The 57,308-nt window shown below is 42.2% G+C and carries 56 protein-coding genes (2 of these 56 cut by a window edge); 37 read left to right on the top strand and 19 right to left on the bottom strand.

Annotated features, from left to right (window positions below):
* A protein-coding gene (locus HCZ42_RS10295; protein ID WP_053409980.1) for a phosphate-starvation-inducible protein PsiE crosses the window boundary here: on the top strand, positions 1–365 show its 3' portion. 61 nt of this gene lie to the left of the window's left edge; the window shows 365 of its 426 coding nt (coding positions 62–426); its start codon lies beyond the left edge, outside the window; its stop codon occupies positions 363–365.
* A gap of 43 nt (positions 366–408) precedes the next feature.
* On the opposite strand, the gene HCZ42_RS10290 is transcribed toward HCZ42_RS10295, so the two are convergent.
* The 4 genes from HCZ42_RS10290 to HCZ42_RS10275 form a co-directional block, all read right to left on the bottom strand.
* On the bottom strand, positions 409–1,344 hold the full coding sequence (locus tag HCZ42_RS10290; protein WP_167420621.1) for a methyl-accepting chemotaxis protein: 936 nt from the start codon (positions 1,342–1,344) through the stop codon (positions 409–411).
* Complete coding sequence (nrtS, locus tag HCZ42_RS10285) at positions 1,341–1,601, bottom strand: nitrate/nitrite transporter NrtS (RefSeq protein WP_167420620.1); 261 nt, start codon at positions 1,599–1,601, stop codon at positions 1,341–1,343. The genes HCZ42_RS10290 and nrtS overlap by 4 nt, the downstream gene beginning before the upstream one ends.
* A gap of 83 nt (positions 1,602–1,684) precedes the next feature.
* The gene (locus HCZ42_RS10280) at positions 1,685–2,107 is read right to left on the bottom strand and encodes a DUF417 family protein (RefSeq protein WP_167420619.1); all 423 of its coding nucleotides are present in this window, start codon (positions 2,105–2,107) and stop codon (positions 1,685–1,687) included.
* Positions 2,108–2,126: 19 nt separating this feature from the next.
* Positions 2,127–2,660, bottom strand: coding sequence for a carboxymuconolactone decarboxylase family protein (locus HCZ42_RS10275; RefSeq protein WP_167420618.1), 534 nt, complete (start codon positions 2,658–2,660; stop codon positions 2,127–2,129).
* Positions 2,661–2,765: 105 nt separating this feature from the next.
* On the opposite strand from HCZ42_RS10275, the gene HCZ42_RS10270 reads away from it, so the two are divergent.
* Positions 2,766–3,587: an AraC family transcriptional regulator gene (locus tag HCZ42_RS10270; RefSeq protein WP_167420617.1), complete on the top strand. Its 822-nt coding sequence runs from the start codon at positions 2,766–2,768 to the stop codon at positions 3,585–3,587.
* Positions 3,588–3,618: 31 nt separating this feature from the next.
* Here HCZ42_RS10270 and HCZ42_RS10265 read toward each other — a convergent pair whose 3' ends face one another.
* Positions 3,619–4,485 (bottom strand): YicC/YloC family endoribonuclease, encoded by an 867-nt coding sequence (locus HCZ42_RS10265; RefSeq protein WP_167420616.1) that lies wholly within the window; start codon positions 4,483–4,485, stop codon positions 3,619–3,621.
* 166 nt (positions 4,486–4,651) lie between these two features.
* Here HCZ42_RS10265 and rph point away from each other — a divergent pair, with 166 nt between their 5' ends.
* Both rph and pyrE read left to right on the top strand, forming a co-directional pair.
* Positions 4,652–5,368: a ribonuclease PH gene (gene rph, locus HCZ42_RS10260; RefSeq protein ID WP_167420615.1), complete on the top strand. Its 717-nt coding sequence runs from the start codon at positions 4,652–4,654 to the stop codon at positions 5,366–5,368.
* Between the two features lie 101 nt (positions 5,369–5,469).
* Positions 5,470–6,111 (top strand): orotate phosphoribosyltransferase, encoded by a 642-nt coding sequence (gene pyrE, locus HCZ42_RS10255; protein ID WP_167420614.1) that lies wholly within the window; start codon positions 5,470–5,472, stop codon positions 6,109–6,111.
* A 69-nt stretch (positions 6,112–6,180) separates the two neighbouring features.
* Here the strand turns inward: pyrE and HCZ42_RS10250 are convergent, their stop codons facing one another.
* The 3 genes from HCZ42_RS10250 to coaBC all read right to left on the bottom strand — a co-directional run bounded on the left by HCZ42_RS10250 (position 6,181) and on the right by coaBC (position 9,039).
* Positions 6,181–7,131, bottom strand: coding sequence for a Kdo(2)-lipid IV(A) acyltransferase (locus HCZ42_RS10250; protein ID WP_167420613.1), 951 nt, complete (start codon positions 7,129–7,131; stop codon positions 6,181–6,183).
* A 5-nt stretch (positions 7,132–7,136) separates the two neighbouring features.
* Positions 7,137–7,727, bottom strand: a complete 591-nt coding sequence (gene slmA / locus HCZ42_RS10245) for a nucleoid occlusion factor SlmA (RefSeq protein ID WP_053409990.1) — start codon at positions 7,725–7,727, stop codon at positions 7,137–7,139.
* A gap of 106 nt (positions 7,728–7,833) precedes the next feature.
* Entirely contained in the window at positions 7,834–9,039 is a 1,206-nt protein-coding gene (gene coaBC / locus HCZ42_RS10240) for a bifunctional phosphopantothenoylcysteine decarboxylase/phosphopantothenate--cysteine ligase CoaBC (protein WP_167420612.1), read from the bottom strand.
* Between the two features lie 212 nt (positions 9,040–9,251).
* Between coaBC and HCZ42_RS10235 the strand changes: the two genes are divergently transcribed.
* From HCZ42_RS10235 to HCZ42_RS10205, 7 genes are all read left to right on the top strand, one after another.
* Positions 9,252–10,919, top strand: a complete 1,668-nt coding sequence (locus HCZ42_RS10235; RefSeq protein ID WP_167420611.1) for a methyl-accepting chemotaxis protein — start codon at positions 9,252–9,254, stop codon at positions 10,917–10,919.
* A 117-nt stretch (positions 10,920–11,036) separates the two neighbouring features.
* Positions 11,037–11,711, top strand: a complete 675-nt coding sequence (radC, locus tag HCZ42_RS10230; protein ID WP_167420610.1) for a RadC family protein — start codon at positions 11,037–11,039, stop codon at positions 11,709–11,711.
* A gap of 277 nt (positions 11,712–11,988) precedes the next feature.
* Positions 11,989–12,225 (top strand): 50S ribosomal protein L28, encoded by a 237-nt coding sequence (gene rpmB, locus HCZ42_RS10225; protein WP_004728407.1) that lies wholly within the window; start codon positions 11,989–11,991, stop codon positions 12,223–12,225.
* Between the two features lie 14 nt (positions 12,226–12,239).
* Positions 12,240–12,410: a 50S ribosomal protein L33 gene (gene rpmG / locus HCZ42_RS10220; RefSeq protein ID WP_004410866.1), complete on the top strand. Its 171-nt coding sequence runs from the start codon at positions 12,240–12,242 to the stop codon at positions 12,408–12,410.
* 169 nt (positions 12,411–12,579) lie between these two features.
* The gene (locus tag HCZ42_RS10215; RefSeq protein WP_167420609.1) at positions 12,580–13,068 is read left to right on the top strand and encodes a hypothetical protein; all 489 of its coding nucleotides are present in this window, start codon (positions 12,580–12,582) and stop codon (positions 13,066–13,068) included.
* A gap of 97 nt (positions 13,069–13,165) precedes the next feature.
* Positions 13,166–13,975 (top strand): bifunctional DNA-formamidopyrimidine glycosylase/DNA-(apurinic or apyrimidinic site) lyase, encoded by an 810-nt coding sequence (mutM, locus tag HCZ42_RS10210; RefSeq protein ID WP_167420608.1) that lies wholly within the window; start codon positions 13,166–13,168, stop codon positions 13,973–13,975.
* A gap of 250 nt (positions 13,976–14,225) precedes the next feature.
* Positions 14,226–16,208 (top strand): LTA synthase family protein, encoded by a 1,983-nt coding sequence (locus tag HCZ42_RS10205; RefSeq protein ID WP_167420661.1) that lies wholly within the window; start codon positions 14,226–14,228, stop codon positions 16,206–16,208.
* 46 nt (positions 16,209–16,254) lie between these two features.
* Here the strand turns inward: HCZ42_RS10205 and coaD are convergent, their stop codons facing one another.
* From coaD to HCZ42_RS10185, 4 genes are read right to left on the bottom strand one after another with little or no spacing between them, the layout of a single operon-like run.
* Positions 16,255–16,731, bottom strand: a complete 477-nt coding sequence (gene coaD / locus HCZ42_RS10200; protein WP_167420607.1) for a pantetheine-phosphate adenylyltransferase — start codon at positions 16,729–16,731, stop codon at positions 16,255–16,257.
* A complete protein-coding gene (locus HCZ42_RS10195; protein WP_167420606.1) occupies positions 16,718–17,761 on the bottom strand; it encodes a glycosyltransferase family 4 protein in 1,044 nt (347 codons plus the stop codon). The genes coaD and HCZ42_RS10195 overlap by 14 nt, the downstream gene beginning before the upstream one ends.
* Entirely contained in the window at positions 17,761–18,543 is a 783-nt protein-coding gene (locus HCZ42_RS10190) for a glycosyltransferase family 2 protein (protein ID WP_167420605.1), read from the bottom strand. The genes HCZ42_RS10195 and HCZ42_RS10190 overlap by 1 nt, the downstream gene beginning before the upstream one ends.
* A complete protein-coding gene (locus HCZ42_RS10185; protein ID WP_167420604.1) occupies positions 18,540–19,589 on the bottom strand; it encodes a glycosyltransferase family 9 protein in 1,050 nt (349 codons plus the stop codon). The genes HCZ42_RS10190 and HCZ42_RS10185 overlap by 4 nt, the downstream gene beginning before the upstream one ends.
* 94 nt (positions 19,590–19,683) lie before the next feature.
* On the opposite strand from HCZ42_RS10185, the gene HCZ42_RS10180 reads away from it, so the two are divergent.
* The 3 genes from HCZ42_RS10180 (at position 19,684) to HCZ42_RS10170 (ending at position 22,707) form a co-directional block, all read left to right on the top strand.
* Complete coding sequence (locus tag HCZ42_RS10180; RefSeq protein WP_167420603.1) at positions 19,684–20,073, top strand: diacylglycerol kinase; 390 nt, start codon at positions 19,684–19,686, stop codon at positions 20,071–20,073.
* A gap of 32 nt (positions 20,074–20,105) precedes the next feature.
* Entirely contained in the window at positions 20,106–20,810 is a 705-nt protein-coding gene (locus HCZ42_RS10175) for a 3-deoxy-D-manno-octulosonic acid kinase (protein WP_167420602.1), read from the top strand.
* 61 nt (positions 20,811–20,871) lie between these two features.
* Positions 20,872–22,707, top strand: a complete 1,836-nt coding sequence (locus tag HCZ42_RS10170) for a DUF3413 domain-containing protein (protein ID WP_167420601.1) — start codon at positions 20,872–20,874, stop codon at positions 22,705–22,707.
* A 42-nt stretch (positions 22,708–22,749) separates the two neighbouring features.
* On the opposite strand, the gene HCZ42_RS10165 is transcribed toward HCZ42_RS10170, so the two are convergent.
* Positions 22,750–24,657, bottom strand: a complete 1,908-nt coding sequence (locus tag HCZ42_RS10165; protein ID WP_167420600.1) for an acyltransferase family protein — start codon at positions 24,655–24,657, stop codon at positions 22,750–22,752.
* Between the two features lie 120 nt (positions 24,658–24,777).
* On the opposite strand from HCZ42_RS10165, the gene HCZ42_RS10160 reads away from it, so the two are divergent.
* Entirely contained in the window at positions 24,778–25,905 is a 1,128-nt protein-coding gene (locus tag HCZ42_RS10160) for a glycosyltransferase family 4 protein (RefSeq protein WP_167420599.1), read from the top strand.
* Positions 25,892–26,476: a YrbL family protein gene (locus HCZ42_RS10155; RefSeq protein WP_167420598.1), complete on the top strand. Its 585-nt coding sequence runs from the start codon at positions 25,892–25,894 to the stop codon at positions 26,474–26,476. The genes HCZ42_RS10160 and HCZ42_RS10155 overlap by 14 nt, the downstream gene beginning before the upstream one ends.
* Here HCZ42_RS10155 and HCZ42_RS10150 read toward each other — a convergent pair whose 3' ends face one another.
* Genes HCZ42_RS10150 through rfaD form a run of 6 tightly spaced genes read right to left on the bottom strand, consistent with a single transcriptional unit; the run spans position 26,477 to position 32,881 of the window.
* The gene (locus tag HCZ42_RS10150) at positions 26,477–27,739 is read right to left on the bottom strand and encodes an O-antigen ligase family protein (RefSeq protein WP_167420597.1); all 1,263 of its coding nucleotides are present in this window, start codon (positions 27,737–27,739) and stop codon (positions 26,477–26,479) included.
* A gap of 2 nt (positions 27,740–27,741) precedes the next feature.
* A complete protein-coding gene (locus HCZ42_RS10145; RefSeq protein WP_167420596.1) occupies positions 27,742–28,644 on the bottom strand; it encodes a glycosyltransferase family A protein in 903 nt (300 codons plus the stop codon).
* The gene (gene waaA, locus HCZ42_RS10140; protein WP_167420595.1) at positions 28,637–29,896 is read right to left on the bottom strand and encodes a lipid IV(A) 3-deoxy-D-manno-octulosonic acid transferase; all 1,260 of its coding nucleotides are present in this window, start codon (positions 29,894–29,896) and stop codon (positions 28,637–28,639) included. The genes HCZ42_RS10145 and waaA overlap by 8 nt, the downstream gene beginning before the upstream one ends.
* A 5-nt stretch (positions 29,897–29,901) precedes the next feature.
* Positions 29,902–30,930, bottom strand: coding sequence for a lipopolysaccharide heptosyltransferase II (waaF, locus tag HCZ42_RS10135; RefSeq protein ID WP_167420594.1), 1,029 nt, complete (start codon positions 30,928–30,930; stop codon positions 29,902–29,904).
* A 20-nt stretch (positions 30,931–30,950) separates the two neighbouring features.
* Positions 30,951–31,916: a lauroyl-Kdo(2)-lipid IV(A) myristoyltransferase gene (gene lpxM, locus HCZ42_RS10130; protein WP_167420593.1), complete on the bottom strand. Its 966-nt coding sequence runs from the start codon at positions 31,914–31,916 to the stop codon at positions 30,951–30,953.
* Positions 31,917–31,939: 23 nt separating this feature from the next.
* Positions 31,940–32,881, bottom strand: coding sequence for an ADP-glyceromanno-heptose 6-epimerase (gene rfaD, locus HCZ42_RS10125; protein WP_167420592.1), 942 nt, complete (start codon positions 32,879–32,881; stop codon positions 31,940–31,942).
* A 214-nt stretch (positions 32,882–33,095) separates the two neighbouring features.
* On the opposite strand from rfaD, the gene wecB reads away from it, so the two are divergent.
* The 21 genes from wecB to HCZ42_RS10020 all read left to right on the top strand — a co-directional run.
* Entirely contained in the window at positions 33,096–34,220 is a 1,125-nt protein-coding gene (gene wecB / locus HCZ42_RS10120) for a non-hydrolyzing UDP-N-acetylglucosamine 2-epimerase (RefSeq protein WP_167420591.1), read from the top strand.
* 23 nt (positions 34,221–34,243) lie between these two features.
* Positions 34,244–35,524, top strand: a complete 1,281-nt coding sequence (wecC, locus tag HCZ42_RS10115) for a UDP-N-acetyl-D-mannosamine dehydrogenase (protein WP_167420590.1) — start codon at positions 34,244–34,246, stop codon at positions 35,522–35,524.
* A 132-nt stretch (positions 35,525–35,656) separates the two neighbouring features.
* On the top strand, positions 35,657–37,462 hold the full coding sequence (locus HCZ42_RS10110; protein ID WP_167420589.1) for a DUF6044 family protein: 1,806 nt from the start codon (positions 35,657–35,659) through the stop codon (positions 37,460–37,462).
* A gap of 196 nt (positions 37,463–37,658) precedes the next feature.
* Positions 37,659–38,672: a UDP-N-acetylglucosamine 4,6-dehydratase (inverting) gene (gene pseB, locus HCZ42_RS10105; RefSeq protein WP_167420588.1), complete on the top strand. Its 1,014-nt coding sequence runs from the start codon at positions 37,659–37,661 to the stop codon at positions 38,670–38,672.
* 7 nt (positions 38,673–38,679) lie between these two features.
* A complete protein-coding gene (locus HCZ42_RS10100) occupies positions 38,680–39,468 on the top strand; it encodes a cytidylyltransferase domain-containing protein (protein ID WP_167420587.1) in 789 nt (262 codons plus the stop codon).
* Complete coding sequence (locus HCZ42_RS10095) at positions 39,461–40,321, top strand: aldo/keto reductase (protein WP_167420586.1); 861 nt, start codon at positions 39,461–39,463, stop codon at positions 40,319–40,321. Before HCZ42_RS10100 ends, HCZ42_RS10095 begins: the two co-directional genes overlap by 8 nt.
* A 4-nt stretch (positions 40,322–40,325) precedes the next feature.
* Positions 40,326–41,516: a DegT/DnrJ/EryC1/StrS family aminotransferase gene (locus HCZ42_RS10090; protein ID WP_167420585.1), complete on the top strand. Its 1,191-nt coding sequence runs from the start codon at positions 40,326–40,328 to the stop codon at positions 41,514–41,516.
* The gene (locus HCZ42_RS10085) at positions 41,516–42,364 is read left to right on the top strand and encodes a sugar nucleotide-binding protein (RefSeq protein WP_167420584.1); all 849 of its coding nucleotides are present in this window, start codon (positions 41,516–41,518) and stop codon (positions 42,362–42,364) included. Before HCZ42_RS10090 ends, HCZ42_RS10085 begins: the two co-directional genes overlap by 1 nt.
* Positions 42,348–43,439, top strand: a complete 1,092-nt coding sequence (locus HCZ42_RS10080) for an N-acetylneuraminate synthase family protein (protein WP_167420583.1) — start codon at positions 42,348–42,350, stop codon at positions 43,437–43,439. Before HCZ42_RS10085 ends, HCZ42_RS10080 begins: the two co-directional genes overlap by 17 nt.
* Positions 43,418–44,098 (top strand): glycosyltransferase family 2 protein, encoded by a 681-nt coding sequence (locus HCZ42_RS10075; RefSeq protein ID WP_167420582.1) that lies wholly within the window; start codon positions 43,418–43,420, stop codon positions 44,096–44,098. Before HCZ42_RS10080 ends, HCZ42_RS10075 begins: the two co-directional genes overlap by 22 nt.
* A gap of 32 nt (positions 44,099–44,130) precedes the next feature.
* Positions 44,131–45,411: a flippase gene (locus tag HCZ42_RS10070; RefSeq protein WP_167420581.1), complete on the top strand. Its 1,281-nt coding sequence runs from the start codon at positions 44,131–44,133 to the stop codon at positions 45,409–45,411.
* Positions 45,392–46,630, top strand: a complete 1,239-nt coding sequence (locus tag HCZ42_RS10065) for a hypothetical protein (protein ID WP_167420580.1) — start codon at positions 45,392–45,394, stop codon at positions 46,628–46,630. The genes HCZ42_RS10070 and HCZ42_RS10065 overlap by 20 nt, the downstream gene beginning before the upstream one ends.
* A gap of 145 nt (positions 46,631–46,775) precedes the next feature.
* Complete coding sequence (locus tag HCZ42_RS10060) at positions 46,776–47,792, top strand: hypothetical protein (protein ID WP_167420579.1); 1,017 nt, start codon at positions 46,776–46,778, stop codon at positions 47,790–47,792.
* The gene (locus HCZ42_RS10055; RefSeq protein ID WP_167420578.1) at positions 47,770–48,813 is read left to right on the top strand and encodes an acyltransferase family protein; all 1,044 of its coding nucleotides are present in this window, start codon (positions 47,770–47,772) and stop codon (positions 48,811–48,813) included. Before HCZ42_RS10060 ends, HCZ42_RS10055 begins: the two co-directional genes overlap by 23 nt.
* Positions 48,814–49,041: 228 nt before the next feature.
* The gene (locus HCZ42_RS10050; protein ID WP_167420577.1) at positions 49,042–50,175 is read left to right on the top strand and encodes an N-acetyl sugar amidotransferase; all 1,134 of its coding nucleotides are present in this window, start codon (positions 49,042–49,044) and stop codon (positions 50,173–50,175) included.
* Positions 50,172–50,795, top strand: coding sequence for an imidazole glycerol phosphate synthase subunit HisH (gene hisH / locus HCZ42_RS10045; RefSeq protein WP_167420576.1), 624 nt, complete (start codon positions 50,172–50,174; stop codon positions 50,793–50,795). Before HCZ42_RS10050 ends, hisH begins: the two co-directional genes overlap by 4 nt.
* Entirely contained in the window at positions 50,789–51,574 is a 786-nt protein-coding gene (locus HCZ42_RS10040; protein WP_167420575.1) for an AglZ/HisF2 family acetamidino modification protein, read from the top strand. The genes hisH and HCZ42_RS10040 overlap by 7 nt, the downstream gene beginning before the upstream one ends.
* A 1-nt stretch (position 51,575) precedes the next feature.
* The gene (locus HCZ42_RS10035; RefSeq protein ID WP_167420574.1) at positions 51,576–53,714 is read left to right on the top strand and encodes a bi-domain-containing oxidoreductase; all 2,139 of its coding nucleotides are present in this window, start codon (positions 51,576–51,578) and stop codon (positions 53,712–53,714) included.
* Positions 53,711–55,354, top strand: a complete 1,644-nt coding sequence (locus HCZ42_RS10030) for a heparinase II/III family protein (protein ID WP_167420573.1) — start codon at positions 53,711–53,713, stop codon at positions 55,352–55,354. Before HCZ42_RS10035 ends, HCZ42_RS10030 begins: the two co-directional genes overlap by 4 nt.
* Positions 55,351–56,523 carry a glycosyltransferase family 4 protein gene (locus HCZ42_RS10025; protein WP_167420572.1) on the top strand — a complete coding sequence of 391 codons (1,173 nt, stop codon included), beginning with the start codon at positions 55,351–55,353 and terminating at the stop codon, positions 56,521–56,523. The genes HCZ42_RS10030 and HCZ42_RS10025 overlap by 4 nt, the downstream gene beginning before the upstream one ends.
* Positions 56,516–57,308, top strand: partial view of a UDP-glucose 4-epimerase family protein gene (locus HCZ42_RS10020; RefSeq protein WP_167420571.1) — the 5' portion only. It continues 158 nt past the right edge of the window; only the first 793 of its 951 coding nucleotides appear in the window; its start codon is at positions 56,516–56,518; its stop codon lies off the right edge, out of view. Before HCZ42_RS10025 ends, HCZ42_RS10020 begins: the two co-directional genes overlap by 8 nt.

Genomic DNA, 57,308 nt, shown 5'->3' with positions numbered 1-57,308 from the left:
AAGCCATGCTGCTGGTCGCGATTACGCTCGCCACCGTGTTTGCGATGGTGGAAGAGTTTATTCATATGTTTGTACAAAAGCGGGTATTGCTGACCGATATTCTGCTGATGTTCATCTATTTAGAAGTGTTGGCGATGGTGCAGCAGTTTGTCGTCAACGGTAAGATCCCGGTGCGATACCCGATTTATATCGCGATGATGGCGATAGCCCGTTATATCACGCTCGGGATGAAAGAGTTGGATGCGGTGCCTGTGGTTTGGTTGTCGCTTGCGGCGTTTATTCTTGCGGCGGCGACGTTATTGATTCGAGCCGGGCATCATTACTGGCCGTATGTCGACAGAAAGACGCAAGAAAAAGACGAATAAACCAAGCCCTGCGATTGCAGGGCTTTTTTGTGGTTGCTTGGCGTTATTCTGCCTCAACAATAGACTCATTATTCGGCGTCGTTTTGAGGGTACGAAGTGCTTGGGCGATGCGTTTGGCTAACTCATGGTTGGCGCCCGACAACGAGAGCGCAGTCCGAGTGTCTTCAACCAACCGCTGCATGTGGCTTTGAATGGTGTGCGATTCTTCTAGCTGCTTGCGGACTTTTTGGATCACATTCCCGACAGCGCTTTGACTTTGATTTGCTATCGCAATCAGTGTTTCCGTGCTGTTAACCGTCTCGTCGGCGATCTCTGAGCTGTAATTGATCACATCTGAGACTTCTTTTTGCTTCTCTATAATCAATGATGAGGTCGCCATGATGGTCTTCATCTCATTATTAATGCTCTCAGCCGAGTGGGTTGCAGTATTGGCTAACAACCTGACTTCATCGGCGACGACTGCAAATCCGCGGCCATGCTCTCCCGCGCGCGCGGCTTCAATCGCCGCATTGAGTGCCAATAAATTGGTTTGCGCTGCTATGCCTTTAATTGATTCGACTAACTGACCAATATTTTGGTTGTTTTGCTCTAGCGAAGTGAGTAATTGGGTAAACTCGAACAACTGCTTTTTGGAATCGTTAATTTGCTCTAACAAGCCGTAGAGTTTATCAATCGATTGAGAAGCGGTACTGACGGTCTCTGTCGTCGCGGCAAAGGAATCATGGGACAAACTTTCAATGTCGTTCGACTGTTGAATAAACTCTTCAATTCGCTGTGAGCTTTGGGTGATCGCATCCATCCGGTTAGACGACGCTTTTTGGACGTTACCCGCATTTGCCTCGATTTGCTCTGCGTGGTTTAGTGGGTTATCCGTCAACAGTTGTTGATACCGGGCTTCAGTCGCTTCTAACTCCGCAAGCCGCGCTGGCGTGATAGAAACAAGAGAGTCTTTGGTTGGTGATTTGAATAGTCTGATCATAACGAAGGTTGCTGGGTTTTCTGGGTATTGAGCGTTGCAAGCACACTCGCCTGGGTGGAGACACAGAAAGGAACAAGATAGGTCAACAGAATTTTACCAATGCGTGCGGGCTCAACCTCTCCCATCAATAGGGCGTCACCATGATTAATCGCCATCAATATGGTGCCGACAACCAACGCGACTTTGACAGAGCGTTTTAGAATGGAAGGGGTTTTAGCCGTAGTTATTATGTCTTTCAGCGTGATTGGATCTTGCATACTCGAGTGATTCCTTTTTATCTGATGAGAACAACAGAGAAAAAATAGCGCCCATACGAGCGCTATCTACATTAGGTATGTGGTCAAAGATATTGACGGCAGCGTTCAACACTCAACCACGCGATACCTAAGAAGACTAAATCTTTGAAGATGAAAAACTCCGTAATAGGAACACCGTCCACTACCTTCCAGACACCGGACAACGTCAGAAGGAAGCTCAGGGTGGTTAAAAAGATCACAGTAGCGGCCAAACCACTCCAGTAACCAATAAGCGGTTTCCAAACACCAATCACCATGCCGATTGCGACAATGATTTCGACAATACCAATCAGGTTAGAAACGCCTTGTACCGATAGAATGGCAAATAGCCAGTTCATCAACGGATGGCTCTCTACGAGTGGACGAATCGCTTCTGCTTCTGTAGGAGTAAACTTAAACACCCCAATCCAAAGCAGGGTTAACACCGCGCCACTTAATGCAATCAAGTAACCTTTTTCATGCTTCATTGTTTTCTCTCTCTAACGCCTATACCGTTAAGCTAACAACTGGGAAATCGATTTCTGTTTCCGCTACATGGTTGGCGTAGTTGGTGAATGTGTTGGCGACCACCTGTGCAAGGACTTCAAGCACCAGTTCATCGTCGACACCATGTTGATGGGCGGAATCTAATTGCTCGTTTCTAAGCTCGCCACGTTGTTCAACAAGCTGCTTGGCTAGCGTAATGATGGCTTGATCCAGTGCGTTGTAGGCTTTTCCTTGGCGTACAGCTAAGACTTGTTCTTGTTCAATACCAACGCTACCTGCGATCATAGTGTGTGCAGAAAGGCAGTATTGGCATTGGTTTGCCTGACCAACCGTTAGAGCAATCAATTCGCGTTGTTTTGCGGTTAAACGACCATTGCCTAGCGCCTCATTAAACGCGAGGAAAGCGTTTAATACGGTAGGTGAGTGCGCGATCGTCGCATAAAGGTTGGGTACCATGCCTAACTTCTGATGAATAGCCGTTAACGTTGCAGCTGCTTCACCTTGAGGTTGAGATACAGGAAGAATACGACTCATAATTTAATCCTTAACAGAGTTGAGTGAATGGACGCTGTTATCTTCCTATATCTAATGATACGATTTATCACTATCAGTCCAGATAAATAAACTAAGAGTCTCAATATGGATGCGTTGTCCGCATTACTTTCCCATGCTGCGCCTAAAGCTGATTTGTTTTTTTCCGGTAATCTGTGCGGCAGTTCGTGCAGTGAAGTGCATCCCGGAGAAGGGCAACTGCATTTGGTTCGCAGTGGAGAACTGGCGCTTTATGAAGAAGGCGTGCTTCGCTACACGATCAGCGAGCCGACACTGGTTGTGTTCCCCAAAGGGAAAAAGCACCGACTGCAATCGTTGACTTTGGAAGGGTGTGATCTAGTTTGCGCGGGCTTGAGTTTTAAAGACTCGCCACTGTACCGTGCACTGCCAAACGCGATAGTGGTGCCTTTGAGTGACTTGCCGTCGTTGCGCCCAGTCATCACACTATTGTTTGAAGAAGCGTTTGCAGAGCGTTATGCGCAAACCACTGTGATTGCCACGCTACTTGATTTGCTCCTCTTACTGCTGATCCGTCACTTGGTCGATACCAAAGCTTGCCAAGCCAGTGTGTTGGCAGCGCTGTCTGAGCCTAAGTTAGCCAAAGCAGTCGAAGCGATTCACTCCCAGCCAGACCAAGCGTGGACGATTGAGACGTTGGCACAACATTGTGGGATGTCGCGAGCCCGTTTTGCCGCGCTGTTTCATCAAGTGATCGGTCAGCCACCGTTGAGTTATCTCACTGAGTCTCGTTTGTTGCTCGCCCAGCAATTACTGCTGGCGGGACATCCGATTAAATCCGTCTGTTTAGATGTAGGTTATGGCAGCAGCGTAGCGTTTTCGCGTGCCTTTCAACGCCAGTTTGGCGTAACACCAAGTAAGTGGCTACAAGAGGAAGGGGCTAAAGAGTAAAAAGCCCCGCGACTGCAGGGCTTTTGAGTGGTTACTCGATGTTCTGGATCTGTTCACGCATCTGTTCAATCAGTACTTTGAGCTCGACACCGGAAGCGGTGATGTCGGTGCTGATTGATTTGGACGCTAGCGTATTAGACTCTCGGTTGAACTCTTGCATCATGAAGTCTAAACGACGTCCAACTGCGCCACCTTTCTTAAGGATGTTGTTGGTTTCTTTGACATGAGAATCTAGGCGGTCGAGCTCTTCGGCGACGTCAGATTTTTGTGCCAAAAGAATCAGCTCTTGCTCAACGCGAGAAGCGTCCAGATCGACTTTTGCTTCTTCAAACTTAGTGAACAGACGCTCGCGTTGCCATTCTAGGATTTCTGGCATGCGTGCGCGAACTTTAGTCACTTCGTCTGAAATGGCGCTTAGGCGCTGGTCGATCAGGGCTTTCATGTTTTCGCCTTCACGGCCACGCGCTTCGATAAACTCATCGATTGCAGCGTCAAATGCGCTAAGCAAGTCTTTGTTCACTGCGTCCATGTCTTGCTCTGGCGTTTCCATCACACCTGGCCATTGCATTACTTGGAATGGGTTAATGCGACTACGCTCACCAGTCATGTGCATGACTTGCTCTGCAGCTTTAACAACTTGTTCGGCAAGGGTTTCGTTAATCGTCAACTCACCCTTAGCGGCTGGGTTGGCTTCAAAACGCAGGGCGCATTCCACTTTACCGCGCGCCAATTTCTTACGAAAACGTTCGCGAAGGATCGGCTCTAGGCCACGAAATTGCTCAGGTAAGCGGAAGTAAGTTTCTAAATAACGTTGGTTAACCGAACGGATTTCCCAAACGGCGCTGCCCCAATCGCCTTTCGCTTCTTTACGGGCGTAGGCAGTCATACTATAAATCATCGAATTTTCCTGTTTTATCATCTTTGAAAATAACGCAAGGGCATAGTAGCACAAACCGAGCATGACCACTTAATGTACATAGCTTTGTTTTGTAAACTTCGCTATAATCTTGCCCCAACCAAATTTGTCTCCCCCTATCACCAGATAGCTAACTAAGGTAGAGCCAATGCGTCCAAACGATCGCAAGGCGGATCAAGTTCGCCCAATAAAAATCACTCGTAACTATACTGCTTATGCTGAAGGCTCTGTGTTAGTCGAGTTCGGTAATACCAAAGTCCTATGTAATGCGACTGTTGAAGAAAATGTGCCTCGTTGGTTGAAAGGCCAAGGTAAAGGCTGGGTAACGGCAGAATACGGTATGTTGCCACGTTCAACGCATTCACGCATGCGCCGTGAAGCCGCAAATGGCAAGCAAGGCGGTCGTACAATGGAAATCCAACGCCTAATTGCGCGTAGTCTGCGTGCAGTCGTCGATTTGGAAGTGATGGGCGAAATCATGGTGACAGTAGACTGTGATGTCATCCAAGCCGATGGTGGTACACGTACGGCGTCAATCTCAGGCGCGAGTGTCGCAATGGCGGACGCATTCCAACACCTTATCGACAACGGCAAGCTAAAGAAAAACCCAATGAAAGGTCACGTTGCTGCAGTGTCTGTTGGTCTACTAGGTCAAGATGTATTGTGTGACCTAGAATACGTTGAAGATTCTGCCGCTGACACGGACATGAATGTGGTGATGACCGAAGATGGTCGCATGATTGAAGTGCAGGGCACCGCAGAAGGCGAACCGTTCAGCCATGAAGAGCTGTTGTCGCTGCTTGAGTCGGCGAAGAAAGGCATTGTCGAGATCGTCGCAGCGCAGAAGGCGGCGTTAGAAAATTAATGATTAAGATGGCTTCCCTGATACGGAAGCTATTTTTTTGCCTGTACGATTTTTCGGTACCTAGGCGTTGAGAGTAAAAACTGTAACTTAGAGAGAAAGCAATGAAAGCATACCAGCGTGAATTTATTGAGTTTGCACTAGAGAAACAAGTCCTGAAATTTGGCGAGTTCACTTTAAAGTCAGGTCGTAAGAGTCCTTATTTCTTTAACGCTGGTCTTTTCAACACTGGTCGTGATTTGGCGCGCTTAGGTCGTTTTTACGCGGCGGCATTGGCAGATTCCGCTATCGATTTTGATGTGCTATTTGGACCTGCGTACAAAGGCATTCCTATCGCAACGACCACGGCGGTTGCGCTGGCTGACCACCACGATGTGGATACACCGTACTGCTTTAACCGTAAAGAAGCGAAAGACCACGGTGAAGGCGGCAGCTTGGTGGGTAGTCCTCTGGAAGGGCGCATTATGCTGGTGGATGATGTGATCACCGCAGGTACCGCGATTCGTGAGTCGATGGAAATTATTCAGGCAAACGGTGCAGATCTAGCGGGAGTGCTGGTGGCTATCGACCGTCAAGAGAAAGGTAAAGGTGAGCTGTCTGCGATTCAGGAAGTAGAGCGCGACTTTGGTTGTGCGGTGATTTCTATCGTTAGCTTGGGCGACTTGATTACTTACCTAGAAGAAAAAGGTAATGCGACTGAGCACCTAGCAGCAGTAAAAGCGTACCGCGCTGAATACGGCATCTAGTCGTTCGAAATCAAACCGTAAAAAAGGGTCTCCATTGGAGACCCTTTTTAGTTTGTATCGGTTGCGCGGTTACTTATAGCGAATGCCTTTTTCGATATTTTCATCTTGCATGGTTTTGTAGCGTTTATGCAGCCACATCCATTGTTCTGGAGCGCGAAGAATCAGTTCTTCGACGTATTTGTTCATATAAGCCGCGGCGGCCACTTCATCTTTCTGCGGATAGTCTGCCTCGATGCATTTATCCGCCATGATTTCGTACTTACCGTCGCTGTTTCTAAAGCCAGAGCCCGGGATGATCGCACACTTAGAGGTGTACGCGAGAATACTTGTACCGGTGGTGGTACACGCATCCTCAATCGCAAAGAACGGAACAAAAACCGACTTGTTACGCCCGTAATCGTGGTCGGGTAAATAGAACAAACGCTCACCGTCGCGCAGTACGCGAATCATTTGCTTCACGTCTTTACGGTCAATCAGTTTGTTGCCGTTGTGTGTGCGTCCCCAGTACTGGATAAAGTTATATGCCGGGTTGTTGTGCGGGCGAAAAACGCCGTATCCGCCAATCCCAAGAACGCCAAAAGCACGTGCGGTGATCTCTAAGTTGAGCGCGTGTACGCAGCACAATAAGACCCCTTGCCCTTGCTTGGATTTTTCGCGCATGGCGTGAGTATCTTTATCGACGATCAGTGTCTTAAAGCGCCACGTTGGCCAAAACCAGGTAATACCGGTCTCAATCAGTGCCATACCGGTGTTTTTGAAGTTCTCTTCAACCAGTTGTTGGATCTCTTGCTTCGACTTGTCAGGGAACGATAGCTCAATATTTCGCGTCGCAACGTGAACGCGTTTTGCCCCGTAGCGCATACCGATCTGACCGAGCTTGCGCCCTAGTGACAGCAAAATGCGATAAGGAAGAATATTGACCACCAATGCCAACAAACCAAAGCCCAACCAGACGCCCCAGTTTTTTGGATGCAGTAAGGATAGTGAAAACTCTGGCGGTGTAAGTTTGTCTTTACTCATGATTATTACTTAATTTGTGCACTTAGCAGCGCCCAATACTCTTCAAAGTTTGCCGTTGGCTGATATTTGAAGTCTGAACGTACAAAACGGTTCAGACTGCCTTCGACTTGCCCGAGGAGCTGCGCAGCTAAAATTTTCTCATCAACAGGGAAGGACTTACCTTCTCTCAGTTTACGTTCACGCAGAATCTGTCGCAGAGAAGTTTCAATACGCTCAAACAGTTGATTGATTCGCTCTCGCAACCTTTCATTTTCAAACATGAGTGCATGACCAGAAAGAATGCGACTTAGGCCTGGGTTGCGCTCGGCAAACGCCAGAATGAGCTGCAGAACCAAACGAATGCGCGTTAGCGTATCTTTCTCTTCATCGAGGATACGGTTGATACGAGACATCAGTGACTCTTCAATGAACTCGATCAACCCTTCGAACATGCGAGCTTTGCTTGGAAAATGGCGATATAACGCGGCTTCAGAGACACCGACCTGCTTAGCGAGTTTTGCGGTAGTAATGCGTGATGCCCCTTCGTTGGACTCCAGCATTTCTGCCAATGCTTGCAAAATTTCATCTCGGCGGTTGGTTTTTCTTGTTCCGGCCATGAACGTTTTCCTTTTTACCATTCTGAATAAAAGGCTAGAAAGCCGAACGATCGGCGTGCCTAGCCAGACAACCTGAATAAATACGGTGTAAGCGTGTTTTGAAGTTTTAAGCTTCTAATTTTTCTGCAATCGTTGCCATGATTTGAGTGGCAATTTGTTGTTTTGAGGCAAGAGTAAGTGATTGCTTACCATCTTTCCAGTATAGGGTTATTGCGTTGTCGTTACTATTAAACCCTTGGCCTTCTAGCGAGACATCGTTAGCACAAATCAAATCAAGATTCTTTTTCGCCAGCTTGTTACGGGCGTAGTGCTCAACGTCTTGCGTCTCTGCGGCGAAGCCAACCGTAAACGGTCTCGAGGTTTGCAATGCAGCAACAGAAGCGATGATGTCTGGGTTTTTGACCATAGTAATCGTCATTTGGTCGCTATCATCGGTCTTCTTGATTTTTTGCTCGGCAACCGTTTGAGGGCGGTAATCGGCAACGGCAGCACAGCCAATAAACACATCGTGCTGTGGCGCGTGTTGCATCGCAGCGTCATGCATTTGCTGCGCGCTGGCGACATCAACACGTTTTACCCCAACCGGTGTCGCTAATGAGACTGGACCAGCAATTAAGGTGACGTCGGCCCCAAGCTGCTGAGCTGCCTGTGCTAGCGCAAAGCCCATTTTGCCTGAGCTATGATTTGAGATGTAACGCACCGGATCGAGCGCTTCACGCGTGGGACCAGCCGTAATCGCAATGGATTTACCTTTCAGCGGCTTATCTGCGAAGAACTGCTCACAGTGTTCGACAAGCTGCATGGGTTCTAACATTCGACCTGGACCGACATCGCCACACGCTTGTTCGCCTGCCGCAGGACCCCAAACTGTCATACCACGACGCTCAAGAGTCGCGATGTTTTCCTGAGTAGCGACATTACGATACATCTGCTGGTTCATCGCAGGCGAAACCGCAACAGGAGCGTCAGTGGCCAAAACGAGCGTGGTTAACAGGTCATTACCCATTCCCGCCGCCATGCGCGCGATTAAGTCTGCGGTCGCCGGCGCTAGCAAGACGAGGTCTGCCCATTTGGCCAGTTCGATATGCCCCATTGACGCCTCGGCTGCCGGATCCAACAAGCTGTCTGAAACGGGCTTGCCGGAGACCGCTTGCATTGTCAGAGGGGTGATGAACTCTTTTGCTGCTTTGGTCATGACCACCTGAACTTCAGCGCCTCGTTCGATGAGTCGACGAGTCAGCTCGGCACATTTATAGGCGGCAATGCCGCCGCTGATACCGAGGAGGATTTTTTTTCCTGCGAGTGTTTGCATGTCGCTGTCCATACTAATTTGTCAAAACTGCGCCAATATTATCACAACTGCAAAGGGGAGTGGTTTTGTGTCGTGTCGGCTCTGTGAATCGCCAAGTTTTTATACAATCAAGTAATGAGTCAATTGATAAAATCCTAGTCTGACTCACAGACGATTTTATCGTACAGCTGCATTATATATGCGCAGTCTATTCATAATAATTAGGTGACAGGATGAAAAGCCGTACCAAACTTTTACTACTTACTTTATTGCCTTTAGTTGCAATCACGGCAATGGTGACCAGTGTTTATTACTGGAGTGGCCTTAGAGCGCTAGAGAGTGAGTTACACAATTATCGTAGTGAATTACTCGAAACTAAGAAAAGTGAACTAAAAGCGTTTTTGATGATGGGGGTTACAGCGGTGAAACCTCTTTATGACGCAGATGTAAACGGAGAAAACAAAGAGCAAGCTAAAACGATTCTCAAAGCGATGCGCTTTGAAGATGACGGTTATTTCTTTGCGTATGACTCGCAAGGGGTCAACACCCTGCACGCGATCAAACCGCAGTTAGAAGGGAAAAACCTTTACGGTTTGAAAGATGAAAATGGCGTGGCGGTGATCGCAGGCCTTATCGACGCGTCAAAAAGTGGTGATGGGTTCTTAAATTTCTCTTGGCATAAACCAACCATCGACGCGCAGGCGCCTAAACTGGGCTACGCCGAGTATCTATCGAAATGGGATTGGGTCTTAGGTACGGGTATCTACATCGACGATGTCGATATCCAAGTCGCGCAATATCAGACAGAGCGCTTAGCTAAGTTGCAAGAACAAACCCTGTTTGCTACTGGCCTGTCGTTGGTCGGCCTGATTCTTACTGGTGTTGTGGTGAGCGTGTTGGTTTCGCGTGCGACGCTGCCTTTGCAGCATATTGTCGCTTCATTGGAAGATGTTGCCGCGGGTGGTGGTGATTTAACCGCGCGTCTAAAAGTAGAAACCAAAGATGAGGTTGGCGACGTTGCTCGCGCCTTTAACCAGTTTATGGACAAACTCCATCCGTTGATTGCGGAGATCCGTCAATCGGCTGAAGTGGTGCAGAGTGCTGCCCACGATCTCGATGATCAAAGCTCATCTGCCAACGAGAAGATGCAAGATCACTGTCTGGAAACCGATAAAGTCGTGACCGCTGTAACCGAAATGAGCGCGACAGCTCGTGAAGTGGCAAATAACACCAATTCGACCGCACAAGCGATTGAGTCGGCTAACCGTCAGATTGATGAAGCGCAGTTGGAAGTGGGCCAAGCGATCGAAGGTATCGCACAGTTGGTCGCGGAAGTGAACCTGACTTCTGAAGCGATTCAAGAATTGAGCGATCACACGGATCAGATCACCAAAGTATTGGATGTGATTGGCGATATCGCGGAACAAACTAACTTATTGGCACTCAATGCGGCGATTGAAGCGGCGCGTGCGGGTGAGCAAGGACGCGGTTTTGCGGTGGTTGCCGATGAGGTACGCACGCTGGCGAGCCGTACACAAAATAGCACGCTTGAGATCAGCGATATGCTCAAACAGCTTCAGTCAGGGGTTGCTCGTGCGGTAACCACGATGAACGCCAGTCAGGCGCGCGGTGAAAAGACCGTCAATGAGTCGGAACATGTCAAACACTCGCTATCGGGGATTCAACACGCGGTGAGCTCAATCCATGATATGGGGATTCAAACCGCTTCAGCGGCTGAGCAACAAAGCGCGGTAGCGGAAGACATCAACCAGAATTTGGTCGCGATACAGCAAATCGTCAATGAATTGAGTGACAACTTCAACAGCACGCAAACCATTACCGCTAGCTTGTCAGCTTCAGGGCAAGATATGGGTAAGCTGGTTGGTAACTTTAAGCTCTAAGTAACTTATGAGTTACAGCTAAGCTTGATCTCAACCGATAAAAAACGAAGGCCAGTTGCGGCCTTCGTTTTTATTTGGCTTGAATAAGCTTCCATCCACCCCATTTGGACGTTCTAGATGAGCCTGAAGCGCTTTCCCGCAGAATCCATGCCTAGAGAAAAGTTACTAAGTCATGGCCCTCAATCGCTCACTGACGCAGAATTACTGGCTATTTTTCTACGTACCGGTACTCAGGGCATGAATGTGCTTGAGCTCGCGAGTCATTTGCTGCAGGAGTTTGGCTCTTTGCGTGCGTTGTTCTCAGCGCCAGAGGCGAAATTCTGTTCTTATAAGGGGCTTGGGCAAGCGAAGTACGTTCAGTTGCGTGCGGTGCTAGAAATGACACAGCGTTATCTTGCTGAAACGTTAAAACGAGGTGAGGCTCTGACGAGTCCGCAGCAGACTAAACTGTATTTATCTGGATTGTTGCGTGATAAGCAGCGCGAAGAGTTTTTTGTGTTGTTTCTTGATAATCAGCATCGGGTAATTTGTGGTGAACCATTGTTCCAAGGCACGATTGATGCCGCTTCAGTCTATCCGAGAGAAGTAGTGAAGCGCGCTTTAGAGCATAATTCAGCAGCGCTTATCCTTGCCCATAACCATCCATCTGGTGTCGCAGAGCCGAGCCAGTCAGACCGCCGGATCACCCGTAGAATAAGCGATGCGCTCGCATTAGTGGACATACGAGTGCTCGACCATTTTGTGGTTGGGGACGGCGAGGTTATTTCTTTCGCGGAAAGGGGATGGATTTAAATCACATTATTTGTTGTGAGTTGCTGGTTTTCTGCTACAATCGCCCGACATTTTTTGAACTAAAATTCAGCTCTGCTTAAAAAAAGATCACGAAAACCTTGAAAAAGGATCTGTTCGGGTCTTGAGCAATGCTAGTCAAGTTAGTATAATGCGCGACCTTTGATAGCCTTGTATGGGTTTCCATAACGGCGCTAGACCTCTAACTTCTTGTTTAGAAATAGAGAGGTTCGGCCACCAAGGTTGATATCGAGCTGAAACGATTTTGGAGAAGACATTCATGTCACGAGTATGCCAAGTAACTGGTAAGCGTCCAGTAACGGGTAACAACCGTTCACACGCACGAAATGCTACTAAGCGTCGTTTTCTGCCGAACCTACAAACTCATCGTTTCTGGGTAGAGAGCGAAAAACGTTTTGTTAAACTACGCCTAACTGCAAAAGGTATGCGCATTATTGATAAGAAAGGCATCGATGCTGTTCTTGTTGATATTCGTGCACGTGGCGAAAACGTTTAAGAGGAATATAGGCAATGGCAAAGAAAGGCGTTCGTGAGAAAATCCGTCTAGTATCTTCTGCAGGTACTGGCCACTTCTACACAACTGACAAGAACAAGCGTAACATGCCAGGCAAATTTGAGATCAAAAAGTTTGATCCAGTAGTTCGCCAGCACGTTATGTACAAAGAAGCTAAGATCAAGTAACTGATCCTTCTTTAAGCTTCCTTCGGGAAGAGTGAAATTGAAAACCCAGCTATAGCAATATAGTTGGGTTTTTTATTGCCCGTTATCCAGAGATTCTTCTCTGATAGCCGATTGGTGCAATTTCTGCTACGTTTCAGTGACGACTTTTATCGATTAGGAATCATTGGCTATGCGAGTCTCTGTGGCACGGCGCCGTCGCTGGAATAATATCCTCATTCTCGGCATCATTGCTTTTATTGCAATACTCAACCTGCCAACCATCATTAAGACCTACTTAATTGATCCGCCAGTAGAGCAAAGCACCGAACCGCTGTTGTTTAACCCTAACGCGCAAGTTGAAGCGATTCATTTTTCCGACTGGTCGCTGGAAAAAGTGGATGGACAGTGGAAGTCCACTCAGGCCATTGAGATTCCCGCCCAAGAATTAGTTTCACGCTGGAACGCATTAGTGGGTACCGAAGTCGATCAAGCGACCTTTGACAGCTTAAAAGACAAACTGAATGCTCCGCAGACGATAGAAGTTTGGTATACCGAGCTTGAAGAGCCCCAACGGATCACTTATTACCAACTTCCCCAATTTTGGTTATTGAAAAACTGGCAAGAACAATGGATTGCGGTTTCGGTCGATCCAAATTTTCTACTGCCTTTGAGTCAGTAGTAGGCGAGTGAGTTGGAAGCGAGTGGATGTGCGCACTACAATATGCGTCCATTCATTCGTTATTTGCAGAACACGAAACAGAGAATAGGTCAGAGCAATGCCGGAGTTACCAGAAGTCGAAGTCAGCCGCATGGGGATATCACCGCACTTGGTGGGAGAGAAAGTCGCAAAGTTGACGTTTCGTACCCCCAAATTACGCTGGGATATTCCCGCTGAGCTAAAGCAAATGGAAGGTCAGGTGATCCGTTCGGTTTCCCGCCGTGCAAAATATCTGATGATAGAAACCGATCTCGGCAGTGCGATTGTGCATCTTGGCATGTCAGGCTCATTACGTGTGCTGGACGCTGAAATTGCCCCGAGCAAACACGATCATGTGGACCTGAAACTCGAAAATGGCAAAGTGCTGCGCTACAACGATCCGCGTCGCTTTGGCGCTTGGCTATGGACGGAAAATGGCGAGCATACTGCACTCAATCACATGGGGCCTGAGCCGTTAACGGATGCGTTTAACGCTGACTATATGCTAGAGAAAGCGGCGAACAAACGTGTTGCGGTGAAGCAGTTCATCATGGATAACAAGGTCGTTGTGGGGGTTGGGAATATCTACGCTAGTGAATCACTCTTTAGTGCTAAGCTTCATCCATCTAAAGCAGCAGGCCAACTCACGCAAGAACAATGGCAAAAGCTGGTGCAAGAGATAAAGCAGGTGTTAGCTACAGCGATCAAGCAAGGTGGAACAACCTTGAAAGACTTTTCTCAGGCTGACGGTAAGCCGGGCTATTTTGCCCAAGAACTTCAAGTTTACGGTCGTGCTGGAGATGCGTGTTTAAGTTGTGGAAATGAGATCGAGGAATTGAAAATCGGCCAGCGAAATACGTTCTTCTGCCCTCACTGTCAGCATACGTAGCGCATTTAGTGCTGCTTTATGCGATATGCTCCCATATTCAATTAGGTTCTTGAGCTTTCTCTCTATTCTCAAGCCTATCTCATAAATTAGATGCTCGCCTCTTTGCGAATCAGTACACCTGTTATAACGTATGCGGCTTATTGTGCAAAGAGGCAGCGTTTGTCGTTGGATTGCGACCAATATTTCCCGTTCTAGCGCCCTGCCTCTGTTTGCTTATTTTGTTACCGTATTCCATTTTTATCAGGTCATTATGAGTTCTTTTCAGTACAACTATCGTTTACTCATCAGAATTGTCTTACTCATTAATCTTTTAGGCATTGTATTTCTCACACTTTCGCGTGGGATCTTTTTCTCTTTGGTCGCCGAACCCGAGATGTTGGTGGGGATAAGCCAAGATGTTGTGCGAGCATTCGTCGTGGGGGCTAGGTTTGATGCAAAGATAGTCCTGATTGGATTTGCACCTCTACTATTGATGGGCCTGTTGATGGCAGCGAAGCAAGGCGCCTTCCACGTTTGGCTGCGTTTGGTGCCTTGGTACAGCGCGATAATTTTCTTCTTACTCTGCGCGCTGTCGATCGCCAACTATTACTACTACGATACCTATGGCAATTATATCGACGTCTTTGTGTTCGGCTTGTTTGATGATGATACCAAAGCCGTATTGGATAACGCATGGGAAGATTACCCGATTGTCCGCTCGTTCTTAGTCTCTGTTGCGGTGGCAGGGATTGCGTGGTTTGCTACCCGAGCTTTGCTTAAAAGAGGCCAGCGTTGGCGTTGGCCGTCTAGGCACTGGGCGATGACAACCGCCTCAATTCTATTGATGATTGTTGCTTACGTTATTGTCGCGCGCGGTTCGGTAGGTAGCTTGCCGTTGAAGCGTTATCACGCCAATGTATCACAGTATAAACCGCTGAATGTGATTACGCCGAATGCCTTTATGGCTCTCAGTTGGGCGAACAGTGACTACAAAAAACAGGCGACGTTTGAACCAATCAGTGAACAAGCGCTTACTGAGCAAATGGTGAAAGTGTTGGGGCAACCGACGCCGGAATACCAAACGCAAGAAAACCCGTATTTAGAGAAAAATCCACCACACGTAGTAATGGCGTTAATGGAAGGGATGGGCAATAACATCCTTATCGAAGATGACCCAGAAAAGAATGACTTGCTGGGTAGCTTGCGTGACGCCTTTAAAGAGGACTTTGTCTTCAAGCGCTTCTTAGCTGGCACCACCGCGACGATTGATAGTATCGTGATGATGTTGTTCCACAGTGATGTTCCGACCATTAGTCACAGCGCGGCACAAAAAGTGGCGCTGCCTAGTTCAGCGGTACTGCCTTACAAGCGAGCGGGCTACGATGTGGTCTTTGTTTATGGTGGCAACAGTATGTGGCGTAATCTGGCCAATTACTTACCTATCCAAGGCTTTGACACGGTTTATGATGAGAACAGCATCATTCGAGCGTTCCCTGAAGCTAAAGCCTATGCGGATACGTGGGGAGTGCCAGACGGTTACACCTTTAAGTTCGTGAAAAAGCTGCTCGATGAAGCCACCAATCCGACCATGGTGTATATCATGACCGTAACCAACCACTCTCCTTATCGCGCGCCTAAGTATTACGAGCCAAAAGCCGTGCAGGTGAGCGAACGGCTTAAGAGCTTGGTCAGCAGTATTGCAGGGCAAGAACAAAACTTGCTGGAAGCTTATCAATACGCCAATGACGCTTTAGGGCAGTTTATCAAGAGTGTGAAGAGCTCAGACTTAGCGAGCAAGACGATCATTGCTGCCTCGGGAGACCATCGCGTACGTTCCATTTCTACTAAGCGACGCGAAGAGTTTGCCGCGAGCTATGGCGTGCCTTTCTATCTCTACGTGCCCAAACCGATCCTCGAGCATACTCGCTACCAGTATGAGCCCCAAAGGGTCGGTTCTCATCGAGATATCTTCCCAACGCTGTACCACTTTAGCTTGTCTAAACAACAATATATCAGCTTAGGTGGCGAGAACCTGCTTTCAAGCGAAGGCGTAAGCAACCGTGGTTACAACTCCCGCCGCTGTATTAACCAGTGGGGAGCGTACGACAACAAGAGTCCTGAGATGCTGTATCCATGGGGAGAAGGGTTTATGACACAAGCCGAGGCGAGTCAGAATCCTGATATTGAATGGAGTAAGGAATACAAAAAATTACAGAACTACTATCTGCGCTCACAAGTCACAGCCCAGATGTAGTGAAAAGCGTTGTAGGCGGGGCTAGCTCCGCCTACACGTTAAGACTTTATTTGTTTTTCAGTGCTTCTGCGACACAAGGTGGCACGAACTCATCCACATTGCCGCCATGAATCGCAACTTCTCGTACGATCGTCGAGGACAGAAAAGCGTATTCATCCGAGGGCGTTAAGAAGATACTCTCTAAACTCGGTAGCAGCTTTTTGTACATACTGGTTAAACCGAATTCGTATTCAAAGTCGACCGTGGTACGTAGTCCGCGGATAAGAATGTTGGCTTTAACTTGTTTGGCAAAATCCACCATCAAGCCGCTAAATCCTTGTACTGATACGTTATCTAGATGGCTGGTGACTTGTTCCACCAAATCGACACGTTCTTCTAGCGAGAACATCGTGTTTTTACTCGGGCTGGCTGCCACTGCGATCACTACCTCTCCAAACATGGAAGCCGCACGTTCAATAATATCGAGATGGCCGTTGGTGATCGGATCAAACGTACCGGGATAAATCACTTTATTTAACGTCATTATTTAAGACCTTATGGTAGATGTCTTGGTAAAGGGTAGCAGTATGACGAATGTCAAACGAGCGCATTTTTTCCGCGCCGCCAGTGATTAACTGCCCTCTCAAATCCGCATTCTGTGCTAATTTATCGATGTGATTTGCCAGTGCTTGTGCATCACCCGGTTCAATCAGCAGACCGGATTGATTGTGTTCTATAATGTCCGGAATTCCGCCTGCATTCGACCCAACTGCAGGTAAGCCTGCGTGAATTGCTTCCAGAATCACTGAGCCTAAACCTTCTGAGTAAGAGGGATGTATCAGCAAGTCTGCGGCTTTAAACCAATCTCCCATACTCGATTGCTTGCCTTCAAAGCTCACATTACTTAAGCCTTGAGCTTGAAGTTCTAAGTTTGCTCGCTCGCGTCCATCACCAAGAATTGCGATATGGATATTTGGGTTGCGCTGGGAAAGGATTTCTGCCGCTTGAATGGTCACATCATGGCCTTTATGCTCCAGCAAGTTGGCCGCTTGAATGACCAAAAACTTGCCGTTAAAGCGCTGCTTGATTGCCTCAACTGCTGTATCGTTGTATGGATAGGTAACCGGAGAACTAGGAATGATCGCAGTCAGATGTTTTGGATGGCGCAGTTGAATTTGTTTGACTATCTCTCGACTCAAACCTATGAGCGCACTGGCGTTATTGTAGGCCAACGTTGATAGCCACTTGTTTTTTAGCGGATTATCAATCCGACGCGTCACAATGTAAGGCACATTAAATAGCTTTGATTGGATTAGAGCCCAGTAAATTGCACGGCCTTCGTGTACGTGGATTACCTGGCAGTCAGCGGTAATACTACGTTGGTGTGAGCGTAAAAAGTGCGTCGCAGCAACCAGTGTACAGTCTAGTTTTTCGATTTCAGCATAAAAAGGGCTGGCTGGGTTTGCTACGACAGTCAGCTGATAGTTCAGAGCTAATTGCTGCTTGATTAATTGCAGTGTTTGACGTTCACCACCGCTAAATCCTGATGCTAAGTTGACGTGGCAAATTCTCATTACTTCTTATTATCCTGTTGTTTCACGTAGTCTCGAATCCACAAATCAGCGTAGCGAGTGAAGGTGGTATTGGCGCTAAGAATCGCTAGCAAGAGCCCGTGTCGACCATCGAGAAAACCGCGTTTGATGATGTACATTTTGAAAAAGCGGAAGAAGCCGTGCAGTATTGCTCCGCTTAAACCACTGCGCTTTTTACCTTCTCTTTGATCAGCCCAAGATTTCATGTAAAGCTGAGTTTTCCCAGTATACTGGCTCAAAGAATCAAAGGTATAGTGCAGTAAGTCGCCCGATAAGTGAGCTTTGCTCATACCTTTGGGAATTTCCACACTTTCGTGAACTAAGGAATCGTTGTACTGGGTTTCTTCACGTCGATAGAGTCGAGTAATGGTGTCTGGGTACCAGCCAGAGTGACGGATAAATTTGCCTAGTGCATGAGTCAATCTATCTAACGTGTAACAGGTTTGCTTAGGGTTATCTGCTAGTACTTTTTCAATCGATGATTTTAGCTCGGGTGTAACGCGTTCATCCGCATCAAGCGGTAGAACCCAATCGGACGTCATGTATGACTGCGCTACTTGGCGCTGCTTACCAAAGCCTCGCCAATCAGTATGGGTATAAAATTTATCGGTGTACTGACGTGCAATGGCTTCGGTGTTATCGGTACTGCCTGAATCAACAATGACGATTTCATCCACCCACTCTTTTACCGTTTCTAGACACTCCGCTAAATGTTTAGACTCGTTTTTGACGATCATCAAAACGCCGATCGTGGCTTTACTCATGATGCATTACCTTCTAGTAACGGTTTAAGTTTGTTTATTACCATGTCCGTTGTGATACTGCTCATCACATGCTCACCTTTGACACGCGTGCTCCAAGGAAGTTGCTCTGCTGGTTTACCTTGTTGTTCTTCGACAAACTGTTCATACACGCTCGCAACAGAATTTAAATCGTTGTATGGACCGGTGCGTTTTGGATTGCTATGGCCATACAATCCAATCACAGGAGTGCCTTGAGTCGTCGCAATATGAGCAGGTCCAGAATCGGGAGCGATGACGATTTTGGCTTCGGCTAAGATTGCTGCGAGCTGTTTTAGTGATGTTTGCCCAATAAGGTTTAGGATTGGGTGCTGCGCTGAGTGAATAATCGCTTCACCGAGATTTCGCTCTCTTTCAGCGGGAGAGCCGCACAGCACGACCTGATAACCTTGCTCAGAAAGCCAGTCAGCAATTTGGGCGTATCTGTCAGTCAGCCAATTACGCTCATCTTTACTTGCCGCAGGACTAATGACAACTGTAGGGCGGTTGTTTAGCTGTTGCTTAGCGAACTCGATGTCACTCTTTGCAATGGGTAACCGCCATTGTGGCGCCGTTTTAGGCACGCCCAAGTATTCGATAAATGACATAAAACTGTCGAGTACATGCTGCGAACTGGTATCTGAAATCTTTTTATTGGTGAACAGCCACTGGCCTTCTTTCGCACGCTGGAAATTAAAACCGACTTTGTAGGTGGCTTTGATGCCCATTGTCAGCAAGCTGGCGCGAAGTGCGAGTTGCATGTGGACGAGCGCATCAAATTTACGGCCTTTCAGCTGAGCCCAAATTTTTTGCATCCCTTTGAGGCCTTCTTTCTTGTCGAAGACAATCAGCTCGACGCCTTCTAGTCCTTCCAGCAGTTGCGCTTCGACCTTACCGATAATCCAAGTCACTTTGGTATTTGGCCATTGCATCTGCAGAGCTTGTACAGCTGCAACAGCGTGGCAAGTATCGCCAATTGCAGAAAGACGCAGAAAACAGACCGACTCTGGTGCAGAAGAGAACAGTGGCATAGATGGTGCTCAAGAGATAAAAGTGGTTAGAATTATGCAGACAACGCTAAGAAATGTAAAATAGCCGCCATTACTATCAGTCGAAAGGTAACCTATGGTTCAGCAAAATAGTGGCAAGCCTGGTGCAACAGGATTGACACGCGTTATTAACGCAACCGGATATTCTATGAAAGGGCTAAAAGCGGCCTTCCAACACGAAGCCGCCATTCGTCAAGAGTTGGCCCTGTTACTCGTTGCAATTGTTGCTGTCGCTTGGTTACCACTGCCTGTTATCGAAAGTATTCTGATGCTAGGTGTGGTGGTGTTAGTGTTAATTGTTGAGCTTCTCAACTCAGCGATCGAAGCGGTTGTCGATAGGATTGGTCCTGAAAGACACGATCTCAGTGGGCGCGCGAAAGACATCGGCTCTGCCGCTGTGTTTGTTGCGTTAAGTTTCGCTGCCTTCACGTGGCTGTATATCCTCTACCATCAGTTTGTCGCGTAGCCAAACATATCTTTAGACATTCAGGAGTGAAGATGGTTAGGCAATTGACTAAAGACAATCTTCGTATTTGGTACGACGCGGAGCTACTGAACGAGCCTGCTGAGCAAGCTTTTGATATCGATTTCTGGCAACAGAATGATGCCGTGATAGGAAGCGCGCAAGGTAGGGGAACTACTTGGTTTATTCAGACTCAAACCATTCAAGCTGCGTTGAGACATTATCGACGTGGTGGGCTATTCGGTAAAATCGTTTCAGACCAATATTGGTTCACTGGTTGGGAAAAGACCCGCAGTTACGCCGAATTTACGCTTTTGCAGGCTCTGGCTGAGGCGGGCGTTAATGTTCCGCGGCCGGTCGCTGCGCGAGTCGAGCGATGTGGGTTGTCCTATCGAGCTGATTTACTTAGCGAAAAGATTTCCGATGCGAAAGACCTCGTCAGCCTGCTGGAAGAACAACCACTAACGAAAGATCAGTATTATGCGGTCGGTCGTGAGATCGCAAAGATGCATCAAGCTCAAGTGAACCATACCGATTTGAATATCCATAACCTGCTACTAGATACAAGCGGACGTGTTTGGATTATCGATTTTGATAAGTGTTACCAACAAGCTGGCTCAGACTGGCAGCAACATAATTTGGATAGGCTGCTACGCTCGTTTCGTAAGGAACTGAAGAAGCGCTCTATTCACTGGCAAGAGGATGAATTCCAACATCTGCTTGCTGGATATAACCAATAATAATTAAACCATAATTGCACTGTTACTTTCAGTGAAGTCTTGCTATCTCTTAGGAATTGAAATGCCTTTTAAACAAAAACTACATGCGCATGGCTGGTTTATTCTGGTCAACGCGCTCATCGCGATCGCGATAGCTAGCCGGTATTTTGCTTTTTTGCCGGAATTTCCGTCTGACTTGTTGGGCGTAACATTCATCCTAGCCGGAACACTCGGGCAGATGACACTTCTTGCCGTTGTGATAGGTGGATTAAGTTTCCCAGCGTTGCTACTGCCTAAAGGTGCGAGGAATATCGCACAGGCTCTCATTGCTTCTATCGGCTTGGCAGTCCTATTTATTGATACGATTGTCTACGCTCAATACCGTTTCCATATCAATGCTGTGGTGATGGAGTTGGTGTTGTCGGGTCAGGTAGTGAGCTTCCCTCTTGTTACTTGGTTGACGGTAATTGGGGCAGTGGTTGCTTTACTGGCTGGACAGTGGTGGTTGATTCGCTGGTTGGAAGCTGGCGCTCCTATTCGCTCTTTGAAATTAGGCCGTAAGTTCGCGTTACTGACTTTTGCTGCGTTACTGATTACAAATGTCATTCATATCTGGGCTGCTGCCCACGCCTATCAACCTGTAACTATGGTGAAGCGATACTTGCCGCTGTTTTACCCAGCAACGGCCAACGGGTTTATGGAAAAGCAGGGCTGGTTGGATAAAGAAGCCATCGCGCAGCAAAAGGCGATGAGCATTAAACCGAAGAGCGACCTAAATTACCCGCTTAACCCGCTAGAGTTTAAAGAGGTGAAGCAACCTACCAATATTATGCTAATAACGGTGGATTCATGGCGTGCAGATACATTTAACGCTGACAATACGCCTTATATGTGGCAATACGCGCAAGAGGGCGTAATCTTCCAAGACCATATCGCGACGGGTAATGCAACGCGTACGGGCATCTTTGGTCTGTTTTACGGTATGCCCGGTACTTATTGGCACGGTTTTTTAGCCAACCATCGTTCACCAGTGTTTGTTGATAGGTTGCAGCAGTTGGATTATCAGCTAGGTTTATTCTCTGCTGCGAAACTGACCAGTCCAGAGTTTGACCAAACCGTGTTTGCGAACGTACCGAATATTCGCGTCACATCCGAAGGTAACTCACCATCGGCTCGTGATAAGCGCCTCACCGATGATTGGGCAGAATGGTATGACAACCGTGATAAAAACCTGCCAGCGTTCTCGTTCTTATTCTACGATGCACCACATGGTTATGATTTCCCAGACGATTTTGCACACAAGTATGAACCGATGATTCCTCGTGTGGACTACTTGGAGTTAGATAACAATAGCGATCAAGAGAAGTTCTTTAATCGCTATAAAACGTCGGTGCGTTATGTCGATACTCAAGTAAAACGTGTTTTGGATAAGTTGAAAGAAACAGGTGACCTAGAGAACACGGTTGTGATCATCACTGGTGACCACAGCCAAGAAATGAACGACAACAAGCAAAACTTCTGGGGTCACAACGGCAACTTTACTCGTGCTCAGACCCAAGTTCCGTTTGTGATGTTTGGCGCTGGAATCGACAAGAATGCACTTACTCAAAACGCTTCTTACACCACTTCACACGAAGATGTCGTCCCGACGCTAATGAAGAACTACTTAGGTGTTACCAGTGATATTCCAGACTACTCTACGGGCGTGGATTTGTTTGGTGACCAGGTAGAGCGTGATTGGATGATGACTTCAAGCTATAGCGCATACGGCATTATGTATGACGATACGATTATCGAAGTAAACGGAGCTGGCCAGTCGCAGATCTACGACAGTACTTATCGTCCTAAGAATGACGCAACAATGAATTATCAATACGTCCAAGAAGCACTAGAAAAGATCAGCCGATTTAGGAAGTAATTGTAATAAAAAGCCCTTCTAACAAGGTTAGAGGGGCTTTTTCTAACTTGCGTGATTAAGGATTCTTGCGGCTATTTCGTTAGTAATTAGTAAACCTGGATGGTCATCATCAAAATAGAGTGGCACCTTATCTCTAACGGCGTAGCACTGATTCTTATCACAGAAGAAGTCTCTTATCTCAATGTGCTGTAATCCCCGCTTAAAATTTGATTGAGAGATAAATGAATAAAACAGCTGATTTCGCTCTTCGTAGTATGAAGTCGTGACAGATGGGATATTCGTTAGGTCTTTGTTTTGTATATACGCTTGGTCAACAAGAGCTTTTATACTGATTCCCATTTCTGGAACTGGCATGAGTAAATACACTTCTTTTCCTTGATCGAGAAGAGTATCAACTGTGAGTTTTAGTGAATGTAGTACTTGCTCTCTTCTTTCATCTGAGTAGTCATTGGGTAATTCTGGGTAAGAATCTTCATTTCTACCAAACAAATGATCAGAGTATCGGTATGCAATGACGACTTTCTGTATCTGATTCGAGGATGCCACAAAATCTACAACATCGTTTGTCCAGCGAGCACAGTGGCTGAAGCTTTCTGCTTGCTTATATGATGGTGGGCAATTGGACATCGTAAACTGGGTTAAATCTTTATCTATCTTGTTTAACTGGTTCGCTAATGAAAACGCCAACTCTGAAGCGTGACTGTCACCAATAACAGCCCACTCGGGCTCCATAGTAGAAAAAGTACAGGCATCACTTGGTTGTTGCCCTGTATATCTACTGATATGGCATTTAGAACGTAGCGGGTTCATTTGAGTGCTTTTGTCTAATTTTTCATACAGCGCTACAAGTTCAGGGTTTAAAGTACTCCTTGCTGGAAAGCCTTCTTGTTCTGCGATGAACTTGGTTGTACCGACCAAAATTAGCACTACCCACAACGGCTTACATTTAATCAACAGGTGTTTAGCGGAGTGTATGTTTTTAGTGAGTCGAATTTGTTCTACGGTATGGTAACTGAGCCCACCTAACAATACGCTCAAGACAATTCCAACAAGTAGCCACGACGAAGAGTGTAAGTTCAGTTTGTAGAAAAGCACGACCACAGGCCAGTGCCATAAGTAGATCGAATACGAATATAAGCCTATCTTTTGGATAACATAAGAGTCACTTACCCGGTTGTTCTGGTTTGCCCATAAAATAATGAGTGCGCCGAGAGTAGGAAACAACGTTATCAAACTTGGCCATACGTAATCCTTATTTATGACAAATGTAGTGCTTAGAATTAGCAGCCAACCTACATATGCAGAGCAGTACTTCTTCGGTTTATAGAGAACTGCCCATGAGCCGATAAGCATCTCCCAAGCGCGAACTGACAACATAAAATAGCCGTTTGTATCACCAACAAACGAAAGGTATCCGCAGTAACATAAACTGATTAGTAGTAATGTATTGATTGCGAATATAAGGCGAGATCTAGAGAACAGTTTTAATACGATGCCAATAAAGAGTGGGTAAAGTAAATAAAACTGCCATTCGATAGACAGTGACCATGTATGTAGCAGCCATTTTTCTCTAGAGGCCGTGGCAAAGTATCCGGCTTCATCTAAATAGACTTGGTTTGATAAGAACGTCAAACTATATCTAGCATGTTTTGCTAGAGTTTCGTACTCTTCTCCAGCTAAATAGAACCAACCAAAGATTAATAACGCAATACACATGAATGCGAGTGCAGGAACTATGCGATTTAATCGCGATACGTAAAAAGTGATTAAAGATGAAAGAGTTATCTCATTTTTGTCGAGAATTATCTTAGTCATCAAAAAACCTGAGATGACGAAGAATACATCGACGCCAATAAAACCTCCAGGGACCCAAGTAGAATTAAAATGGTAAACGACTACCAAGAGTACAGCCAGTGCTCTTAGTGCATTGATATCTTTTCTAAACTGCATGTCTTTGGACTTGTAACTACATTGATGAGCTTTTTGTTTCAGGTACATTTCTAAGGTATATTGGACCCTATCTAGGAGTAGACGATTGCTCATGAGTTATTGGTAAGGCGTACAGTATAAATGAAAATTGCACTTGTTCACATGAGGCATGCAGAAACTGGCGGGACAGAGTTGTTTCTCAATCAGTTGTCTCGCTACTTAGCAGAGAAAGGGGAAGAGGTCACCATCATTTGCCGAACTCATGTTGATCCTACTCATCCGAATATTAAATTCGTAAAGCTAGATGGTTTTAGTTTAGGTAAAGCGCATCGTATTTGGAAATTTGCCAAGGATGTGGAGAGGCATCTGAGTAAGCACCAATACGATTTTGTCTATGGCTTAGGTAAAACATGGTCCCATGACATGCTGAGAATCGGAGGGGGAACACATATCCACTTTGTCGATTCGATGAAAAAAGGCAAACTAGCGTTTAAAGACAAAGTTGCTATTGCGATTGAGCGCAAAGCAATGGCGCAAGGTGCTTATCAACATGTTGTCGCAAACTCATATAAGAGTGCTACTGAAATACAAGAAGCTTACAGTGTGCCTGATGATAAAATTTCGGTAATACACAACTTTGTCGACACTAATCGATTCTCGCGAGAAAAGTACAAAAACGTTGTTGCTGAATTAGTGCTGAGCATTGGTATTGATAGGGAGAAGCCTGTCTTTTTGTTCTTGGGTTCAGGCTATAAACGAAAAGGGCTCACAGAAGCGCTGACTGCATTTTCTATGCTGGACTTTCCAGCGACTCTTCTCATTGTTGGGCGAGAAAATCATGAAGAAGAATATAAAGAATATGCTCGCTCTTTAGGTATCAGTGATAACTGTTATTTCTTAGGCACTCAAACCAAGCCCGAGCATTATTTTTCTATTGCAGATTGTTACATACTGCCGACACACTATGAACCTTTTGGCTTTACCGCAATTGAAGCACTATCATGTGGTATTCCTGTGATTACGACAGAAAATTGCGGGGCGAAGGAAGTACTTAAAGAACATGTCTCAACAGTTGTTGGCTCAGATGTTAAACCTAGCGATCTGGCTTCGGCCATGACGTATTGGGCTACAAAAGTGAATGATGCCGAGTTAAGAAAACAATGCCGTGATCTTGCGTTAGACCTAGATGTCAGCGCTGTAATGGAAAAAAACTACCAGAAAATTCTTTCGGTTTATAAGTTAAAAAGTGGCGTGAATGCAAGTAAGTGATTTTAGCCAATGGGAAATCATTGGCCAAGGTACGGAAAGGGTGTGCTATAAGCATCCAGATAATCCGAGTCGTTGTATTAAAATAAGTAAAAAGAGCCAATCTAAACAAACCAAACGAGAAATCAAGTACCTAAATTATCTCAAGGCTAAGGGCGTGAGTTTTTCTCATATTCCTGAGTTTTATAATGTTATTGAAACACAGGACAGTATTGGGATGGAAGTCGAGCTTGTTTCAAATTTTGACGGTTCAAAAGCACTTAATATTAGACACTACGTAGAAGAAAATCATACTTCAGAGGATATTGCACAAATAAAGTTAGCACTGAAAGAGCTCAAAGGTAATTTACTAGAGAATAATATTATTCCATGTGATCTTCTGATGAGTAATTTATTGGTTACGAGACTACATAATGGGATAAAAATTATTCTTATAGACGGTTTTGGAACCGCTGATGCTATCCCGTTGGCAAATTACGTGAAATTCGTTGGAAATAGAAAAATCGAAAGGAAGTGGAGTAAGTTTATAAACAAATTCCTTACTCCCTGTATAGAACGAGTAACGTTTAAGTAATTAGTTATTCTTCCTGACCTTTAGTGAATACAAACCAGCAAGAATGATGGTATGTACATATAGCCCAAGAAACTTATGGTTATACGATTCAAACATACTGATAATGAACCAGAAAACGAGAAAACTATATAATAAGTAGCGTTCTTCTTTTCCTTGGTTATTTATAACGTTGATTAATATTTCCCGATAAAATACGACTAAGAATATTAGCCCCACTATGCCAAAGGCTACCCATACTTCAAGGTAATAATTGTGTAAATGACCAAAGCCTTGAAGCTTTGCTGTTTGAAACTTTTCAGCGGTTCTCGTTACATAAGGAATTGCGTTGAAGTCCGAACCTAAAATCGGCCTTTCTGCAATCCATTTGCTAGCTTCTAACCATGAGTTTACGCGTATACCTATACTTGTCATAGGGATGTTGTCCCAATTACCTTGGGTGAGCGTAGAAATAGCACTAGACTCATAGAAGACTCGCTGTTTCACTGAGTCTAATTGGAATATACCGATCAGAGTTACCGCTAGTAATGAATATGTGATTACTAGCTTTCTGATGTGTTTTGTTCCAACTAAAACGATAGGTGCTAGACTCAAAAGAACTGTTACTGCGAGCCATACCTGTCGGCTTTGACTGGCATATAATGAAAACAAGGCGAAAGCAATAGCAGAGCCGCCTAAAGCATATAGTGAAAGTTTTACTCGCTTTCTTTCATCTGGCAGTTTCGCGAGTATGTATGCGGTTAATATACATACAACAACAGATAGCATTGAGGTAAACTGAGCATTATGCATACCATAGTCAATTCTTTGCCCTGAAAGTGCGAGGGAAAGACTGTCGTTTGTATAAATATCATAGAAAGCGGTGCTAACGAAGCTTAAGATAAAGCTCGAGAAGAGGGCTATTCTTCTCAGGTTGCTTCCATCAATCCAAATAGCTATGAGAACGAAAAGAAACAATGATGAAAGTGGTTTTAAATCGGGGGAGCTTTTCGCAAATTCAGGTACATAAACTAATGCATGAGCCCAACTGATTACTTGTATTAGTATTGATATTAAAGCTAACCAAAAAATACTCTTATTATAATTTGAAAAATTATAATACAGGGCAGGTAACGAACCAAATATAATTATGTTTTTGAATAAGTCACTGATCTCTAATCGAGGCAATGCTGTTACTGTATAAAGTATGCATGCAACAAATATTGCTAGACTGTATTTTTTTGAAGTAAATAGACATTTTGTTTGTTGTTTTAAATTGCTTGGCATTGTTAGGAAAACTCAATATTAAAGTGATCAATAACTTTCTTTGCTTGGATGTCGTTTTGATTGTTATTAACGTTTTTCTTGTTGAGCCCAATATCTTGATTAGACTCTAAATGTAAAAATCGAGACACAAACTTTCGATCATCAGAAAGCTTACGTCTGTCTATTCCATATTTTAGTGCGACAAGATTAAACCATATGTCATCAGCAGTAGGGCAAAGGTTTAAAAACTCTTTCGGCTCTAATGTCTCTTTAGGGAAAACACCAGCTGGAAACAGTGTGCCAGCGCCAGTTGTTAGAAATGTCTTACTTCCATTATTCAGATAAGAGCATTCTTTAGGCCAACTCTTGTACGGTAGTAAGGAGTTATCTTTAACTAACACTTCATGAGCCCTAGTACCAATAATGCATTGAGGATAATCTAACTTCTCTTTGACGAGCATCTCGATCATGTCATGCGGGTATAGTAAGTCATCATCAACGGTGATGACGTCTGCGTTGGGCGCGAGTTTTAACGTCGGGACAAGCTTTTTGTAAGAACGGTAGTTAGGACAGAATCGAACTTCCAATCCTCGGTCTTGCTGAAGTTTAAGTATTTCTGGAATAGTTGATTGAGAAAACTCATCCTCATCTAACCAAAGAATGATTCTATTTGCTTTAACGGTCTGTTCAGATAATGACTCGATAACTAGGTGGACATCATGGATGCGTTTTGAATAGGTTGTTAGACTGGCAATCAGCTCATGTTCACGCGCTACATCATTGTTAATTAAAGGCAAAGTACTATGAAGTGCTAGATTTTGTAAATATTGCGATCGGGTTGTGGTCGCAATAGTTTGTTCCACTTTACGCATTTGACGAAAGCTTTCATTTTTTTTTCTAAGTGCTTTTCTGATGCTTTTAATCATAGTTATTGAAAACCTGGTTAAGTGTTTTAGCGATTGGACCCGGAGAGCGATCTAGTAAAGGTACATCGATCTTCTTTGCATTTAGTAGTGTTGCCACCACGTTACATAGATCTGAAGGTGAGTGTAGAACCGTTATCGCTTTTTGTTCATGCAGATCATCGACAATTTCTTGAAAGTTATAATAACTGTTTCCTGTAATAGTAGGGACGTTTAATGCTAAAGGTTCGAGAACATTGTGACCTCCGACCTTATCACCTAATAAACTTCCTCCCATAAAGCATACATCTGCTGCACCAATCAGTGTTAGCATCTCACCCATGGTGTCCGCTAAATAGACTTGCGAATCACACAACTCAGAGCAAGAAGGGTTATCTGTACGTCTTTTGGTTAGAAATCCTTCGTTCTGACACAGTGCATATACTTGATCGAATCTCTCAGGGTGTCTTGGTACTAGTATTAACAGTGCGTTTGGTTGCGATTCAAGCAACGTTTTATGGGCAGATAAGACAATTTCATCTTCTCCTTTATGCGTGCTTGCCGCTATCCATATAGGTCTGTGGGACCCCAATTTCTCACGAAGTTCCTTAGCATTGTCTTTATCTATGTCAGATATGCTGATATCAAATTTAATCGAGCCAGTAACGAATAATTTATCTTCGGGTACTCCTAACTGTGCAAACCTTTCAGCGTCTTTTTCACTTTGGCACAAAACCTGAGTAATGTTACTAGCGATATGACGAAATAGTGGGAGAATTTTCGTGTAATTTCTACGAGACTTTTCTGATAGACGAGCATTAATGATTGTTATTGGTACACCAGCTTTGTTTGCGCAGTGAAGTGTATTGGGCCAAAGCTCAGTTTCAATAATGAGTAACTGAGTTGGTCTGATGGTTGCGATAAATTGTTTGATTGCGAAGCTAAAATCTAGCGGCATATATCTGTGCTCGACAAGTTCACCCAGCTTCGCAATTTGTTCGGCTCCTGTCGATGTGGTCGTTGTCACTACAATGGGGAGCTCTGGAAACTGCTGCTTGATCGATTTAATCAGTGGTGTCGCAGCGATACTTTCACCCACAGAGACGGCGTGTATCCAAATAGGTGGTTTACTATTGCTCAGTTTCGGAGTAACACCAAAATGCTCTTTCCAACGAGAACCAAAAGAAGGTTTATTCGCTCTTGGCTTATACAAACCATAGAGGAAAAATGGCGATAATAGTATCAGTATAAATGTGTAGACGACTCTAATAATCACGACAGCTACTTCAATTTATCAACGACTTTATTAGGCGATAAGTCTTTTAGACATTTCAAATGTCCGAGTGGGCATTCTCGTTTAAAGCACGGACGGCATTCAATGTCTGTATTCACAATGTCTACTTTTTCAGCCAAAGGTGGTGTGTATTCCGGTGATGTTGAACCATAGACACCAATAACATGGCAGCCAACTGCAGCCGCAACGTGCATTAAACCTGAGTCATTGCTCACTACGCTATTACATGCCGATAGTAAGTCTACCGCCTCGATTAGAGACGTTTTACCCGCTAGGTTATGGCAAGATGCTTTTTGTGAATCTGATAATAGATTACGAATCGCATTCGTCGTTTCTTCATCTTTAGCTGATCCAAACAGCCAAACTTGATGCCCCCGCTCAATCATCTCAGACGCAACTGTAGCATAGTGATCAGCAGGCCACTGTTTAGCTGGCCCGAATTCTGCACCAGGACAAAGTCCTAAAACTGGTACTGTCCGATTTAGTCCAAACTTAGCGAGTGTTGAGTGTTGAGTATTTTCATCAATAGCTAGACGAGGCTTTGGTAACGTAGGTAGTCCGCCAAGGGATGCTGAGTTCTGCATTTCACTCTTAGAGTGTGCTAGCGCTACGTAACGTTCGACCATATATTGAAAGTCATTCTTGTTTGGTCGTAAGTCATTAAGCAAGCCGTATCTCATTTCGCCTTTCCAGCCAGTTCTGACCGGAACTTGGGCAAAAAACGGGATAAGAGCTGATTTAGCGGAATTTGGTAACACAAACGCATGAGTGTATTCTCCTTTGCGGAGTTCTTTACCAAACTGCCTGCGTCCAAGAAAGTTAAACTCGCCATGCCCAAAAGGCATTTCTATTGCTTGGTTAACTTCCGGCATCCGCTCTAGAATAGGCTTGCACCAAGCGGGAGCAATGACATCAATGATCGCCTCAGAGTCTTGTTGCTTTAGAGTTGTATAGAGTGACTGTGACATCACCATATCACCGACCCAAGATGGGCCGACTATCAATATTTTTTTCACATTGCTTCTCTTAATTCATTTTATGCGTTATTGCGAAGCTTTCTATATGGGTTGCTCCCATCCTCTTGAGTTCGAAGCAAGCGTAATATCCACATATACTGGTGAGGTTGTTTCCCAACGAAATGCTCAATGGCTTCATTCATTGCTCTAGCATCCGCAATCTCAGTCTCTTGTAACTCGAGTGGTGGCATGAACTCAATGGTGTAGTGACCATTGTTAGGGTCAATTGATGCAAAAGTTGGAATGACCTTTGCCTTTGATAGTTTGGCTAACTTAGTTAGCCCTGGCAGCGTTGCTTTGGTTGTAGCAAAAAAGTCAACAAACTCACTTAGCTCTGCTCCATGGTCTTGGTCTGGCAAATAATAGCCTAAGTAGCCTTCTTTAATGGATTTTATAAATGGCTTGATGCCACCAGAGCGCTCATACACACGTCCACCATACTGAACGCGTTGACGATGCATAAGCCAGTCTGTCACTGGGTTTTTCTGCTTTTTCGCCATTGCAGACACTGGTAGCCCTTGAGATGCCAGAAGTACCGCTGGGATGTCTATCGCCCATGAATGAGGAACGAGAAGAATGACATTTTCGCCGTTGTCTGTAGATTGCTTTAAATAATGCTCATTTTGGAAGTGGCATTGTTGTTGCAACCATTGAGATGAGCGCAATGAGAGCAACCCGAATCGAAGCATAAACACACCAGCAGTATAGAGAGTTTTATATACCAACTCCTCGCGCTGTTGTTCGTTGAGTTCAGGAAAGCATAGAGATAGGTTTACTCTGATATTATGAGTCGCACCGCGCTTCTTTTTTGCGAGTTTGCGTGCTACCTGATGAGACAACCACTGGTGAAACCCTAACGGTAGCAGTGATAGGGGAACAGAGAGTAAAACTCCAATCCAGGTTCCCCAATATTTTGGTGCAAGAAAACCCCACTCGAAAGTAGGGTTATAAGCTTTGGGGTCAAAATCGTTTCGTTTATCTGTCATAAAGCGCAACGGTGTGGAACACCTTATCGATTAATTATCTTCATGTATTCTGCCACGCCTTCGGCAACAGATTTAAACTTATGGTCACACCCTGCCGCACGTAACTTAGTTAGGTCTGCTTGGGTGAACTCTTGGTATGCCCCTTTGAGGTGTGCTGGGAACGGAATCGTTTCAACAGAGCCTTTACCATGATAGTTAATCACAGCGTTAGCGACTTCATTGAATGACTCTGCATTGCCTGTACCAAGGTTAAAAATACCTGAGACACCATTTTGTAGAAACCATAAGTTGACTGCAGCGACATCACCCACATAAACGAAATCACGTTTGAAGTGCTCACTGCCTTCAAAAAGTTTTGGATTCTCACCCGCGTTCATTTGGTTGTTTAGGTGGAATGCGACTGAAGCCATTGAACCTTTGTGCTGTTCACGAGGGCCGTAAACATTAAAGTATCTAAATCCCGTTACCTGAGATAAGGTTTCACCGTGTTTTTCAGCGTCTTCCCAGACTCTGCGCACATAGTTGTCAAACTGCTGTTTTGAGTAACCATAAACGTTCAATGCGCCTTCGTATTGTGTTTCTTCAATGAAAGTATCTGTTTCACCGTAAGTGGCTGCCGAAGAGGCGTAAAGGAATGGAATTTCTCGGTCTAAACAGTAGTGAAGTAATTCTTTTGAATACTCATAGTTATTGAGCATCATGTACTTGCCATCCCACTCTGTGGTAGCAGAACAAGCACCTTCATGAAAAATGGCGTCAATCGGGCCTAAGTTTTCACCTGACATGATTTGTACTAGGAAATCATCACGATCCATGTAATCGGCGATATCGAGATCAACTAAATTCTGAAATTTCTTACCATTTTTTAGGTTGTCGACGACTAAAATTTCATTGATACCTTGTTCGTTTAGAGCCTTGATGATGTTGCTGCCAATCATGCCGGCGCCGCCAGTTACTACTATCATATTTATCCCCAGAACTAAGAGTAACAATTGGTGCTACTATACCATGGTTGCATGTGCTGTCATAGAAAGTGGTGAAGTATGAAGGGAGTAGTCGAAATATATGCCAATTTAAGTTAGTATTCGCAGTCTTTTAGACTGGAAAAGAGAGCTATGACTTAGCTTTCTAGAAAAGGATGTAGTTGTTTTGGGTTGCTCAATGCTTAGTAGGTTATATATGTCAAAGAAAAAAGTTCTCACAGTCTTTGGAACTAGACCAGAGGCCATAAAAATGGCCCCACTAGTACACGCGTTATCTGTTGATAAGCGATTTGAGACGAAATGTTGTGTGACTGCTCAACATCGCGAGATGCTAGACCAAGTACTTGAACTGTTTGAAATAAAACCAGATTATGACCTAAATCTAATGAGAGTGGGACAGTCACTAAATGATGTGACTGCAAGGATCTTATTGGAGATAAAACCCGTACTACAAGAATTTAAACCTGACGTAGTTTTAGTTCATGGTGACACTGCGACAACTTTCGCAGCTAGCCTTGCGGCTTACTATGAGCAAATTCCAGTTGGTCATGTAGAAGCGGGCTTACGTACAGGAAACATTTACTCTCCGTGGCCAGAAGAAGCAAATAGAAAGTTGACTGGAGTATTAACCCAGTACCATTTTGCTCCAACAGAAGCCTCTCAAAACAACTTATTAAAAGAGAATATCGACAAAGATAATATTTCAGTAACTGGCAATACCGTTATCGATGCTCTTTTAATTATTAAAGATAAAATTGACAGTGACAAAACGCTCCAACTGACTCTATCTGAAAAATTTCCTTTCCTACACGAAGATAAAAAACTAATTCTGGTTACTGGCCACAGAAGGGAAAGTTTTGGTGGGGGCTTTGAACGAATCTGTGAAGCTCTAGCTTTTACAGCTCAAAAGCATCCTGAGACCCAAATTGTTTACCCGATGCACCTAAACCCTAACGTCCGTGAACCAGTAAATCGTATTTTGGCTGGTATAGATAACGTCCATTTGATCGAGCCACAGCAGTACCTGCCATTTATCTACTTAATGAATCGCGCTCATATAATTCTTACTGACTCTGGTGGTATTCAAGAAGAAGCCCCTTCTTTAGGTAAACCAGTATTAGTGATGCGAGATACAACAGAGCGTCCTGAAGCCGTGAAAGCTGGTACGGTTAAGTTGGTTGGTACCGATGTGGACCGAATTGTTACAGGTTTAACGACTTTACTGCAAGACGAGCAAGCATACAAAGAAATGAGCTTTGCACATAACCCATATGGTGATGGAAAAGCTTGCCAACGAATTCTAGATGTTCTAGCTAAGTAATTTTTATTTAATGAGAAGTATATATGTCTTTTGAAACAGTATCAGTTGTAGGTTTAGGCTACATCGGTCTGCCAACGGCAGCAATGTTTGCATCACGCAAGAAAAAAGTAATAGGTGTAGACATTAACCAGCATGCTGTTGACACGATCAATCAAGGAAAAATTCATATCGTAGAGCCTGAACTGGATATGATCGTAAATGCAGCAGTAAAAGAAGGCTATCTAAAAGCAGTAACTAAGCCGGAAGCTGCAGATGCGTTTCTTATCGCTGTACCAACTCCCTTCCTACCTTGTAAAGATGGTGAAGTACCTGCGCCAGACCTTTCTTACATTGAAGCCGCGAGTAAAGCGATTGCTCCTGTTTTAAAGAAAGGTGATCTAGTGATTTTAGAGTCAACGTCTCCAGTTGGAGCTACCGAGCAAATGGCTGATTGGCTAGCTCAAGCACGCTCGGATCTTACCTTTCCACAAACTCATGGGGAAAACGCCGATATCAATATTGCGCATTGCCCGGAACGTGTATTGCCGGGACATGTTGTTCGAGAATTGGTTGAAAACGACCGTGTCATTGGTGGTCTTACGCCTAAATGTTCACAGCGTTCAGTAGAGCTATACCAAACATTTGTTCAAGGTGATTGTGTAACTACCAATGCGCGCACTGCTGAAATGGCGAAGCTGACTGAAAATAGTTCACGTGATGTTCAAATAGCATTTGCAAATGAGCTTTCTGTTATCTGTGATAAGTTAGGTATCAATGTTTGGGAGTTGATTGCACTAGCAAACCGACACCCACGTGTGAACATCCTTCAACCAGGTCCTGGTGTTGGTGGGCATTGTATTGCAGTAGACCCTTGGTTTATTGTGTCAAAAACTCCGGAAGAAGCTCGAATGATTCATATGGCTCGTCGAGTAAATGATGAAAAACCTGAATGGGTAATTAATAAAGTAAAGCTAGCTATCGCTGAGTTTTTACAAGATAATCCAGAAAGAACCGCTTCTGATGTGAGGATTACATGCTTTGGCTTAGCATTCAAACCGGATATTGATGACTTGCGTGAAAGTCCAGCGTTATCTATTGCACAAGAGATTGCTGATATCCACCCTTCGGTTGTTAATTTTGTCGAACCAAATATTTCAAATCTATCAATGGTTTCAATAAAAAATGCTAAGCTAATCGACTTCAGTCACTCAATGATTCAAACTGATATAGCTGTTTTGCTAGTGGATCATAAAGAGTTTAAGCAGGTAATTAATATTCCGGATAGTATCAAAGTAGTTGATACCAAGGGATGTTGGGTTAAATAAAACTATAATTGGGGAAGGTGTTGGTTTATTGGTTATTGGCTCCGAAGAAGTTCAATATATTCCATGAGATGAATTCTAGAGAATTTTATTGCAACTTCAGAAGTGTTGTTTTTTTTCTAAGTGAAAAATTAAATGAAACCCATTATGAATTATGTTGCTAAAGAACATGAAAATAAGCTAGTTAGGCTTATAAGTGTCATATTTGTATCTTTCTGTTTTACAATAATAGCTTACTATCTGTCTTCTTATTTTAATACTGAAGGTGATTTGGTTGTCAATATTCATGATAACTTAGATGCGAATATAGCAATATTTAAGGTTATGTCTGCCATGGATTATATGTTTGCAGATAGCAGTGTTATTGTGTCAAATATACTTGGGGGAATACCTCGATCAATATTACCAAGTGAACTTAATGTAGTTTCTCTCATGTACTACACGTTTGATTCGAAAATAGCTTATATTGTTAATGAAGCTGTATTAAGAATAGTAGCTATCTTTGGTATGTATCTATTAGTTAGTAGACACATTTTCAAAGAAAATGATAAAGATATACATTTTAAGTTGATTGGGTTGTTTATTGCGCTTGCCTTTTCATTATTGCCATTTTGGTCGAATGGAGGTTTAAGTGTAGCTGGACAACCTTTGCTATTATACGCTTATTTGAATGTCAAAAATGGAATATTTAAATTAAAAGAGTTGGCGATATTTTTAATTTTTCCTTTCTATAGCTCTTTGATACTTTCGGGTATGTTTTTTCTATTTTTATGTCTTGTTATCTTCGCTTATGATATCTTTGATAAGAAAAAAATAAACTACCACTTGTTATTTTCAATATCATTAATGTCTATTTTATATCTATTTGCTGAGTATAGATTGGTAGTGGAATTTATTGATCCAAGTTTTATTTCTCATCGGCAAGAGTTTTCTCTAAGTACTTTAAGTACTCAACAAGCATTCGACCGAGCTATCTATATACTGAGCTATGGACAGTACCATGCACACTCGCTTCATTATCAGTATATAATGCCATTTTTGCTTTTTTCAAGTCTGGCTTTGATACTTTCTAATAGACAGAGTCGCGCACTGTGTATTTTTACGACTATATACTTTTTCTTAAGTTATTATTTTAGATTTGAATTGCTACCTTTTTCTACTAAGACTTTGTTTACGTATGGAATTGTCTATATAGCTATAATTTTTCTATTTTCAAGAAAATATCTTCTAACATCACTGATCCTTTCTATAGTTGGTATTTCTTTTTTGTCAGGGTTTTATAACCATGCTGCTTTGGAGTTTGTAAAGGAAAAAATTCCTATTTTTGCTCAAGTTCAGTTTGATCGATTCTATTTTCTCTTCCCTATCTTGTGGTTTAGCCTCTTCTCCTTAGTGTGTAAGGAGCTAATGGATAGAACGAAATGGTCTCTAATACCAATTCTATTGGTATCGATTTTGCAGATTAATCATTCATTTTTGTCGATGAACGGTAATCAGGAGGCATCCGGTATGGATGATTACTATAGCGAGGAAGTGTTTGACGGGATTAAAGATGTAATAGGTAAACCCACCAAAACATATCGTGTGATGACTATTGGCTTTAACCCTGCAATCGCTATATACAATGGTTTCTATACATTAGATGGGTATTGGTCATCTTATCCTCTTAAGCACAAGCATGATTTTCGAAAAATTATCGCTCCAGAGTTAGCAAAGTCTGAAACTTGGAGGTCATATTTTGATGACTGGGGTAGTCGCTGTCGCCTGATGGAAGCTAATGACGAGATTGATTTAAACTTAGAACAGTTCAAATCAATGGGAGGGGAATATATTATCTCTTCGAAGGAAGTATTAATAAATCAAGGAAAAGGTAATCAACTTTTAGACTCCTTCCAAGGAAGAGATACGATGAAAACTTATTATCTTTATCATGTTAAGTAGTGACTTAACAACATTAATAGAGGTTTGATGACTCTAGCTTATCAAAACGGTGCTTTAGGAGGCTCTGCGTTTCATGCATTGGTTTGTGTGATTTTTAATCAGATGTTTATTGGTGGTTGTTATTCTGATTTTAGGAAGGATAGCGATTGTAGTATAGTAGGCGAATACTAGTTAGTAATAAATTCAGGTGGAAATAATGTTAAACGATAAAACGGTACTCATTACAGGTGGCACAGGTTCTTTCGGTAAACAATTTGTTAAAACAATACTCGCTCGCTATCGAGATGTTAAGAAGATCATTATTTTTTCTCGAGATGAGTTGAAGCAGTTTGAGTTAAAGCAAACGTATCCAGAAGTTGAGTATCCACAACTAAGATTCTTTATTGGTGATGTAAGAGATCAAGCGCGCCTTATCCAGGCTTGTGAGGGCGTTGACGTAATTATTCATGCCGCTGCAATAAAACAGGTGGATACAGCAGAGTATAATCCAACTGAATGTATACGTACTAATGTAACCGGTGCAGAAAATGTTATCCAAGCAGCACTGCAATGCGGAGTGAGCAATGTTGTTGCACTCTCCACAGATAAAGCATGTGCCCCTATTAACCTGTACGGTGCGACAAAACTCGCGTCAGATAAATTGTTTACAGCAGCAAATAATATCAAGGGTTCTAAAGATATTCGTTTTAGTGTTGTGCGTTACGGAAACGTTATGGGCTCCCGAGGTTCAGTAATACCGTTTTTTATGACTAAGAAATCTGACGGGATTTTGCCAATAACCCACCCTGAAATGACGAGATTTAATATATCGCTTCAAGATGGTGTAAACATGGTTATGTACGCATTAGAGAATCATCTTGGCGGTGAGATCTTTATCCCGAAAATTCCTTCATATAAGATTTTGGATGTCGCAGAAGCAATTGCACCTGAGTGTAAAACCAAAATTGTGGGTATTCGACCGGGTGAAAAACTTCACGAGGAGATGATCACCGATACAGATTCTCTAAATACAATAGATTTAGGTCGATATTATGCAATTTTGCCTTCGGTTTCATTTACTTATACTGAACAGGAATACTTGTCTCATCACAACGCGACAAAGGTTCCCTTTGGATTTAAGTACAACTCAGGCACTAATGAAGAATGGGAAAGCGTTAACTCACTAAGAAGCAAAATTGCCACAATTATTGGTGCAACTGAAGAGCAGTAGGTCCTCTATGAATTTAGTTGTATTACAGGCGAGAATGAGCTCGTCTCGCTTACCTGGTAAGGTACTAAAAGATATATGTGGTGAGACACTATTAATGCATCAGATCCGTAGAATAAAACAATCGAAGTATGTTGATGATATTTTGGTAGCGACTAGCGTTCATGAATCTGATGATATCCTTGAACAGCATTGCATTCAAAATGGAGTCAATGTTTTTCGAGGAAGTTTAGATGACGTATTAGATAGATATTACAATGCCGTTCTGTCGATCCAAGAACATCGTGAAGTTGTTAATGTTATTCGATTGACTGCAGATTGTCCTTTTATCGATAGCCAGATTATAGACCTTGTTTTGTTAAATCACTTGATATACCAGAATGACTATACGTCGAATACTTTGGAGTACACTTTTCCCGATGGGTTAGATGTTGAAGTTTTTACCGCCACAGCCCTACGTCAGATGTGGGAGCATGCTTCACTACCTTCAGAGAGAGAGCATGTAACGTTGTTTATTAAGAATAGGCCATCTGAGTTTGTGGTTCAAAACATAGCTTTAGAGAAATCATCTCTTGAAAAAGAACGTTGGACAGTCGATGAACCAGCGGACTTTGAGTTTACAAAAAGTGTTTATGAAGCGCTTTATCCTAAAAACGAAAAATTCCATATGAATGAAGTTGTACATTTGCTTGATTCTAATGATGAATTTAGAGTTATTAACTCATCATTTGTTAGAAATGAAGGATTAATAAAATCTTTGGCGAAGGATTCACTTTGTAGAGAACAAAAAGATGAGTAGCAAAATTGTCTTAGGTACGGCTCAGTTTGGATTAGATTATGGTATTACAAACGAACAAGGTGTCGTAAGTGATGACCAAATGGAAGCTATTATAGATCTTTGCTTTGAGCAAGGTACTCTTTTGCTGGATACTGCTCCCGCTTACGGATTGAGTGAAAAGCGACTTGGGAGAAACTCAAAGGTGATGGATGGAGACATTCAAGTTATTACCAAAACTCAATTCGAAGGTGAAATTGCAGATGTGGGTCGGTTGATAACAAATGTTGAAGCATCTATAAAGCGTTTGGGAGGCAATACTTTACATGGTTTGCTTATACACGATCCAAATGCGTTTATGTATAGAAATCGTGAAAATTACCTGGAGTTACTTTCTTATGTGAAAGAAAAAGGTTTAGCGAAGAATGTTGGAATTTCGATATACAAAAGATCGCAGATAGATTTTATCGACGTATTAAAAGCTATTGATTTTGTACAACTACCTTTTAGTCTTTTTGACCAACGTATGAAGACAGATGGTTTTCTCGGTAAACTGAAAGAGTTCGATATTGAAATTCATGCTCGTTCTGTTTTTTTACAAGGACTATTGCTGTCCAATGATGTGTCCAGCTTGCCAAGCATCAAACCATACCATAAGAAATTTGTCGAAGCAATCGACCTCTTGAGTCTATCTAAGGTCGAAGCTGCTATTAAATTCGTCGACAATATCAAAGAAATAGACAAGATAGTTGTCGGCGCAACTTCAGTTGAACAGATGCGAGAGATACTCTTGGCATTTAGTAAAGAAGTAGACACAAGTCAATGGGGGGATTTAGCTGTAGATAACCCTAAGTTAGTTGACCCAACACAGTGGTAATATTATGAAAGTTAAACGTATATCAGACAAAGAACTTAGCTATGTACGAGAAGTTCTAAGCAATAGTTTTAGAAGCTCTAAAGGTGCTGAGTTTATGACTAGACTAGAGCATCAGTTTTGTGAAACTTTTGAAACAAACTTTTCAATATCTCATGTAAACGGCACTGCAACAATGCACTCGGTACTCGAAGCGGCCGGAATTGGTGAGGGTGATGAAGTAATTGTACCTCCACTTACTATGGCAAGTACTAGCTTAGCCGTGATTCATGCCAATGCTACCCCTATATTTGCAGATGTTGAAAGAGACACTCTGGTCATCTCCGCGAATGATATAGAAAGCAAAATTACTTCAAAGACAAAAGCAATAATTACTGTGTCTCTGTATGGCTTGTCTCCAGAAATGGATGCGATTTGCAGTATCGCAAAGAAGCATAATTTGATTGTTATCGAAGATAACGCTCAATCGTTCTTATCGTATTATAAAGGGAAGCTTCTCGGAAACTTTGGGGATGCAGCTAGCTACAGTTTCCAAAGCTCAAAGCATATTAGCAGTGGTGAAGGAGGGATGACTACCACGAATAATGAAGAGCTAGCTATTAAGGTGAGAAAAGTCACTGGTCTTGGATATGCTGCTTTAGGTTCAAAAAAAGCAAAGATCACTAAAGCAGATATTCAAAACCCGAATTATGTTCGCCATGATGCTTTAGGTTGGAATTATCGAATGCCTGAGCTGTGTTGTGCAGTTGCTTTAGCACAAGTAGAGAGAATAGAAGAGCTAGTTGAAATTAGGAAAATCTCAGCTTCTTACTATTTAGAGGCGCTTGAAGGTTGTAGTTGGATTATTCCACAGAAGGTTCCAGAGCATTGTGTTAGTTCCTATTGGGCATTTGCTTGTATTCTTGATACAGATAAGGTTTCTTGGGAGGATTTCTATCAAGCATTTATTAGAAACGGTGGTCTGCCGTTTTATGGTGCTTGGAAGTTAACTTACCAAGAGCCATTGTTCACAAACAAAATTTTTGGCAGGAGAAATGACTATATCGCTATAGACTATAACGATGTTACGTGTCCAAACGCTGAATATGTACAAAGTCGAATTATCGCGATGAAGACCAATTATTGGGATACTGATGAAGCCCGTAAGCAGGCAAAGATACTACGAAAAACAATCTTGGAATTTGAAGAAAGATTCTAATGAAAAAAATACTAATAATTGGTTCTAGTGGGTTATTGGGCAGTTCGCTAAGTGAATTTTTAATACTACAGGGCTATGAGGTTGTCACTGTGACTCGTACCAGTCTAAATAGTAATTATAGAATTCAAGCAGATATTGCTGAGCAGCTTGATGAAGTATTGAATAAGGAAAATCCACAATATATCATAAACTTGGCTGCATTAACAGACGTCGCTTTATGTGAAACAGAGCCAAGTTTAGCATTCTCTCTTAATGCATGCATACCAGATAACATTGCTCGTTCAAGTTATAAAAATTCACACGTAATCCATATATCTACCGATCATATATATAACAGTAACCTTTCTAAAGAAAACGAAGTGGTTGTTTTAAACAATTATGCGAAAACTAAGCTAGAAGGTGAGCAATATTGTGACCTCTCAAGGACGACTATATTGAGAACCAACTTTTTTGGTAAATCAAAGAGCATGCGTTCAGTTGGTTTATGTGATTCAGTGTATGAAATGGCTTTGTCTGGAAGGAAACTTAGTTTGTTTAAGGATGTATTTTTCTCACCGTTGTCTATAGATAGCTTAATTGAGAATATCTTGTTAGTGATACATAATCCGAAGGCAGGTGTTTATAATTTAGGTTCAAGATGCGGGATGTCGAAGGGAGACTTTATCAGCAAGTTTTTGACTGAAGTAAATGCTGAGTTTGAATATGAGCTTGTCAACATGCCAGAATTATCTGTTGCACGTCCACATGACATGCGTATGTGTATTACGAAATTTGAACAGACATTTTCGACCACGATGCCGAAGTTAGAAGAAGAAATTAGGAAAGTAGCAAATGAATACAAAGTTTAATAGTCAATTTAAAATTGGATCTCATACACTTAATAATAATGGGGATCCATACTTTATTGCTGATATTGGAGCAAATCATGACGGGTCTTTACAGAAGGCTCAAGATCTTATTCACATGGCTGCTGAAGCTGGTTCCCATGCAGTAAAGTTTCAGCACTTTAAAGCAGATACTATCGTAAGTAAAACTGGTTTTGATCAGCTAGGCAACAAACAGTCTCACCAATCGAAATGGAAAAAATCAGTTTTTGAAGTTTATAAGGGAGCTTCCATTAACTTAGATTGGACGGAAACTCTTGTTGAAACATGTAAAGAAGCAAATGTTGAATTTTTCACCAGTCCTTACTCTTTAGAATTGGTAGATTTCGTCGATCATTTTGTTCCTGCCTATAAAGTAGGGTCTGGTGATATTACATGGCATGAAATTATCGATAGAATGGCTTCGAAAAACAAGCCGATCTTGTTAGCTTGTGGAGCTTCAACTATAGATGAGATCGATTCTGCTGTGCGTATAGCTAGTAAGCATACCAAAGATATTGCCATCATGCAGTGCAATACTAACTATACTGCTTCTCTAGATAACTTTAAATACATTAATTTGAATGTACTTAAGACATTAAGAGCTATGTACCCAGAAGCAGTCCTCGGTCTTAGTGACCATACTCCTGGTCACGCGACAGTGTTAGGTGCGATCGCTTTAGGGGCCAACGTTATTGAAAAACACTTTACAGATAGTAATGAGAATGAAGGCCCAGATCACAAATTTGCTATGACTCCGTCAACTTGGAGAGAGATGGTAGATCGTTCTAACGAACTAACGCTAGCACTGGGTAATGGGGTCAAGAAAGTAGAAGAAAACGAAAAGGAAACTGTAGTTGTACAGAGACGTTCTATTCGACTGCGTGATGATGTTAATCTTAAAGCTGGTGATATTATTGGGTATGAAGATTTAATCTGCTTGCGCCCATGTCCAGAAGATGCAATTGCGCCCTACGACCTAGATTGCATTGTAGGTAAGGAATTGAGTTGTAATGTAAATGGTGGTGAGTATTTAAAATGGAACATGCTGAAGTCGTAGTAGTAATACCTGCTTATAACGAAGAAAAAACCATTGGTAGAGTCGTTACAGAACTTAGAGAGCAGTTTCAGGACAAAATTGGAATTATTGTAGTCAGCGATGCTTCAACAGACAATACAGTATCTATTGCTACTTCTTCTGGTTGTACAGTTATAGAGTTACCTGAGAATCACGGTTATGCCGGTGCTTTGAGCATCGGCATGACAGCGGCTTTTAATAGGATGAGTGCAAAATATGTAGTAACGATGGATGCAGATGGTCAGCACCCAGTGACATCGGTGCATGAGGTAATATCAATGTTATCGAGTAAAGGTGAACCTCAAATTGACTTAATAGTAGGAATTCGCCCTTACTTTGCTAGATTCTCTGAGCGTATATATTCAATGTATTTTTCACTATTTTATAATGTGAAGGATCCTCTATGTGGACTAAAGGCCTATAGCGCCCGCTTGTATCATAAGCTAGGCACAATGGAAACATATGATTCTATTGGTACGCAAATGGTCATTGTTGCAAAGAAAAATAGGATGAACGTTTTCCAGGTTAATATTCTTTTGAATGAGCGAGAGGACGAACCTAGATTTGGCGGCCGACTAAAAGCAAATTGGCGAATACTAACCAGCCTAGCTAGAGCTATCAATTATTCAATATTTGGATAATAGAAACTGTTTAAGGAAGTTTAGTTTGTCATATGGTCAAAAATAGATTTTTAAAGAACTCATCGTTTTATTTGTTTTCAACGATAATAAACTCTGGATTAGTTTTCCTACTGACTCCAGTTATGGCCTATATTATTTCTCCCGAAGAAATGGGGAAAGTGGCAATATTTCAATCTATAACAGTGTTCTTATATTCAATTGTAGGGCTAGGGTCAAATAGTGCTACAGTTAGATATAGTTATGATGTTGATGATAATAAACTTGGAGAGTATATTGGTTCTTCTTTGATTATTTTATTGTCAAGTACAATAGTCGTTTTTGCTTTTATCTGTATTTCTTCTGGTTATTTGTCAAATTGGTTGGGGTTAGATGAGTCATGGTTGTATTTTTCGCTGTTTATTGCTTCCTTTAACTACTTTTTTCTGTTGCTATTAGGTTTGTATCAACGTAGGGAGAACGCTAAAAAGTATGCATTTCTTCAAATTGGAAATGGACTAATAAACTTTATATTGTCTATTTTTCTAGTGTATTTTCTCTATCAAACAGGAGATGGCCGAATTTTCGGTTGGGTAATCTCAATTGCAGCAACTGGTTTTATCTCTATCTACATACTACATAAAAGATACGATGTTCGATTCAGAGCAGAAGCAAATATTGGCAAGAGGCTTTTCCGTTATGGTGTTCCTTTGATACCACATGAATTGGGCACGTTTTTGATCACTTGGCTAGCAATGATTATCGTAAAGGAAAAGCTAGATTTAGCAAGTGTTGGGATTTTTTTAGTTTCTTTGCAGCTATCTTCTGTTCTTGGCGTAGTTTGTGATGCTGCGAACAAAGCTTATGTTCCATGGTTATTTGGAAAGTTGAAACAAGAAAGCGTAGACAAAGTTAAAATAGTAAAAATGACCTATATAGCTATGTTTGGGCTTATCCTTGTTTCAACAATCTCTTTTGTTTTGTCCCCAATTACAATGCCAATGTTTCTACCTAGAGAGTATGCTAATGTAGCGGAAATATTCATTGTATTAGTTTTTGGTCAGGCTTTTGGTGGGATGTATTTGTTAGTTACGAACTATATATTTTTTTCTAAGAAAACAAAAGTTCTTCCTTATATAACCGTTTTATCAGGTATCGTTAATTTTTGCCTTTTGTATTATCTAATTGATTCATTTGGACTAGTTGGTGCAGCTTATGCGTTCACGATCAGTCGTTTTGTACAGTTTATATTAACCTGGATAGCTGCGTGCGTCTCTTACCCAATGCCTTGGTCATTAAAATTATTAGGAGCGGATTTTGGACATAAAACTAATTAGAAAAGTAATACTAGACTGTCTGAAGGTTGGTCACCCCAGCTATCCTAAAAGTGATGTCCTGACATTTGCTTGTGACAATGATAGATATATTGACTTCAATGGAAAGAAGTATTCACCCTTAATTGACACTCTTGAAGATGATTTAAATAAGCTGGGTTTAACGACCGTCAGTATTACTCGAATTGCTTCTACAATTAAAGGCGATATCTCATATGGGAATGCTTTGTCTCCGGAAGGGCCATTTGCTCGTGCAATGATACTGAAAAGGCTCAAAGGGATGACTACGAGTGATTATCCTTTTTCTCACTATGAATATTCGATATGGCAGTATATTCTGGACAAGGTCATGCCAAAAGTAGTCGTAGGAATCAACCCGTCTAGAGAACTATGTAAACTGTGCCACGAACGAGGGATATGGGTTGCAGATATCCAGCACGGGGTCATATCTGATAGCCACCCATGGTATGGTGAGAAGTTTCGTTCGTCAGATCCTAATTGCTGGTTGCCTAGTGCTTTTTTGGTTTGGGATGAAGGGAGTTTTGAAGTGATGGATAAATGGTGTCAAGGCAGGGGCATTGACGTTATTCAAACTGGTAACCCTTGGATCAGCCGTTTTCTTAAAAAGGAAGCAAGTGATAAGCTTGTAACTTTCTTGACAAATAAGCACCCAATAGTTGTAGATAAAAAGAAACGTACAATAGTGCTGTCTTTATCTTGGGGGGATGTGACTATACCCAATGGGTTTATCCATCCTGAACTAGAGCGATTTATGAAACAGCACAAAGACGAGTTTAATTGGATAGTGCGTCTACATCCAAATCAGCTGAAAGGCTTTGCTTCGGATGAAGGGGTGAGGTTTAGTAAATACTGGGGGGAGCGTTTTAGTGAGTTCGATATTGATTGGGAGTATTACTCTTCTATTCCTCTACCATTGATTCTATCGAACGTGGACTATCATATAACCTGGTCTAGCTCTGTCTGTATTGAAGCGGCTAAATTTAATGTTAAGTCACTAGTAATGAATCCTGAGTTTCGTTCAACTAAGTCTGATTATTATACAGAGTTAGAAAACCAGGGCTTTGTCTATAAGATAGAGTGTAAGTATGAGTTAATTAGTAACTGGTTAATTACAACACCTCCTAGAGGAAGAGACAGTTTTAATAGTGTTCTTAGGTATCGAGAATTGCTAAATTTTATTAAAGAAAGGGCTACTAATTAGTATGAAGTCTCCTTCTGTATTACTTTTCATTACAATGCTAACTTTAAATTTGGCATATATCTATGGAAATCAGTTATTAGCTTTAGTTGTTTCTTTATTTTCGTTCTTAATGTATATATATCAAGCTTCGATTTCGAGGAGTTTGATGTTTACCAAGTTGGAGAGGAAGTTTATATTCTTAGCGGTTATTTCGATTGTTGCTCTCTTCCCTCTAAGTGTTTTTAGGCTAGGCTTGTCTCCTTTATATCATGGTTTTAATTTTTTAGCTATGCTAATTTTAGCTAGCTTGCTGGTTAGTCTTAAATGTCGGCTTTTAACAATATTAAAAACTAATTTATTGATTGTTCACTTCAGTGTCTTAATATATATATTCATGAATCTAAATGTGGCATTTCCTTTAGAAGAAATGATTGAAGGAGTTAGCTCAAATGGGATTACACTTTTTGTTTTGATATTGAGTATTCATTACTCTATCGTTCAGATAATTTTTGGGGAAAAACCATCTATAGTACCGGCCTTATTCTGTGTCTGTATTTGCTATGTTGGTTGGGGAAGAACGTCAATGATTGTGTCTCTTGCATACTTAAGTGGGCTTTTATTCTTCCTCGGCTTTGATTTTTATCATAGGTTGAAAATATTTAACGCAAGAAGCTTATCTGTTGAAATGGAGCTGTTTGTTTTTACACTACTAATTCTTTCTGGCTTTAGTCTTATGTTTATAAGTACAGGCTTAGCGGATAGTGTTTTTGCTATTCTCAATCATACTAAAATAGGGGCTGGGCTATATGATACGGCACGTGTATCTATTATCGAAGACTACCTGATGAAGATGGATCTAGCTTACTTTATCTCTGGAGGAGATTACAAAGGTACAGTAATTGAACAGTACTTTAGAGGAAATCCACATAATACTCTTATTCGTGCACATTACATATTTGGCATATTTTATCTTGTATTTACCATTGTTCCTTTAGTTATAGTTTTCTTTGTTCGGGTTCGATTTGACAGGAAAATTTTGGTTGTGCTTCTATTTTCTTTATTTTATATCAGAAGCTTAACAGAAACGGTGTTTTATCCAACCGTTTTCGATGTATACATATTCATTGTGGTATTTTTAGTATTGGAAGGATATCAAAATCATGCTTCACAAAAACAACTTTAATCTAATTAGGTTGGTCGCGGCCTTCCAAGTGTTAATTGTTCATTCGTACAACTCATTTGAGTTTGATTTTGGTGTTCTGAACGCAATTAAAGTTGTTCCTGGTGTGCCAGTTTTCTTTTTTATAAGTGGATATTTGATCTATCAATCATATGAAAGAAATGAAAAAATTGTGAAGTTTTTTACTAATCGTATCGCTAGAATATTTCCAGCGCTATGGTTGGCAAATATAATTTCACTTGCTATTCTTTATGCATCTGATTATTTGCATTCGGTTGACTATACTAATGTAGAATTATTATCATGGCTTGTTGGTCAATCTACTTTCGTCCAGTTTTATAATCCTGAGTTTCTCAGAGGTTTTGGTGTAGGTGTTGTAAATGGAAGTTTGTGGACGATCACTTTGGAACTCCAATTTTATATACTAACACCGATTCTGTTTCTCATTTATACGCGCTTTAACAAGCTGTTTTACATTTTGATTGTGTTGAGCGTTATAGCCGCAATCTATCGGGTGTATTGGTATAATTGGGATGATGTTCTATTTAAGTTGTTTTATGTCACCTTTTTACCATGGGTTTATATGTTTATGTTTGGTGCTTTAGTAGCGGCGAACATTAAACTAAGAATGTTTATCGAAAGAAGTAATTTCTATTTCGTTATGGCATTGTTTGTAGTAAGTATGAATTATGTTGGTGGTAGTTATCTTGACAACGCTCAAAATAATATTAATCCATTGTCTTTTATATTGTTGTCAATATTAGTCTATAAATTGGCTTACTTGAAACTTCCATTTGAATTGAATTGGATTAACAGAAATGATATATCGTATGGAGTTTATCTATACCATATGCCAGTAATTAACCTTTTTTTGTACGCTGGAATTTTGAGTAGTGCTTCGCCATTAGGGGGAGTCATATGTGTAGCTCTAGCCTCTAGCCTGTTGGCGGTATTTTCTTGGTATGCAATTGAATCAAGGGTCTTAGCACTAGTAAGAAAAGTCGATGAAAAACGAGTTAAATAGCATACTCTTGATGTGGCTATCTCTACATTTTCTCCTATTACGATATGAAAATGAAACTAATTTTGAAATTTAAGTCAGAAACCACATCTTCTAATTCAGCTCTGTTTTAGACTAGAGTGTTTGGTTTGATTGACTGCAAGCCTGATGAGTGTTGGGCAACGAAGTGATATTAGACCCTATTTTATGGTAGCTAGTCCCTTCATTTTAGGCTTTGTTTTTGGAACTATTATGAAAAATTATAGAATTTGCACTAACTGTGTCATGGACACGACAGATAGCAAGATTACATTTGATGAAAATGGTGTATGTGATCACTGCACGACTTTTTACAATGATATTAAGCCAAATTGGCATCCTGACGAAAAGGGATGGGCAGAGATAACTAAGATAGCTGCAGATATTAAGAAGGAAGGCAAAGGCAAAGAGTTTGATTGTATTATCGGTATGAGTGGTGGTATAGATAGCTCATATTTGGTTTATTTAGCAAAAGAAAAACTCGGCTTAAGACCATTAGTTTTCCATGTTGATGCTGGCTGGAACTCCCAACAGGCTGTTCATAACATTGAGCAGATAGTAGACCGACTTGGCTTAGATCTTTATACAGAAGTTATTGATTGGGAAGAAATGAAAGACTTACAGCTTTCTTTCTTTAAAGCCGGTGTTTCTCATACTGATACACCACAAGATCATGCTTTTTTCGCAACCATGTACAAGTTTGCTTCAAAGCATAATATTAAGCACATTCTGACCGGTGGTAACTACTCAACCGAGTGTATTCGAAACCCATTGGAATGGATGTATTTCCAGTCTGATTCTCGTCAAATTAAAGATATTCAGAATAAATTTGGCACGAAAAAACTGAAAAACTTCCCATTGACAAACATCTTATGGCACAAAGTGTACTTGCCGTATATCAAAGGGATTAAGCTATATAGACCACTCGACTTTATGCCTTATGATAAAGAGGAAGCGACGCAGTTTTTAGTTGATAATTACGGCTATCAGCGCTACGCGCAAAAACACTTCGAGTCCCGCTTTACACGTTTCTATGAGGCTTATTGGTTGTACGAAAAGTTTGGTTATGACACTCGAAAAGTACAGTACTCTAGTTTGATCGTTACAGGCCAAATGACCCGCGAAGATGCACTAGAGAGACTCAAGAAGCCACCATATGATCCAGAGACGATCGATGATGATTTCAGCTACATTGCTAACAAGCTTGGTATCACAGCAGATGAACTAAGAGGTTATTTGGAAGCTCCTAACAAAACTTACAAAGATTATAAAAACCAGCAATCTATTTATGATTTAGGTGCGAAGGTGATGAGAAAGCTTGGTCTTGAGAAAGGCGGCAAAAGATGATCGCAATAGTAGATTATGGCTCTGGTAACATTCAAGCCATTCAAAATATATTTACTAAGTTAAAGATTGAGACTTTTTTTGCTACTACTCCAGAAGAACTAAAAAAAGCGGACAAGATTATCTTGCCAGGTGTTGGTGCTTTTGATGAAGCGATGACGCAACTTGAAAAGTCTGGGATGAGAGCAGCGCTAGATCACTTTGCACTGGTCAAAAAAAAACCGGTGCTGGGGATTTGTGTTGGTTTACAAGTGATGGCGAAAAGCAGTGATGAAGGTGAATTAGCTGGGCTTGGTTGGTTTGATGCTTCAGTTAAGAAGTTCGATGAGTCAAAAATAGACTTTAAGCCAAAACTTCCGCATATGGGGTGGAATGAGATAGAGCCGACAGAATCACATCCGCTGTTAAATAACATAGATTGTGAGAAAGGGTTCTATTTTATCCATTCATATTACTTTGACGCACACGATCCAAAAGATGTACTTATTAACGCCCGCTATGGTGATGAATTCTGCTGCGCTGTGAGAAAAGACAACATATTTGGATTTCAATTCCACCCTGAGAAAAGTCACTCGAATGGTATTAACTTATTTAAGAATTTTGCTGAGTTTTCATTATGTTGAGATCAAGAGTATCCCCATGTTTGCTCGTTCATAACAAAGGACTAGTAAAAACTGTAAAGTTTAAAGATGCTAAGTATGTAGGGGACCCAATTAATGCTGTCAAAATCTTCAATGAAAAAGAGGTGGATGAACTGATTGTGTTAGATATTGACGCAACAGTCGAAAACCGATCTCCCGATTATCAAATGATCAAACATCTAGCAAACGAGAGTCGTATGCCATTGTGTTACGGGGGAGGAATTAAAACCCCCCAGCAAGCACAAGAAATTATTAAGTTGGGTGTTGAAAAAGTCGCAGTTTCAAGTGAAGCGTTAAGCAACCCATCGGTTCTTAGAAAAATGGCAGATATCATTGGCAAGCAAAGTGTGGTTGTCGTTTTAGACGTCAAGAAAACGTTATTTGGCAGTTATGAGATTTATACCCATAACGGAAAGAAAAAAGTTAAAAACAAACTTGAGCAAGTCATATCTGAGCTAGAAGAAATTGGAATTGGTGAGCTAGTTATCAACTCAATTGATCAAGATGGAATGATGAAAGGCTACGATATGAAGTTGGCCGAAAAAGTGCGAGAGCTTGCAAGTGTTCCACTTACGATACTTGGCGGGGCGGGTTCTTCAGAAGATATATTAAAGTTGATTGAAAAGTTTAAAGTAATCGGCGCTTCTGCTGGGAGTCTTTTTGTCTTTAAAGGTGTTTACAAAGCGGTACTTATTAATTATTTGACACAAGATGTCCTCACTAAGATAAGAAAAATCGCACGTTCGCAATTAGGAAAGTAAGATGAAACAAATTCTACAGGATATGGCGAAAGGCGGTTCGTCAATTGTTGAAGCGCCCGCTCCAAAAGCAACTAAAAACCATGTTGTCATTAATACCACCACGACCTTAATCTCTGCAGGCACAGAGAGAATGCTTGTGGACTTTGGTAAAGCAAACTTAATAGATAAAGCTCGCTCTCAGCCTGATAAAGTCAAAATGGTGCTCGAAAAAGTTCAAACCGACGGACTTATGACTACTGTTGATGCTGTTAAATCCAAGTTAGCTCAGCCCTTGCCTTTGGGGTACTGTAACGTGGGTGTTGTTGATCAAGCAGGCAGTGGAGTAGACTCGTTTAAAGTTGGAGAACGAGTAGTTTCAAATGGACCACATGCCGATGTGGTACGCGTGTCTAAAAATCTTGTTGCAAAAATCCCGGAAAATGTTTCTGACGAAGAAGCTGCATTTACAGTGGTAGCAAGTATCGGTTTGCAAGGTATCCGCCTTGCTAACCCTACGATGGGTGAATCATTTGTCGTCACCGGCGTTGGACTTATTGGCTTGTTAACCGTACAAATGCTACGTGCGCAGGGCTGTAGGGTACTTGCTATTGACTTTGACCAAGCTAAGTTAGATATGGCTAAAGAGTTCGGGGCAGAAGTTTGTAACCCTAGCCGAGGTGAAGATCCTGTCGCTGCTGGTATGGCATTTAGTCGTGGTAATGGAGTTGATGGGGTAATTATTACTGCGTCAACCAAATCGAATGATCCTGTTACACAAGCAGCTCGCATGAGTCGTAAACGTGGTCGAATCATTTTAGTCGGAGTAACGGGCTTAGAACTAAGTCGTGCTGACTTTTATGAAAAGGAGCTGACGTTCCAAGTGTCGTGTTCTTATGGCCCAGGTCGCTATGATCCTAACTATGAAGATAAAGGAAATGATTACCCATTGCCTTTTGTTAGGTGGACTGAGCAAAGAAACTTTGAAGCTATTTTAGATATGATGGCTAGTGGGCTACTTAACGTAAAGCCGCTTATCACGCACCGTGTTTTGTTTGAGAATGCAACGGAAGCATACGACTTACTTACGAGTGACAAGTCAGCACTAGGTATCCTATTGCAGTACGACTCGCCTTCGAAAACTCGACACTCGTCAAAAGTCACGCTTAATTCGGAAGTAGATTACAAGCCAGGAGAGCCTGTTATTGGGTTTGTAGGTGCTGGTAATTATGCATCACGTGTGCTAATTCCAGCGTTCAAAAACGCAGGTGCACAACTGTATAGCATTTCCACTTCCGGTGGCATAAATGGCGTTATTCATGGTAATCAAGCTGGTTTCAAAGAAGCAACCACCGATACTGATACCCTAATCGAAAGTGATGACGTAAACACAGTTGCAATCGTTACACGCCACAATAGTCATGCTCACTTTGTAAAGCATGCTTTAAGTGCTGGAAAAAATGTCTTCGTAGAAAAGCCTCTCGCGATCACTCATGAGGAACTTGAGCAGGTTAAATCTGCTTATGAAGAAGCGTCTCAATCCGCAAATCCTCCTAAGTTAATGGTCGGCTTTAACCGCCGGTTTGCGCCCCAAATACAAAAAATGAAATCACTGATTGATCCTATAAAGGGACCGAAGTCGTTCATTATGACAATGAATGCGGGGAGTATCCCTGCCGATCATTGGACTCAAGATATCACGGTTGGCGGTGGACGAATTATAGGAGAGGCTTGTCACTTTGTTGATTTAATGCGCTTCCTTGTTGGTAGTGAAATTGTGTCTGTACAAGCGCGTAGAATGGGGGATAGTGATGCAATAGACATTGCAGAAGACAAGGCAGCGATCATTCTGGGTTTTGCCGATGGGTCATTTGGCACTATTCACTATTACGCCAACGGCGCCGCGAGCTTCCCGAAAGAGAGAATAGAAGTATTTGCTGACGGCAAAGTTCTCCAGCTAGATAACTTTGTAAAGCTAAAAGGCTATGGCTTTAAAGGGTTCAAGAAAATGAACCTTTGGAAGCAAGATAAAGGTCAAAACCTTTGCTCGCAATTGTTTTTGGATTCTATCCGGGAAGGCAATCAAGCGCCAATTGACATATATGAAATTTTTGAAGTTGCGAAGATATCTATAGATATAGCTGAGCAACTCAGACAACAATGAGTGGTCAACTAGGAAAGATATTTAAGATATTTCACACAGTGAAATATCTTAAATTCAAGCAGGTATATTTCAGAGTTTACTATCAATTCTGTAAGCCAAAGTTTATCGAGAGTGGTCAACCAAGCAGTTCTAAATGGCAATGGTCTGGACCATTACTGAACAGGCAGAGCTTGTTTAGTAACACTGATGTTAAGTTTCTTAACCAAATGGGGACAATTAAAAGTCCTGCGGATTGGAATTGCGGAAGTAAGTCTAAGTTATGGTTGTATAACTTACATTATTTTGATGATTTCAGCTCACAAAATGGGAGAGAGAGGCAATCTCTACATCAAAGCTTTGTTGATAAGTGGATTGAGGAAAACCCGCCTTGTACTGGAAATGGTTGGGAACCGTACCCTATTTCTTTGCGGCTGGTAAACTGGGTCAAGTGGTGCAGTGTGCAGCCTCAAGTATCGCCTAAGTACCTTAAGAGTATGCTCGACCAAGCCAATGTATTGGTGCAGCTATTGGAGTATCATATCCTTGGTAATCATTTATTTGCCAATGCTAAGGCTCTGATCTTTGTTGGTGCTTATTTGCAAGGGGAAAATTCAGCGGAGCTGCTAGTGCAGGGGATCAACCTGTTGAATGAAGAGCTTGATGAGCAGTTTTTAGCAGATGGTGCTCATTTTGAACTTTCGCCAATGTATCATGAAATCCTGTTGTGGGATTTACTTGAACTGATAGATTTGGCGATGACAAGTAACAGGTCTGAACTAACTGATTGTTTGCCAAAGTGGACTGCTATCGCAGAAAAAGCACTAAACTGGCTTTCATCCATGATACATGATGATGGCGAAGTGAGCTTTTTTAACGACGCAGCTATTGGTATCGCAATGCAGCCACAACAGATTTTTACTTATGCAAAAAAGCTATGTCTTGAACATGATAGAGTAAAAGAGAAGTTAATTACTAATCAAGATAGCGGATATAGCCGAGTGTCGTATGAGCACTATTCTATTATTTTCGATCATGCGAATGTTGGGCCTGACTATTTACCGGGTCATGCTCATGCAGATACATTAAGTTTTGAGTTGTCGATGGGTAAGCAACGTGTCTTCGTAAACTCAGGAACGTCCCTATATGGCACCAGCGCTGAGCGCATAAGGCAGCGTCAAACTCCAGCTCATAATACTGTATCGGTACTAGAATGTGACTCTTCACAGGTTTGGTCTGGCTTTAGAGTAGCTAAACGGGCGTATGCAAAGTTAGAAAAATCTACCAACAGCGAGCAACATATACAATTAGTCGCCAGCCATAACGGTTATATGCAGCAAAGTCCGAAAGTTAAGCATACTAGAGAGTTGCTATGCATGCCTGATAGTGTCATTGTCACTGATATGTTGTCAAAACCAATTCCAGCGTGTTTTCACCTGCATCTTCATCCTGACGTCAGTGTCGCTAGGGTTTCAGCGAAACAGCTCAGGATTACGAAGGATGATGAAGTACTTTGCTTAATAAGTAGTGCAGAGCTCATAAATGTTAAAGACAGCACTTGGCATCCAGAGTTTGGTAAGTCCATTGCGAATAAAAAGGTTGAGATAGAGTTTGCAAATGGCAACTTAAGAACAGAAATTACACTAATTAAGAGGGACTCGTGAGAATACTGGTTTTATCATTTTACTTTAAGCCAGACCTATGTGCTGGCTCGTTTAGAACGACTGCTTTAGTTGAGCAGCTAAAGCAAAAGTCTGGAGTGGAGGTTGATGTAATCACCACAATGCCAAATCGATATGCCAGTTTTGATACAGGTGCTGAAGCAGAAGAGATAGATGGCAATGTAAGAATAAGACGTATATTGCTGCCGTCTCACGAAAGCGGGATGCTAGACCAAATAAAGTCATTTAAAACATTTTATCATCAGGCTCAAAAGCTAGCTAAGAGTGAAAGATATGATCTAGTTTTTGCTACTAGTTCTAGATTGTTCACAGCATTTTTAGGTGCTCGTATCGCCAAAAATAAGAGAGTACCCTTGTATCTGGATATACGAGATATTTTTGTAGATACAATTAAAGACGTCCTATCTCCTAAAGTTGTATTACTATTAAAGCCAGTGCTTTCAGCCATTGAAAAATATACATTTTCTTCAGCTCAACATATTAACCTCGTTTCTAAAGGGTTTGCTAGGTATTTTAAGAGCCGATACTCTGAGGCGAATTACACTTGGTTCACCAATGGTATTGATGGTGAATTCTTAGACCTGCCTGAGACTAAACGTGAAATAGGTTCGCGAGAAAAGCTAAAACGCCTTGTTTATGCGGGCAATATTGGTGAAGGTCAGGGGTTGCATACAATTCTTCCTAAGTTTGCTAATTTAGCAAGCGAAAACTATCAATTCTGCATTATTGGTGATGGTGGACGAAAACAACAGTTGGTTGACAGAGTTTTCGATATTAGCAACATGGAGTTATTGCCTCCGGTCAGTCGGCAAGAGCTAGTTGAAGAGTACTTGAAAGCAGATATTCTCTTTTTACATTTGAATGACTACCCAGCATTTGAGAAAGTCCTGCCGTCAAAAATATTTGAATATGCAGCTACAGGAAAGCCAATCCTAGCTGGCGTATCGGGATATGCTGCTGACTTCATTAAATCGGAACTCTTAAATGCAGAGGTTTTTTACCCTAGCGACCACAATGGGGCAATGAAAGCATTGAGTAAGCTAAAGCTTGAGCATACAGATAGAAGTGCTTTTATTAATAAATATACTCGAACTAACCTTATGAAGGAAATGAGTGATACAATTGTAGAATTAGGTATGTTTCATGAATAATCTTTTGGTAACTGGATACTCAGGCTTTGTGGGGAGCCATTTTCTTAAGACTTATGGTAACAGTGATAATGTCAATTTACTTGGACGTTCGACGCCACCTCAATGTAGTACCTACCTTAACGCAAGTATAGATACTAAGTCAGATTATTATTCTGTCTTGACGGGTATGGATGTTGTCGTTCATATTGCCGCACGTGTTCATGTCATGAAGGATACTGTGAGGAACCCTCTTGAAGAGTATAGAGAGGTGAACACTTGTGGTACGATCAATTTGGCTCGTCAAGCAGCAAAGGTGGGTGTAAAGCGTTTTATCTTCTTAAGCAGTATAAAAGTGAATGGGGATAGCACGTCGCTTGACTGGCCGTTTACTTATGCTGATGCGCACGCTCCTGGAGATGATTACGGACTATCAAAATCAGAAGCTGAGCAGCAGCTCTTTGATATTGGTAAAGAGTCGGGGATGGAAATCGTGGTTATTAGACCCCCCCTTGTTTACGGGCCAGGAGTAAAAGCTAATTTTGCTTCCTTGATGAACCTAGTTGCTAAAGGTGTTCCGTTACCGTTTGGTTGTATTCACAATAACCGTCGTAGTTTAGTTTCTATTGTTAACCTTGTCGATCTGATGATGACTTGTATCGATCACCCTAAAGCGGCTAATCAAGTGTTTCTGGTTTCAGATGGTCATGATATTTCTACCTCAGATATGGTCAAAAAAATGGCTAATGCGATAGGTAAGCCAATATGGCAGCTGCCAATTCCTGTATGGGGCTATAGAATGGTTGGTA

This window comes from Vibrio hepatarius (assembly GCF_011806575.1).
Lineage (GTDB): Bacteria > Pseudomonadota > Gammaproteobacteria > Enterobacterales > Vibrionaceae > Vibrio > Vibrio hepatarius_A.
Note: the sequence above shows the minus strand (reverse complement) of the source record. Positions and strands in the feature narration are given on the sequence as shown.

What these genes read in the sequence shown, in the direction of transcription:
- HCZ42_RS10270 (WP_167420617.1), top strand. Translation starts at nt 2,766, where the DNA reads ATGGATGCGTTGTCCGCATTACTTTCCCATGCTGCGCCTAAAGCTGAT.
- HCZ42_RS10090 (WP_167420585.1), top strand. Translation starts at nt 40,326, where the DNA reads ATGAAAGTTAAACGTATATCAGACAAAGAACTTAGCTATGTACGAGAA.
- HCZ42_RS10160 (WP_167420599.1), top strand. Translation starts at nt 24,778, where the DNA reads ATGAAAATTGCACTTGTTCACATGAGGCATGCAGAAACTGGCGGGACA.
- HCZ42_RS10165 (WP_167420600.1), bottom strand. Translation starts at nt 24,657, where the DNA reads ATGCAGTTTAGAAAAGATATCAATGCACTAAGAGCACTGGCTGTACTC.
- lpxM (WP_167420593.1), bottom strand. Translation starts at nt 31,916, where the DNA reads ATGACAGATAAACGAAACGATTTTGACCCCAAAGCTTATAACCCTACT.
- nrtS (WP_167420620.1), bottom strand. Translation starts at nt 1,601, where the DNA reads ATGCAAGATCCAATCACGCTGAAAGACATAATAACTACGGCTAAAACC.
- slmA (WP_053409990.1), bottom strand. Translation starts at nt 7,727, where the DNA reads ATGGCCGGAACAAGAAAAACCAACCGCCGAGATGAAATTTTGCAAGCA.
- HCZ42_RS10080 (WP_167420583.1), top strand. Translation starts at nt 42,348, where the DNA reads ATGAATACAAAGTTTAATAGTCAATTTAAAATTGGATCTCATACACTT.
- HCZ42_RS10030 (WP_167420573.1), top strand. Translation starts at nt 53,711, where the DNA reads ATGAGTGGTCAACTAGGAAAGATATTTAAGATATTTCACACAGTGAAA.
- HCZ42_RS10035 (WP_167420574.1), top strand. Translation starts at nt 51,576, where the DNA reads ATGAAACAAATTCTACAGGATATGGCGAAAGGCGGTTCGTCAATTGTT.
- HCZ42_RS10280 (WP_167420619.1), bottom strand. Translation starts at nt 2,107, where the DNA reads ATGAAGCATGAAAAAGGTTACTTGATTGCATTAAGTGGCGCGGTGTTA.
- mutM (WP_167420608.1), top strand. Translation starts at nt 13,166, where the DNA reads ATGCCGGAGTTACCAGAAGTCGAAGTCAGCCGCATGGGGATATCACCG.
- rph (WP_167420615.1), top strand. Translation starts at nt 4,652, where the DNA reads ATGCGTCCAAACGATCGCAAGGCGGATCAAGTTCGCCCAATAAAAATC.
- wecB (WP_167420591.1), top strand. Translation starts at nt 33,096, where the DNA reads ATGTCAAAGAAAAAAGTTCTCACAGTCTTTGGAACTAGACCAGAGGCC.
- rfaD (WP_167420592.1), bottom strand. Translation starts at nt 32,881, where the DNA reads ATGATAGTAGTAACTGGCGGCGCCGGCATGATTGGCAGCAACATCATC.
- rpmG (WP_004410866.1), top strand. Translation starts at nt 12,240, where the DNA reads ATGGCAAAGAAAGGCGTTCGTGAGAAAATCCGTCTAGTATCTTCTGCA.
- HCZ42_RS10290 (WP_167420621.1), bottom strand. Translation starts at nt 1,344, where the DNA reads ATGATCAGACTATTCAAATCACCAACCAAAGACTCTCTTGTTTCTATC.
- HCZ42_RS10100 (WP_167420587.1), top strand. Translation starts at nt 38,680, where the DNA reads ATGAATTTAGTTGTATTACAGGCGAGAATGAGCTCGTCTCGCTTACCT.
- HCZ42_RS10275 (WP_167420618.1), bottom strand. Translation starts at nt 2,660, where the DNA reads ATGAGTCGTATTCTTCCTGTATCTCAACCTCAAGGTGAAGCAGCTGCA.
- HCZ42_RS10175 (WP_167420602.1), top strand. Translation starts at nt 20,106, where the DNA reads ATGGTTAGGCAATTGACTAAAGACAATCTTCGTATTTGGTACGACGCG.
- HCZ42_RS10170 (WP_167420601.1), top strand. Translation starts at nt 20,872, where the DNA reads ATGCCTTTTAAACAAAAACTACATGCGCATGGCTGGTTTATTCTGGTC.
- HCZ42_RS10095 (WP_167420586.1), top strand. Translation starts at nt 39,461, where the DNA reads ATGAGTAGCAAAATTGTCTTAGGTACGGCTCAGTTTGGATTAGATTAT.
- HCZ42_RS10110 (WP_167420589.1), top strand. Translation starts at nt 35,657, where the DNA reads ATGAAACCCATTATGAATTATGTTGCTAAAGAACATGAAAATAAGCTA.
- HCZ42_RS10155 (WP_167420598.1), top strand. Translation starts at nt 25,892, where the DNA reads ATGCAAGTAAGTGATTTTAGCCAATGGGAAATCATTGGCCAAGGTACG.
- coaD (WP_167420607.1), bottom strand. Translation starts at nt 16,731, where the DNA reads ATGACGTTAAATAAAGTGATTTATCCCGGTACGTTTGATCCGATCACC.
- pseB (WP_167420588.1), top strand. Translation starts at nt 37,659, where the DNA reads ATGTTAAACGATAAAACGGTACTCATTACAGGTGGCACAGGTTCTTTC.
- HCZ42_RS10085 (WP_167420584.1), top strand. Translation starts at nt 41,516, where the DNA reads ATGAAAAAAATACTAATAATTGGTTCTAGTGGGTTATTGGGCAGTTCG.
- HCZ42_RS10215 (WP_167420609.1), top strand. Translation starts at nt 12,580, where the DNA reads ATGCGAGTCTCTGTGGCACGGCGCCGTCGCTGGAATAATATCCTCATT.
- HCZ42_RS10190 (WP_167420605.1), bottom strand. Translation starts at nt 18,543, where the DNA reads ATGAGTAAAGCCACGATCGGCGTTTTGATGATCGTCAAAAACGAGTCT.
- coaBC (WP_167420612.1), bottom strand. Translation starts at nt 9,039, where the DNA reads ATGCAAACACTCGCAGGAAAAAAAATCCTCCTCGGTATCAGCGGCGGC.
- HCZ42_RS10185 (WP_167420604.1), bottom strand. Translation starts at nt 19,589, where the DNA reads ATGCCACTGTTCTCTTCTGCACCAGAGTCGGTCTGTTTTCTGCGTCTT.
- hisH (WP_167420576.1), top strand. Translation starts at nt 50,172, where the DNA reads ATGATCGCAATAGTAGATTATGGCTCTGGTAACATTCAAGCCATTCAA.
- pyrE (WP_167420614.1), top strand. Translation starts at nt 5,470, where the DNA reads ATGAAAGCATACCAGCGTGAATTTATTGAGTTTGCACTAGAGAAACAA.
- HCZ42_RS10050 (WP_167420577.1), top strand. Translation starts at nt 49,042, where the DNA reads ATGAAAAATTATAGAATTTGCACTAACTGTGTCATGGACACGACAGAT.
- HCZ42_RS10070 (WP_167420581.1), top strand. Translation starts at nt 44,131, where the DNA reads ATGGTCAAAAATAGATTTTTAAAGAACTCATCGTTTTATTTGTTTTCA.
- wecC (WP_167420590.1), top strand. Translation starts at nt 34,244, where the DNA reads ATGTCTTTTGAAACAGTATCAGTTGTAGGTTTAGGCTACATCGGTCTG.
- HCZ42_RS10150 (WP_167420597.1), bottom strand. Translation starts at nt 27,739, where the DNA reads ATGCCAAGCAATTTAAAACAACAAACAAAATGTCTATTTACTTCAAAA.
- HCZ42_RS10180 (WP_167420603.1), top strand. Translation starts at nt 19,684, where the DNA reads ATGGTTCAGCAAAATAGTGGCAAGCCTGGTGCAACAGGATTGACACGC.
- HCZ42_RS10060 (WP_167420579.1), top strand. Translation starts at nt 46,776, where the DNA reads ATGTTTACCAAGTTGGAGAGGAAGTTTATATTCTTAGCGGTTATTTCG.
- HCZ42_RS10075 (WP_167420582.1), top strand. Translation starts at nt 43,418, where the DNA reads ATGGAACATGCTGAAGTCGTAGTAGTAATACCTGCTTATAACGAAGAA.
- HCZ42_RS10145 (WP_167420596.1), bottom strand. Translation starts at nt 28,644, where the DNA reads ATGATTAAAAGCATCAGAAAAGCACTTAGAAAAAAAAATGAAAGCTTT.
- radC (WP_167420610.1), top strand. Translation starts at nt 11,037, where the DNA reads ATGAGCCTGAAGCGCTTTCCCGCAGAATCCATGCCTAGAGAAAAGTTA.
- HCZ42_RS10205 (WP_167420661.1), top strand. Translation starts at nt 14,226, where the DNA reads ATGAGTTCTTTTCAGTACAACTATCGTTTACTCATCAGAATTGTCTTA.
- rpmB (WP_004728407.1), top strand. Translation starts at nt 11,989, where the DNA reads ATGTCACGAGTATGCCAAGTAACTGGTAAGCGTCCAGTAACGGGTAAC.
- HCZ42_RS10055 (WP_167420578.1), top strand. Translation starts at nt 47,770, where the DNA reads ATGCTTCACAAAAACAACTTTAATCTAATTAGGTTGGTCGCGGCCTTC.
- HCZ42_RS10195 (WP_167420606.1), bottom strand. Translation starts at nt 17,761, where the DNA reads ATGAGAATTTGCCACGTCAACTTAGCATCAGGATTTAGCGGTGGTGAA.
- HCZ42_RS10040 (WP_167420575.1), top strand. Translation starts at nt 50,789, where the DNA reads ATGTTGAGATCAAGAGTATCCCCATGTTTGCTCGTTCATAACAAAGGA.
- HCZ42_RS10235 (WP_167420611.1), top strand. Translation starts at nt 9,252, where the DNA reads ATGAAAAGCCGTACCAAACTTTTACTACTTACTTTATTGCCTTTAGTT.
- HCZ42_RS10250 (WP_167420613.1), bottom strand. Translation starts at nt 7,131, where the DNA reads ATGAGTAAAGACAAACTTACACCGCCAGAGTTTTCACTATCCTTACTG.
- HCZ42_RS10265 (WP_167420616.1), bottom strand. Translation starts at nt 4,485, where the DNA reads ATGATTTATAGTATGACTGCCTACGCCCGTAAAGAAGCGAAAGGCGAT.